The 56606-nt window shown below is 58.4% G+C and carries 52 protein-coding genes and 1 tRNA gene (1 of these 53 cut by a window edge); 30 read left to right on the top strand and 23 right to left on the bottom strand.

What is annotated here, in order from left to right:
• Positions 1 to 415: 415 nt before the first annotated feature.
• The gene (locus tag ACZ5DH_RS08275) at positions 416 to 1519 is read left to right on the top strand and encodes a glycosyltransferase (protein ID WP_464253857.1); all 1104 of its coding nucleotides are present in this window, start codon (positions 416 to 418) and stop codon (positions 1517 to 1519) included.
• A gap of 48 nt (positions 1520 to 1567) precedes the next feature.
• Here ACZ5DH_RS08275 and wbaP read toward each other — a convergent pair whose 3' ends face one another.
• Positions 1568 to 2968, bottom strand: coding sequence for an undecaprenyl-phosphate galactose phosphotransferase WbaP (gene wbaP, locus ACZ5DH_RS08280; RefSeq protein ID WP_464253858.1), 1401 nt, complete (start codon positions 2966 to 2968; stop codon positions 1568 to 1570).
• 384 nt (positions 2969 to 3352) lie between these two features.
• On the opposite strand from wbaP, the gene ACZ5DH_RS08285 reads away from it, so the two are divergent.
• The 4 genes from ACZ5DH_RS08285 to ACZ5DH_RS08300 all read left to right on the top strand — a co-directional run bounded on the left by ACZ5DH_RS08285 (position 3353) and on the right by ACZ5DH_RS08300 (position 6311).
• Positions 3353 to 4096 (top strand): ABC transporter substrate-binding protein, encoded by a 744-nt coding sequence (locus ACZ5DH_RS08285; protein ID WP_464253859.1) that lies wholly within the window; start codon positions 3353 to 3355, stop codon positions 4094 to 4096.
• A gap of 90 nt (positions 4097 to 4186) precedes the next feature.
• A complete protein-coding gene (locus tag ACZ5DH_RS08290) occupies positions 4187 to 4879 on the top strand; it encodes an amino acid ABC transporter permease (protein ID WP_291302250.1) in 693 nt (230 codons plus the stop codon).
• Positions 4880 to 4882: 3 nt separating this feature from the next.
• Positions 4883 to 5641 carry an amino acid ABC transporter ATP-binding protein gene (locus ACZ5DH_RS08295; protein ID WP_464253860.1) on the top strand — a complete coding sequence of 253 codons (759 nt, stop codon included), beginning with the start codon at positions 4883 to 4885 and terminating at the stop codon, positions 5639 to 5641.
• A gap of 1 nt (position 5642) precedes the next feature.
• The gene (locus ACZ5DH_RS08300) at positions 5643 to 6311 is read left to right on the top strand and encodes an amino acid ABC transporter permease (RefSeq protein WP_464253861.1); all 669 of its coding nucleotides are present in this window, start codon (positions 5643 to 5645) and stop codon (positions 6309 to 6311) included.
• A 396-nt stretch (positions 6312 to 6707) separates the two neighbouring features.
• Here ACZ5DH_RS08300 and ilvA read toward each other — a convergent pair whose 3' ends face one another.
• Positions 6708 to 8246 (bottom strand): threonine ammonia-lyase, biosynthetic, encoded by a 1539-nt coding sequence (gene ilvA / locus ACZ5DH_RS08305; protein WP_464253862.1) that lies wholly within the window; start codon positions 8244 to 8246, stop codon positions 6708 to 6710.
• Between the two features lie 321 nt (positions 8247 to 8567).
• Between ilvA and ACZ5DH_RS08310 the strand changes: the two genes are divergently transcribed.
• The 8 genes from ACZ5DH_RS08310 to ACZ5DH_RS08345 all read left to right on the top strand — a co-directional run bounded on the left by ACZ5DH_RS08310 (position 8568) and on the right by ACZ5DH_RS08345 (position 14322).
• Complete coding sequence (locus ACZ5DH_RS08310) at positions 8568 to 9266, top strand: class I SAM-dependent methyltransferase (RefSeq protein ID WP_464253863.1); 699 nt, start codon at positions 8568 to 8570, stop codon at positions 9264 to 9266.
• Positions 9267 to 9325: 59 nt separating this feature from the next.
• Complete coding sequence (nikR, locus tag ACZ5DH_RS08315) at positions 9326 to 9742, top strand: nickel-responsive transcriptional regulator NikR (RefSeq protein WP_291302255.1); 417 nt, start codon at positions 9326 to 9328, stop codon at positions 9740 to 9742.
• Positions 9742 to 10530, top strand: coding sequence for a GTP cyclohydrolase FolE2 (gene folE2, locus ACZ5DH_RS08320; RefSeq protein WP_464253864.1), 789 nt, complete (start codon positions 9742 to 9744; stop codon positions 10528 to 10530). The genes nikR and folE2 overlap by 1 nt, the downstream gene beginning before the upstream one ends.
• A gap of 76 nt (positions 10531 to 10606) precedes the next feature.
• Positions 10607 to 11008: a flagellar basal body rod C-terminal domain-containing protein gene (locus ACZ5DH_RS08325; RefSeq protein ID WP_464253865.1), complete on the top strand. Its 402-nt coding sequence runs from the start codon at positions 10607 to 10609 to the stop codon at positions 11006 to 11008.
• Positions 11009 to 11151: 143 nt separating this feature from the next.
• Complete coding sequence (locus ACZ5DH_RS08330; protein WP_464253866.1) at positions 11152 to 12246, top strand: C40 family peptidase; 1095 nt, start codon at positions 11152 to 11154, stop codon at positions 12244 to 12246.
• A 217-nt stretch (positions 12247 to 12463) separates the two neighbouring features.
• Positions 12464 to 13438, top strand: coding sequence for a tRNA glutamyl-Q(34) synthetase GluQRS (gluQRS, locus tag ACZ5DH_RS08335; protein ID WP_464253867.1), 975 nt, complete (start codon positions 12464 to 12466; stop codon positions 13436 to 13438).
• A gap of 226 nt (positions 13439 to 13664) precedes the next feature.
• Complete coding sequence (locus tag ACZ5DH_RS08340) at positions 13665 to 14045, top strand: hypothetical protein (protein ID WP_464253868.1); 381 nt, start codon at positions 13665 to 13667, stop codon at positions 14043 to 14045.
• Between the two features lie 201 nt (positions 14046 to 14246).
• Positions 14247 to 14322, top strand: a tRNA-Thr gene (locus tag ACZ5DH_RS08345).
• Positions 14323 to 14516: 194 nt separating this feature from the next.
• Here the strand turns inward: ACZ5DH_RS08345 and ACZ5DH_RS08350 are convergent.
• The 8 genes from ACZ5DH_RS08350 to ACZ5DH_RS08385 form a co-directional block, all read right to left on the bottom strand.
• A complete protein-coding gene (locus tag ACZ5DH_RS08350) occupies positions 14517 to 14861 on the bottom strand; it encodes a tyrosine-type recombinase/integrase (protein ID WP_464253869.1) in 345 nt (114 codons plus the stop codon).
• A 508-nt stretch (positions 14862 to 15369) separates the two neighbouring features.
• Positions 15370 to 16182 carry a DUF169 domain-containing protein gene (locus tag ACZ5DH_RS08355; RefSeq protein ID WP_464253870.1) on the bottom strand — a complete coding sequence of 271 codons (813 nt, stop codon included), beginning with the start codon at positions 16180 to 16182 and terminating at the stop codon, positions 15370 to 15372.
• Positions 16179 to 17018, bottom strand: a complete 840-nt coding sequence (locus ACZ5DH_RS08360; RefSeq protein WP_464253871.1) for a DUF169 domain-containing protein — start codon at positions 17016 to 17018, stop codon at positions 16179 to 16181. The genes ACZ5DH_RS08355 and ACZ5DH_RS08360 overlap by 4 nt, the downstream gene beginning before the upstream one ends.
• 215 nt (positions 17019 to 17233) lie before the next feature.
• Positions 17234 to 17686, bottom strand: a complete 453-nt coding sequence (locus ACZ5DH_RS08365) for a MarR family winged helix-turn-helix transcriptional regulator (RefSeq protein ID WP_464253872.1) — start codon at positions 17684 to 17686, stop codon at positions 17234 to 17236.
• A gap of 122 nt (positions 17687 to 17808) precedes the next feature.
• The gene (locus tag ACZ5DH_RS08370; RefSeq protein ID WP_464253873.1) at positions 17809 to 20952 is read right to left on the bottom strand and encodes an efflux RND transporter permease subunit; all 3144 of its coding nucleotides are present in this window, start codon (positions 20950 to 20952) and stop codon (positions 17809 to 17811) included.
• 3 nt (positions 20953 to 20955) lie between these two features.
• Complete coding sequence (locus tag ACZ5DH_RS08375; protein ID WP_464256526.1) at positions 20956 to 21762, bottom strand: efflux RND transporter periplasmic adaptor subunit; 807 nt, start codon at positions 21760 to 21762, stop codon at positions 20956 to 20958.
• Positions 21723 to 22238, bottom strand: coding sequence for a hypothetical protein (locus ACZ5DH_RS08380; protein ID WP_464253874.1), 516 nt, complete (start codon positions 22236 to 22238; stop codon positions 21723 to 21725). Before ACZ5DH_RS08380 ends, ACZ5DH_RS08375 begins: the two co-directional genes overlap by 40 nt.
• 436 nt (positions 22239 to 22674) lie before the next feature.
• Complete coding sequence (locus ACZ5DH_RS08385; protein WP_464253875.1) at positions 22675 to 23040, bottom strand: MarR family winged helix-turn-helix transcriptional regulator; 366 nt, start codon at positions 23038 to 23040, stop codon at positions 22675 to 22677.
• A 32-nt stretch (positions 23041 to 23072) separates the two neighbouring features.
• On the opposite strand from ACZ5DH_RS08385, the gene ACZ5DH_RS08390 reads away from it, so the two are divergent.
• From ACZ5DH_RS08390 to ACZ5DH_RS08435, 10 genes are all read left to right on the top strand, one after another.
• Complete coding sequence (locus tag ACZ5DH_RS08390; protein ID WP_464253876.1) at positions 23073 to 23393, top strand: hypothetical protein; 321 nt, start codon at positions 23073 to 23075, stop codon at positions 23391 to 23393.
• 492 nt (positions 23394 to 23885) lie between these two features.
• Positions 23886 to 25208: a 2-hydroxycarboxylate transporter family protein gene (locus tag ACZ5DH_RS08395; protein ID WP_464253877.1), complete on the top strand. Its 1323-nt coding sequence runs from the start codon at positions 23886 to 23888 to the stop codon at positions 25206 to 25208.
• A 117-nt stretch (positions 25209 to 25325) separates the two neighbouring features.
• On the top strand, positions 25326 to 26414 hold the full coding sequence (locus ACZ5DH_RS08400) for a hypothetical protein (protein ID WP_464253878.1): 1089 nt from the start codon (positions 25326 to 25328) through the stop codon (positions 26412 to 26414).
• 329 nt (positions 26415 to 26743) lie between these two features.
• The gene (citD, locus tag ACZ5DH_RS08405) at positions 26744 to 27016 is read left to right on the top strand and encodes a citrate lyase acyl carrier protein (protein WP_464253879.1); all 273 of its coding nucleotides are present in this window, start codon (positions 26744 to 26746) and stop codon (positions 27014 to 27016) included.
• Positions 27016 to 27870 carry an HpcH/HpaI aldolase/citrate lyase family protein gene (locus ACZ5DH_RS08410; protein ID WP_464256527.1) on the top strand — a complete coding sequence of 285 codons (855 nt, stop codon included), beginning with the start codon at positions 27016 to 27018 and terminating at the stop codon, positions 27868 to 27870. The genes citD and ACZ5DH_RS08410 overlap by 1 nt, the downstream gene beginning before the upstream one ends.
• 12 nt (positions 27871 to 27882) lie before the next feature.
• Entirely contained in the window at positions 27883 to 29289 is a 1407-nt protein-coding gene (gene citF / locus ACZ5DH_RS08415) for a citrate lyase subunit alpha (RefSeq protein ID WP_464253880.1), read from the top strand.
• A 67-nt stretch (positions 29290 to 29356) separates the two neighbouring features.
• Entirely contained in the window at positions 29357 to 29908 is a 552-nt protein-coding gene (citX, locus tag ACZ5DH_RS08420) for a citrate lyase holo-[acyl-carrier protein] synthase (RefSeq protein ID WP_464253881.1), read from the top strand.
• A 200-nt stretch (positions 29909 to 30108) separates the two neighbouring features.
• Positions 30109 to 31164, top strand: a complete 1056-nt coding sequence (locus tag ACZ5DH_RS08425; RefSeq protein ID WP_464253882.1) for a triphosphoribosyl-dephospho-CoA synthase — start codon at positions 30109 to 30111, stop codon at positions 31162 to 31164.
• A 594-nt stretch (positions 31165 to 31758) separates the two neighbouring features.
• A complete protein-coding gene (locus ACZ5DH_RS08430; RefSeq protein WP_464253883.1) occupies positions 31759 to 33033 on the top strand; it encodes a molybdopterin molybdotransferase MoeA in 1275 nt (424 codons plus the stop codon).
• Between the two features lie 39 nt (positions 33034 to 33072).
• Positions 33073 to 35136, top strand: coding sequence for a molybdopterin biosynthesis protein (locus ACZ5DH_RS08435; protein WP_464253884.1), 2064 nt, complete (start codon positions 33073 to 33075; stop codon positions 35134 to 35136).
• A gap of 33 nt (positions 35137 to 35169) precedes the next feature.
• On the opposite strand, the gene ACZ5DH_RS08440 is transcribed toward ACZ5DH_RS08435, so the two are convergent.
• The 3 genes from ACZ5DH_RS08440 to ACZ5DH_RS08450 form a co-directional block, all read right to left on the bottom strand.
• Entirely contained in the window at positions 35170 to 36144 is a 975-nt protein-coding gene (locus ACZ5DH_RS08440) for a HesA/MoeB/ThiF family protein (protein WP_464253885.1), read from the bottom strand.
• A gap of 12 nt (positions 36145 to 36156) precedes the next feature.
• On the bottom strand, positions 36157 to 36396 hold the full coding sequence (locus ACZ5DH_RS08445; protein ID WP_291302281.1) for a MoaD/ThiS family protein: 240 nt from the start codon (positions 36394 to 36396) through the stop codon (positions 36157 to 36159).
• A gap of 187 nt (positions 36397 to 36583) precedes the next feature.
• Positions 36584 to 38326: an aldehyde ferredoxin oxidoreductase C-terminal domain-containing protein gene (locus ACZ5DH_RS08450; RefSeq protein ID WP_464253886.1), complete on the bottom strand. Its 1743-nt coding sequence runs from the start codon at positions 38324 to 38326 to the stop codon at positions 36584 to 36586.
• 426 nt (positions 38327 to 38752) lie between these two features.
• Between ACZ5DH_RS08450 and ACZ5DH_RS08455 the strand changes: the two genes are divergently transcribed.
• Entirely contained in the window at positions 38753 to 38932 is a 180-nt protein-coding gene (locus tag ACZ5DH_RS08455) for a hypothetical protein (RefSeq protein WP_464253887.1), read from the top strand.
• A 202-nt stretch (positions 38933 to 39134) separates the two neighbouring features.
• On the opposite strand, the gene ACZ5DH_RS08460 is transcribed toward ACZ5DH_RS08455, so the two are convergent.
• Genes ACZ5DH_RS08460 through ACZ5DH_RS08480 form a run of 5 tightly spaced genes read right to left on the bottom strand, consistent with a single transcriptional unit; the run spans position 39135 to position 44760 of the window.
• On the bottom strand, positions 39135 to 39791 hold the full coding sequence (locus tag ACZ5DH_RS08460; protein ID WP_464253888.1) for an ABC transporter ATP-binding protein: 657 nt from the start codon (positions 39789 to 39791) through the stop codon (positions 39135 to 39137).
• Positions 39788 to 40564 carry an ABC transporter permease gene (locus ACZ5DH_RS08465; protein WP_464253889.1) on the bottom strand — a complete coding sequence of 259 codons (777 nt, stop codon included), beginning with the start codon at positions 40562 to 40564 and terminating at the stop codon, positions 39788 to 39790. The genes ACZ5DH_RS08460 and ACZ5DH_RS08465 overlap by 4 nt, the downstream gene beginning before the upstream one ends.
• Positions 40554 to 41603 carry an ABC transporter substrate-binding protein gene (locus ACZ5DH_RS08470; protein ID WP_464253890.1) on the bottom strand — a complete coding sequence of 350 codons (1050 nt, stop codon included), beginning with the start codon at positions 41601 to 41603 and terminating at the stop codon, positions 40554 to 40556. The genes ACZ5DH_RS08465 and ACZ5DH_RS08470 overlap by 11 nt, the downstream gene beginning before the upstream one ends.
• Positions 41600 to 42676 (bottom strand): class I SAM-dependent methyltransferase, encoded by a 1077-nt coding sequence (locus tag ACZ5DH_RS08475; RefSeq protein WP_464253891.1) that lies wholly within the window; start codon positions 42674 to 42676, stop codon positions 41600 to 41602. The genes ACZ5DH_RS08470 and ACZ5DH_RS08475 overlap by 4 nt, the downstream gene beginning before the upstream one ends.
• Before the next feature lie 2 nt (positions 42677 to 42678).
• The gene (locus tag ACZ5DH_RS08480) at positions 42679 to 44760 is read right to left on the bottom strand and encodes a TonB-dependent receptor (protein ID WP_464253892.1); all 2082 of its coding nucleotides are present in this window, start codon (positions 44758 to 44760) and stop codon (positions 42679 to 42681) included.
• Positions 44761 to 44883: 123 nt separating this feature from the next.
• On the opposite strand from ACZ5DH_RS08480, the gene ACZ5DH_RS08485 reads away from it, so the two are divergent.
• On the top strand, positions 44884 to 45813 hold the full coding sequence (locus ACZ5DH_RS08485; protein WP_464253893.1) for a helix-turn-helix transcriptional regulator: 930 nt from the start codon (positions 44884 to 44886) through the stop codon (positions 45811 to 45813).
• 108 nt (positions 45814 to 45921) lie between these two features.
• On the opposite strand, the gene ACZ5DH_RS08490 is transcribed toward ACZ5DH_RS08485, so the two are convergent.
• The 3 genes from ACZ5DH_RS08490 to ACZ5DH_RS08500 all read right to left on the bottom strand — a co-directional run bounded on the left by ACZ5DH_RS08490 (position 45922) and on the right by ACZ5DH_RS08500 (position 48173).
• On the bottom strand, positions 45922 to 46560 hold the full coding sequence (locus tag ACZ5DH_RS08490; protein WP_464253894.1) for an ABC transporter ATP-binding protein: 639 nt from the start codon (positions 46558 to 46560) through the stop codon (positions 45922 to 45924).
• Positions 46557 to 47252: an ABC transporter permease gene (locus ACZ5DH_RS08495; protein ID WP_464253895.1), complete on the bottom strand. Its 696-nt coding sequence runs from the start codon at positions 47250 to 47252 to the stop codon at positions 46557 to 46559. The genes ACZ5DH_RS08490 and ACZ5DH_RS08495 overlap by 4 nt, the downstream gene beginning before the upstream one ends.
• A 93-nt stretch (positions 47253 to 47345) precedes the next feature.
• Positions 47346 to 48173, bottom strand: coding sequence for an ABC transporter substrate-binding protein (locus ACZ5DH_RS08500; protein WP_464256528.1), 828 nt, complete (start codon positions 48171 to 48173; stop codon positions 47346 to 47348).
• Between the two features lie 62 nt (positions 48174 to 48235).
• Between ACZ5DH_RS08500 and ACZ5DH_RS08505 the strand changes: the two genes are divergently transcribed.
• On the top strand, positions 48236 to 48460 hold the full coding sequence (locus ACZ5DH_RS08505) for a hypothetical protein (protein WP_464253896.1): 225 nt from the start codon (positions 48236 to 48238) through the stop codon (positions 48458 to 48460).
• A gap of 169 nt (positions 48461 to 48629) precedes the next feature.
• On the opposite strand, the gene ACZ5DH_RS08510 is transcribed toward ACZ5DH_RS08505, so the two are convergent.
• A complete protein-coding gene (locus ACZ5DH_RS08510) occupies positions 48630 to 49631 on the bottom strand; it encodes a TOBE domain-containing protein (protein WP_464253897.1) in 1002 nt (333 codons plus the stop codon).
• A gap of 384 nt (positions 49632 to 50015) precedes the next feature.
• Between ACZ5DH_RS08510 and ACZ5DH_RS08515 the strand changes: the two genes are divergently transcribed.
• On the top strand, positions 50016 to 50588 hold the full coding sequence (locus ACZ5DH_RS08515) for an N-acetyltransferase family protein (protein WP_464253898.1): 573 nt from the start codon (positions 50016 to 50018) through the stop codon (positions 50586 to 50588).
• Positions 50589 to 51014: 426 nt separating this feature from the next.
• Here ACZ5DH_RS08515 and ACZ5DH_RS08520 read toward each other — a convergent pair whose 3' ends face one another.
• Positions 51015 to 51704, bottom strand: coding sequence for a translation initiation factor IF-2 (locus ACZ5DH_RS08520; RefSeq protein WP_464253899.1), 690 nt, complete (start codon positions 51702 to 51704; stop codon positions 51015 to 51017).
• A gap of 399 nt (positions 51705 to 52103) precedes the next feature.
• Between ACZ5DH_RS08520 and ACZ5DH_RS08525 the strand changes: the two genes are divergently transcribed.
• From ACZ5DH_RS08525 to ACZ5DH_RS08535, 3 genes are all read left to right on the top strand, one after another.
• Positions 52104 to 54167, top strand: a complete 2064-nt coding sequence (locus ACZ5DH_RS08525; RefSeq protein WP_464253900.1) for an elongation factor G — start codon at positions 52104 to 52106, stop codon at positions 54165 to 54167.
• Between the two features lie 468 nt (positions 54168 to 54635).
• The gene (locus tag ACZ5DH_RS08530; protein WP_464253901.1) at positions 54636 to 54884 is read left to right on the top strand and encodes a helix-turn-helix domain-containing protein; all 249 of its coding nucleotides are present in this window, start codon (positions 54636 to 54638) and stop codon (positions 54882 to 54884) included.
• 391 nt (positions 54885 to 55275) lie between these two features.
• Positions 55276 to 56606 carry the 5' portion of an ABC transporter permease gene (locus ACZ5DH_RS08535; protein ID WP_464253902.1) on the top strand. It continues 1498 nt past the right edge of the window, so 1331 of the gene's 2829 nt are visible here — the first part of the coding sequence; its start codon is at positions 55276 to 55278; the stop codon falls past the right edge of the window.

Here is a 56606-nt window from a genome sequence, read left to right on the forward strand (position 1 = left end):
CGTTGGCGAGTCTGCGAGCCTTATGAATGGCGACAGCGATTGTATGGAGTGAACTGTGTAGTTACTCATTGCTGTCTTTATCCGTAGCTTCCTGCGTCGCAACGGCTGAAGCCTGCGTCACAACGGCTAAAGCAACGGCTGCCGCAAAGACAGTATTGATTATCCGCAAGCGGCGAAGACCCGCTAACGGCTACCGCAAATCACATTTTCCGGCAGAATGACAAATTGAAATGTGAAGTATTTCAAGTTAATTTGATCCGGCTCTGTTGGACTGACAGCGAGTTTGATCTTTTTTTTATGGGGCAAGTCGATTATGGTCGGAAAAAATGATGCCGGGACTCCTTTGGCGAGGAGCGACCCTGCCGACCGACCATCAAGATCTTGCCGCGCTGCGGCCCAACACGAAGGAGCACGTGTGCGCGTTGCCATAGTGCATTATTGGCTTGTTAACATGGGCGGGGGCGAAAAGGTGCTGGAAGCTCTTTGCCGTCTGTACCCCGACGCCCATATCTATACGCATGTACTTGACCGTGCAAACGTGTCGCCTGGCATTGCCAGTCACCCGATTATCACGACCTTCATCGACAAATTGCCGTTCAGTAAAAAAAACTACCCGCGCTATCTGCCGCTCATGCCTTTTGCCCTGGAACAGCTTGATCTCACTGACTACGATCTTGTTATTTCAAGTGAGTCCGGTCCTGCAAAAGGTGTTGTCACAAGGGCGGATACGCCACATATCTGTTACTGCCATACGCCCATGCGCTATCTCTGGGACAACTGGCCGGAATATCTCGCCGCTTCCGGTCTGCTGACGCGATGCGCCATGCGTTTGCTGCTGCCCGGCCTGCGCAGATGGGATGTCGCCAGTTCATTTCGCGTAGACCGTTTTGTGGCAAATTCCCATAACGTGGCCCGCAGAATTCGCAAGCACTGGCGCAGAGAGGCCGCTGTGGTGCCGCCGCCTGTTAATATAGAGACGTTTACAGCCAAAAAGAGCCCCGGCGGCGGCCACTATGTCTGCTTTGGCCGACTGACGGCATACAAAAGGATGGATATTGCCGTACAGGCATGTACCCGTCTGAATCGCCCGCTTGTCGTTCTGGGTGAAGGCGAGGAGATTGACAGGCTTAAGGCCATGGCTGGCCCCACAGTGCGTTTTCTTGGCCGCCTGAGCGACAAAGAAGTCGCAACGGTGCTGGCAGCGAGCAGAGCCCTTCTTTTTCCCGGTGAAGAAGATTTCGGGATCGTTCCCCTGGAAGCGGCGGCCAGCGGTGTACCCGTGCTGGCCTACGCGCGCGGAGGCGCGCTGGAAACGGTTCGCCCGGAAGAAACGGGGTTGCTCTTCAACGAGCAGACCCCTGAATCTTTAGCAGCCGCGATCTTGAAATTTGAAGAAGATGAAATGCGCTTCAACCCTGCCGCCATTCGCGCCCATGCAGAAAAGTTCTCGGAACAGCAATTTCGATCCCGCTTTATGCACGAGGTAGAGCAGGCATGTCAGGCGGTGGCAGGAACATAATTTTCGTCTGCCATCAACCGGCGCTTGGTCAGCGCATAATGCACAGGATCAGTAGGCTCCGTACCCGAGAGTCACCACGGGCACAGTTTTGATCAGTATCCACAGGTCCATCCACACAGACCAGTTGTTGATATAATATTGATCAAAATTCACGCGCTCCTGATAGGTGGTGTTATTGCGCCCCGAAACCTGCCACAATCCCGTAATGCCGGGCTTGACCATGCAATATTCCTCAAAAACCTGCCCATACTTGTCCACTTCGGACCGCACGATGGGGCGCGGCCCCACAAGGCTCATGTCGCCCATGACGACATTGAGAAGCTGCGGCAGTTCATCGAGGCTGAGCTTACGCAGCATGCGCCCCACGCGGGTAATACGGGGGTCGCATTTGAGCTTGCGGTCACAGGTCCATTCCTTGTGCAGAGCCTCGTCGCAGGCCAGCATGTCCTTGAGAACCTTATCCGCGTCATTGACCATGGTTCGAAATTTAAAGATACGAATCTCTTTGCCGTGCTGGCCGATACGCTTCTGGCGGTAAAAGACCGGCCCGGGGCTGTCAGCCTTGATGACAAGAGCCAGGGCCGCCCCCAGTGGCAAAAGCACCACGGCGCCCAGAAGGCATAACACAAGATCAAGGCCGCGCTTGATGAAAAGCCGCCTTTTATCGCGCAGGTTCTGCCGCACCAGCAGGCCCACAGCGCTGCCAAGGTCACGCGGCGTCAGCCAGTGTACCCTGAAACCGCCGCCAACAGACGGCACCACCAGAGTATTGCTGAAATACCGACAGGCCTCGGTAATGACATCAATTGTCTGCGCCTGCCCTATTTTTTGCAAAAGCAAAGCCATGGCCTTGGGGTAACGCGCTGATACCGTACTAAACAGCAGGCGCATTTCTTCAGCAGTATCGGGCAGGTCAAAAATGGCTATGGGGTTCAGGCCTCTTTCCGGGTGCCGTTTAAGATACCGCCATAATTCGCGCCCTTCGCTACAGTGGTCGAAAATGACCAGGGGCTTGCCCCACCAGCGCCTGCGAGCGTAAAGACGCCGACACAGGTGCCGCGCGAGCGGCATGGTGACAAGCGTTGCCGCCCAACTGCCCACAATGACGATGCGCGAGTATGCATCACCTGTTTTTGACAGAAAAAGCACGGCAAGAATAATGGCGTACAACAGGCTCACCAGTTGAAACAGGGCCTTGAGTTCACGGTGCGGTGCGGGACTTATGCTTTGGTAAAGCCCCAGGCCCACCCCGAAAACAGGGCCGATCAAAAGCATGGGCACGACCCAGTGGTACAGCACCGGATCAAGACCGCCAAAGGCCGCGCGCACAAAAAAAACAAGCATGGCCGTCCCCAGCAGGGCCAGCATGTCAAAAAAGCAGAGCAAAAGCTTTTGGGTTGAAATGCCAATAAGAGCCGAAAGTGTTTCCCAGCACGAGGATTTCGTCATAGTCAACAAGCCCAAAAAAACGTTATGGAGCAAAAGTATGGCGTGCGCCATCAAAGCTGTTCAGGACCAAGATATGCAGAGCATTCGTCAGGTGGTGCAATACGTAATACGTACTGTCAAATAAATACATCATATTTATTTCTCCTGCAAATACCAACATGGCCGCCTGCCCCGCCCTTGCGTCACGGCCAAGCATCTGGTAGATAAATTCCTTGTTTTGCCGTAGACCGCGCGGCGGCAGGCCCACAATCTGCCAGCTGACGCGCCTGTGCGTTTCGTGGTTTTGTCCGCAATACGCATGTCCATCCTTAAGACGGTTGCCGCCATGCCCGGCATGGCTCAGCCGCCAACGGCCACCGCCATATTCCGAGGGGGAAACTGAGCATGAAAAAACTTCTTGTCTGCGCCCTGCTGGCTGCCGTCATGGCCGCCGTGCCCGCTTTTGCCAAAAAAAGCTATGTGAACGGCATTGACCCCAACTATCCGCCTTTCGCCTATGTGGACGAAAAGACCGGCCAGCCCGCCGGCTTTGACGTGGACTCCCTCAACTGGATAGCCAAAACCATGGGCTTCGAGATTACCCATAAGCCCATGGCCTGGGACGGCATCATCCCCGCCCTTGTGGCCAAGCAGATCGACATGGTGGATTCGGGAATGAGCATCACCCCCGAACGCGCCAAGGTCGTGGAATTTTCCGATCCGTACTGGACGGTTTCGCGCGTGTTTCTTGTGCCCGCAAACTCCACGCTGACCCCGCAGGACGTGCTGACCAAGAAGGTCAAGCTCGGCGTGCAGCGCGGCACTTCCGAAGCCAATGCCATCAAGCAGGAACAGCAGGAAAAGGGCTATCCCTTTGAACTGCGCTTCTATGAATCCGCTCCGCTGGCGGTGGAAGACCTGCTCAACGGCCGCATCGATGTGGCTCTTATGGACGAACTGCCCGCTGACGACGCCATCTCCAAGGGCCGGGCCGTCAAGAAGGCCGGCACGCACGGTGAACCCGACAAGTTCGGCGTTGCCATGCGCAAGGGCGACAAGGACCTGCACAAGCTCATCAATGACGGTTACAAGAAGCTCATGGCCGATCCTTACTGGCAGGAGCTTCAGAAAAAGTATCTAAGCAAGTAAGCAGCGCAAAAGCGCTGACCGGCAGACGCGGATCGTCGGATATCCCCGACGGTCCGCGCTGTTCTGCCCAACCTACGGCAAACTCCGCATATGGATTCACTTCTTGTAGTTTATAACGCTCTCCCCTCCATACTGGGCGGCGGTCTGGTCACGGTTGGCAATGTGACCATTTCTCTGGCCATGGGGCTCGTGCTCGGCGTGCCTCTGGCTGTCGCGCAGGTATACGGCGGCCCCTGGCTGCGCCGCATGGTGGCGCTGTATGTATGGTTTTTCCGTGGCGTACCCATACTTGTGCTGCTCTTTCTGTGCTACGGATTTTTCATCAGCCTGGGCCTTCCGGCAGATCCTTTTCTGATCTGCTGTCTTGTGCTCGGCTGTACCAGCACGGCCTACCAGTCCCAGATTTTTCGCGGCGCCATTGAAAGCCTGCCCCAGGGGCAGCTTAACGCGGCCCGCGCTCTTGGCATGGGCGAAGGCACGGGCATTTGCAGCATCATCCTGCCCCAGGCCATGCGCCTTTCCATACCCGGATGGGCCAACGAATTTTCCATCCTGCTCAAGGATTCAGCCATCTGCTACGTGCTCGGCACGCAGGATATCATGGCCAGAACGTCCTTCGTGGCCGCGCGCACGCACGAACATCTGGCCCTTTACGCGGCGGCGGGCTGCATTTATTTTCTGCTGACTCTGGTGGTGCTCAAGCTTTTGCGCCGCCTGGAAGACAAAGTCCATGTGCCGGGCTATTCCTCAGGAATGAGCATGGAAGGCATGGGTGTGGGATAAGCCATGAATGTGGACGAACAAGCTATTCTGCGCGTTGAGGGCATCTCGAAGATGCTGGGCGGCAAACCCATTCTGAACAATTGCAGCCTCTCGGTGCGCCGCGGCGAACTCAAGGTGCTCATCGGGCCTTCAGGCGCGGGCAAAAGCACCCTGCTTCAGAGCATCAACTGCCTCATCCCGCCCGATGCGGGCGACATCTACCTTGAGGGCCGGCGGCTCGACCGCACCAACAAACCCTCCCTGTGCGCCTTTCGCGCCCAAGTAGGCATGATCTTTCAGGATTTCAACCTGTTTGACCACCTCACGGCTGAAGAAAACGTGGCCATAGCCCTGCGCAAGGTGCGCGGCATGAGCCACAAGGACGCCAAGGCCCGCGCGCACGAAGAACTCGCCCGCGTCGGCCTTGCGCGCCGGGCCCTGCTCTACCCCGCGCAGCTTTCGGGCGGCCAGAAACAGCGTGTGGCCATGGCCCGTGCCCTGGCCATGGACCCCAAGGTCATCTTGCTGGACGAACCCACCTCGGCTCTGGACCCCGAACTGGTGGGCGAGGTGCTGGCCGTCATACGTGACCTTGCCGGCGGCGGAATGACCATGATCATGGCCACCCACCAGATGGATTTTGCCCGCGCTCTGGCCACGGAGATCATTTTTATGGAGCAAGGCAGGCTTATCGAACAGGGCGCGCCCGATGTGCTTCTGGCCGAAGGCTCCGCCACGCGTACGCGCGACTTCTGCCAGCGCCTGCTGGAGATGGGGGGCTAGAGTGCTGGACACGGCCTTTTTCGGCAATGAGCTTATCCCTGCCCTTAACAGGGGCCTGCTCGTTTCGCTGGCTCTCATCATTCCCGCTGGCAGCCTGGGTTTTGTGGGCGGGGTGCTTCTCGGTTGCGCCCGATCTTTCGGCCCGCGCTGGCTGCGACGCATGGGGGACTGGTTCACGGCCATAGTGCGCGGCGTGCCCCTGGTTGTGCAGTTGATGATGATCTACTATGCCCTGCCCAAGCTCGGCATATTCTTTCCGCCCTATGGGGCCGCGCTCACAAGCTTTACCCTGTGTACGGCCGCCTATCAGAGCGAATATGTGCGCGGGGCGCTGCTTTCCATCCGCCAGGGGCAGATCCGCGCCGCCGAGGCGCTGGGGTTCAGCACATGGCAGACCGTGGCCTGGATCATCATTCCCCAGGCCGCCCGCCGCGCCCTGCCCGGCTGCGGCAACGAAATCATCTACCTCATCAAGTACAGTTCCCTGGCCTACCTCGTCACCTGTATGGAACTTATGGGCGAAGGCAAGGTCGTGGCCTCGGACACCTTCCGCTTTACCGAGGTTTTCATCACAGTGGGGGCGTACTATCTGGGCATGGTCACCCTGGCCACCTTCTTTCTGCGCTGGCTTGAACACCGCTTCCACGTGCCGGGCTTCGGCGCGCGCTAACGCGAATTCATTTTGAACTCCTTTGTGGGGGAGGGACCCTTTTGCAAAAGGGTCTCCTCCCCCACACCTCCACCCCCTAAAACTCTTATTGCTTCTTGGCGCCAAGGCTTTTCACTTTTGCGCTTTGGCCGCACTGTCGGGACAAAAAATATGAAAGGGCGCACGTAGTACGTGCGCCCTTTCAGTTTTTAGATTTTTTCCGGTGAGGGTCAGTATCGCCAAGGCGAGTTTAAAATAAAATCGCCCTTAGGGGTTGTTTCTAAATAAATGATTTTGCTCCAAGGGCAAGGAAAAAGGCTTTTTTACGAAAGGAATGTACTCTTACGGTACATGACCGGAGTAAAAAAGGCCTTTTGACGCAACCAGTTGGACAAAAGAATTATTTAGAGACAGCCCCTAACCTTCGTGCCACCCCAGAAACATTTTATACGCGGCATTGTCCGTCTCTTCCACATGGGGATAGCCCATGCGCTCGACCCGGTACAGGAAGTCCTCGAAGGCCTCGCGCTTTTCTTCCGGAGCCTCAAAGCCCACCAGCACCCGGCCGAAATCCGCGCCGTGGTAGCGGTACTGGAACAGGGTGATGCTGAAATCCACGCGCATGGCGTCCATAAAGTCCAGCAACGCGCCGGGCCGCTCAGGAAAGGTAAAGCGCAGCAGCCGTTCGTGCAGAATCTGGGGCGCATTGCCGCCCACCAGATGCCGCAGATGCATCTTGACCAGTTCATTGTCCGTGAGGTCAATGGCCTCGAATCCCTTGCCGCGCAGTTCAGTCAGGACTTCGGCCACATCCTCGCGCCCGCTGATCTTGATGCCCACCAGCACGCGCGCTATTTCAGGGTCAGAAAAACGGGTGCACAGTTCGGTGATGTTGCGGTTGCCAAAAGAGGCGCACAGCGCGCGAAAGCTGCCCACGGTCTCGGGAATGGTCACTGCCAGAAGGGCCTCGCGGTGCGCGCCGATTTCTGAACGATCGACCACGTGGCTCAGCCGGTCAAAGTTCATGTTGGCGCCGCTGACCACGGCCACCAGGGTGGCGTCACGCAGGCCGCTCTCCGCCGCGTAGGCGCGCAGGCCAGCCAGGGCCAGGGCTCCTGCCGGTTCGGCCACCAGGCGCGTGTCCTCAAAAATATCCTTTATGGCGCCGCAGATGGCATCGGTGCTCACGACAATGATATCGTCCAGAAGGTCGCGGCACAGGGCAAAGGTATGCTCGCCCACAAGCTTTACGGCCACACCATCGGCAAAAAGACCCACATCATGCATTTCAACCCTGTGTCCGGCCATGACGGAGCGGCGCATGGCGTCGGAGTCAACAGGCTCCACACCGATAACCCGGATTTCCGGGCGCAGGTTCTTGATGTAGGCGGCCACGCCGGCCGCCAGGCCGCCGCCGCCGATGGGAACAAAAACGGCATGGATGTCGCCGGGATGCTGGCGCAGAATTTCCATGCCGATGGTGCCCTGCCCCGCAATGACGTCAGGATCGTCAAACGGCGGAATATAAATGCAGCCGCTCTCCTTGATAAGATCAAGCGTGTGCTGCCAGGCATCGCTGAAAGACTCGCCCGAAAGCACCACCTGCCCGCCCAGACGGCGCACCGCGTCCACCTTGATGGCAGGCGTTGTCACGGGCATGACAATGGTGGCCTCACAACCGAGGCGACGCGCGGCAAGCGCCACGCCCTGAGCATGGTTTCCGGCTGAGGCGGCAATAACGCCGCGCCGCAGATCCTCAGGCGACAGGCGGGCCATCTTGTTATATGCGCCGCGCAGCTTGAAGGAGAAAACAGGCTGGTGGTCCTCACGCTTGAGCAAAATTCGGTTGCCAAGACGCCGGGAAAGGGTTTTGGCTTCATCAAGGGGAGTTTCCACCGCCACGTCATAGACGCGGCTCAACAGTATGCGATTCAGGTACTCGCTGTGCTTGTGCATGCATATATCCTTGCGGCAACAAAAAAATGATACGGCCGCCATGCAGCCGTTCGGGAAGGGCGTATTTCACCCGTTTCACTTTCTATATACCTGCCGCCGCCACACCTCAAGCCCCGGCAGCTCGGTGACGCTGAATTTTGTCGCCAAAGGGACACTGCATCAGACGCATCCAGCGCAACAACCACGGCACAGGCGCACAGTGCGCTGTGCGGGCAGATTCCCCGGAACCTGCCGTAATCATATGCTGAAGCAGCCGGATACCCCTTGCGGTGCGCTCTGTACACGCCCACCCCATTAGGCTATGCTCCACAAGAGAAACTTATGTTATCAGAACATCCGCACAATGAAGACAAGGGGCTCCAGGCCTATCAGCCGCACATAACAGTGCGCGCCGCCGGGCGGCTGTGGCAGCTCAGCCGCGCCGCCGACCTTGAACAGCTTTGGGAGGCCATGACCGCCGACCCCCGTGATTTCGAGGATGAGCGGCTGCCCTACTGGACGGAGCTCTGGCCCTCCAGCGTGGCTTTGGCTTCCTGGCTTCAGGACCGCAAAGAAGAAATCGCAGGGCAGAATTGCCTTGACCTTGGTTGCGGCCTGGGGCTCACGGCCATGGTCGGCCAATGGCTTGGCGCGCGCGTGACCGCAATGGATTATGAAGAAGAAGCCCTGCGCTTTGCCGCGCGCAACGCCAAAATCAATGACGTTCCCCAACCCCTGTGGACCGTTATGGACTGGCGGAGCCCGGCCCTGAAGGCCGGAAGCATGCACCGCGTATGGGGCGGCGACATCATGTATGAAAAGCGCTTTGTGGCCCCGGTGCTGCGATTTTTACACCACGCGCTCGCGCCGGACGGCGCGGCCTGGGTGGCCGAGCCCGGCCGCTCTGTATACGAAACCTTTCTGCACGCCCTGCAAAGCGGCGGCTGGCAGGGCAGGCGCGTATACGGCCAGAAAGTGGAAGCCCTTTACGCCCAGCCTGTGCCCGTCACCGTGCAGGTATGGGAAATCCGCCGCGCCTGACGCGACGACAACACAAACAGCGCACCCGTTTCCGCAAGGAAGCGGCGCAGGATACTGCTATGGGAAATCTGGCACGCTTTGGGGTTTCGCTGGATGAAGACCTGCTGGAACCTTTTGATGAACTTTGCCGGCGCAAAAGCTATCCCAACCGTTCAGAGGCCATACGCGACCTCATCCGCAAGGCTCTGGTGGAAGAAAAGTGGAACAGCGACGCATATGGCGCGGGCACTCTTACCCTTGTTTACGATCATCATAAAAACGACCTTTCGCGTCGACTCATGCAGATACAGCACGATGATCACGACCTGATAGTCACCACGCTGCATGTGCATCTTGACCACTACAACTGCCTTGAGGTCCTGGTGCTCAAAGGGGAGCCCAACCGCATGCGCGCCCTGGCCGACAAACTCATCGCCTGCCGCGGCGTCAAGCACGGCACCTTTACCGGCACTACCACAGGAGAGGACCTGGCATAATGGAAGATGTGCAAAGCCATGCCCCGCAGGTGGCCCTGAACATAAACCGCGTGGGGGTGCGCGAACTCCGCCTGCCCCTGCTGGTGCGCGACCGTACCAAGGGCACGCAGCAGACAGTGGCCAGCGTGGACCTTGGCGTGGACCTGCCCTCCGCATTCAAGGGCACCCACATGAGCCGCTTTGTTGAGGCCCTGGAACAGTGGAACGCCGAAATAAGCTATCAGTCGGTACGCCGCCTGCTGCTGGACATCAAACAGCGCCTTGAGGCCAGACGGGCCTATGCGCGGTTCTGCTTTCCCTATTTCATAAAAAAATCAGCTCCTGCTTCGGGCATCCCGGCCCTTGTCAGCTATCAGTGCCGCCTCATCGGCGAACTGGACGATGAGGGCCAGCACTTCTGCCTTGAGGTCGACGTGCCGGTCATGACCGTCTGCCCCTGTTCCAAGGCCATCAGCGACGAGGGCGCGCACAGCCAGCGGGCAATGGTGCGCATGAATCTGCGTATGAAGGTTTTTTCATGGCTTGAAGATTTTATCGACATAGCCGAAGCCTCTGGTTCGTCAGCCGTGTACACCCTGCTCAAACGCGAGGATGAAAAATTCGTTACCGAGCATGCCTTTGCCCACCCCACTTTTGTAGAGGATGTGGTGCGCAATGTGGCGCAGCGTCTTTCGGAGCATGGGCAGGTCGAATGGTTCAGTGTTGAGGTGGAAAGTATGGAATCAATCCATAACCACAATGCTTTCGCAAGGATAGAGCGCCATATGAGTGACAGAAACCCGGTCTGATCCCCGGCGCTGCACACAAAAAAAGTTTTTTGCAATCATCTGATGGTTGTGCTAATTCTGCCGTAAGGTACAAGTGATGAGCAGTATCAGCACCAGCATGCAATTGGGCGCATCAGCCATGAACACCCATTCCTGGGGAATGGCTGTGGCGTCTCATAACGTGGCCAATGTCAGCACCGCTGGCTTTGAGCCGCAGCGTGCCGTCTATGCTACAGGCCCTGCGGGACAGGGAGTACGCCTTGATGCAGTGCTTCAGGGCGGCGTTCCTTCCGGCCCCGGCGGCACGTCATTCAGCGCGGCCCAGGCCGTTTATGACGTGACTTCAGGCCTGCCCCTCGAGGCTGCAAGCCCCAGCGGCACGGACCTCGGCCGTGAAATGGTTTCAATGATCACCACCCAGCACGCGTATAAGGCCAATGCAGCGGTCGTTCACGCCGGTGACGCCATGCTTGGCACCTTGCTGGATATCAAGGCCTAGCGCCACAAGCACAAATGCTCCGGTCTCACGGGACCGGGCCAGACACCAAAGGGCTGAGCCCTGACCGTTGACGCCGGGCATGCCCGCATTCTGACTGACTAGCCGCCGCTTTCAGCGGGCGGCACAACATTTGTGGAGCGCTGATGGGAAAATGTCTTAAACTATGCGTGTTGATGCTGGCCTGCATGCTGGCTTTCGGCTGCGCCTCCAAAAGTGGCTCGCGAGATAATGGCATCAACACCCCGCATGCGGAGCGGTTCCGCCGCTCTTATGAAGCTGCATTTGACTCCAACCAGCAGGAATCCAGCCAGCAGTTACTGCGCAAGGCCAGATCCGCCATCGGCACCCCGTATGTGCGCGGTGGAACGACCCCGGACGGTTTCGACTGTTCGGGTTTTGTATGCTGGACGTATAAAAGCGTTGGCGTGCAATTGCCCCGCACTGCCCGTGAACAGTCCGTCATTGGGCAGCGCATCAGCAATGTGGAAGAAATGCGCGCAGGGGACATCGTGGCCTTCCGTCATCCCCGCCGTGGCTATCACACCGGCATCTACGTTGGTGACGGCAAATTCATCCACAGCCCCCACAAGCGTACGCGCGTGCGCATCAACTCGCTTGATGATCCCTACTTCAAGAGCACCTTTCTTGGAGCGCGCCGCGTAAAGGTTGAGGGCGGCGAAACCATGATAGCCCAGGCTGAAAGCCGCCTTAACGACTTTACGGAAGAACGGGTGGTGCGCGAACTGTCCCGCGACAAGAAAAAGGCCGGCAAAACCAGCGCGCGCAGCGGCAAACGCGATGACAGCCGTGATGAGAGCCGGGGCAAGAAAAAGGACAAGGTCGTACAGGTCGCCAGCAACGATAAAAAAAGCAGCACTACGACCCGGCAACAGACTTCCACCTCGGAAAAATCCGGCAAGGCTTCAGCTTCGGAAAAATCCAGCAAGGCTTCAGCCTCGGAAAAATCCGGCAAAGCTGCCGCTTCTGAGAAATCCAGCAAGGCTTCCGCCCAGTCCGGCTCAGGCAAGTCTTCCGCCCAGGCCAGTTCGGGAAAATCCAGCGCCCAGGCAAGCTCAAGCAAGGCTTCGGCAGATAAAGACAAGGCCGCCAAGTCTCCCAGCCAGAAAGCCGAGACCAAAAAAAGCGAAAGTAAAAAATCCGCTCCTGCCAAGGTGGCTACCAAGGCCGAACCCAAGAGCAAAAAAGAGCAGCCCAAGGGCAAGGGCGACAATTCTTAACAGGCAGTGATTGATGGCGTGGCGGGCCTGGCCCGCCACCGCATACAGAACTGGAATCGGCGAAACTGCGCTGCCCGGCATGCAATGCGCCGTTGGTATCGTTCTGAATTCCTGTCTGCGTTTGCGGCATAAAACCAGATGTGCCTGCGATATTTTATAGTGATATACTTTTGCTGACAGCGGCAGCCCTGCTGCCCACCAAGCCACCCCAGCAGCCATGCATCAACCATCGCGCCCATGCGGCAGGCTTGCGCCAAGCCCTACCGGCCATATCCATATGGGCAATGCCTGGGCTTTTTTGCTGGCCTGGCTGGCTGCGCGGGCTCAAGGCGGGCGGCTGGTCATGCGCCTTGAAGACATAGACCCGCAAAGGTCACGGCCCGAATATGCGGCCACCCTCCTGGATGATCTGCATTGGCTTGGGCTGGATTGGGATTACGGCCCCGATGTGGGGGGCCCTTGCGGCCCATACGTGCAAAGCGAACGCGGATCGATATATGCCGGGGTTCTGGCGCAGCTGGAAAAGGCGGGGGCAACCTACCCCTGCTTTTGCACCCGCAAGGAGTTGCGCCAGCTTGCCGCGGCCCCGCACGTTGATGACGCGGGCGCGCCTTACCCGGGAACATGCCGCGATCTTGACGATGAGCATATTCAGGCAATGATCCGCAGCGGGCGCCGGGCCAGCATACGCCTGCGTTGCCCGGAAGCACCCATATCTTTCACCGACCTGCTGCTTGGAGCGCAAACTTTTTTTCTTACCGACTGCGGGGGCGATTTCGCGCTGCGTCGCTCTGACGGCGTTGTGGCCTATCAACTCGCCGTTGCTGTTGATGACGCCCTCATGGGCGTCACACAGGTCGTACGGGGAAGAGACATCCTGACTTCAACGCCGCGCCAGATTGCGCTTCTTCAGCTCTTGGGCTATGGTGCGCCTTCCTACGCCCATGTGCCTCTGCTTCTTGACGAAGAAGGAGAGCGTCTGGCCAAGCGCCACAACAGCCTGTCTCTGCGGTATCTGCGGGAACAGGGGGTTGATCCGCGCCGCATTGTGGGTTTGCTTGGCATGTTGGCCGGTCTTGGGGCTTCCGCACGCGCTGTCAGCCCGGCGGAACTTTTGCCAGCCTTTGACTGGAGCCGTCTGCCAAGGCAGGACGTACGCCTGCGAAACAGTCATTTGCGTGGTCTGCTGTAACAGGCCGTCACGGGCGCTGACCAGTATGGGGCAAGAGCCCCCCTGCGTTGCAAGAGTGAACGGCCCAAGAGCAGATTGCCCCTGAGAATATGATTCTCAGGGTTACGACACGCCGGTTGCAATGCTTAACCACGCACATTAATTACGCTAGCGCCTTTACGGCGGGCGGCTGATCCGCGGTCTTTTTTTCAACGACAGCGTATCTCGTAACCTGATGGGGGAGTGCATGACTTCGCAAAATCTGAATCAAACTTTTCTGGATGAAATATTCCCTGCTTCGCGGGCGGATGATTTTTTCGACGCGCTGTTTGGCGGCGCTGAAGAGGGCGCTTACGACATTGGCCTTGTCTGCCGCGAGATAAGCCCCGATAAAGCCCATCTGGCTTTTGAACTGCGCCAGCGCCCCGGCAAATGCCTCGTCTGCAACCTGACGTATGGTCTGCCGCAGGTATTCCAGCGCCATCCCATCCTTAACGTGGCGGGGGTAGCGCGGGCTGTGGCCCAGGAACTGGGGTGGCCGGCTGAAAACGTCAACTGGAAGCTGGGGCATACTGAAGAAGTCAGCCGTGAACTGCACGCCATTCCCCTGATTCTTGAAAAGGCCTGATCTTGCACGCCAGCTTGCCTTGACAAGCGGAAGTTTTTTTGGCAATAGTTCCCGGTCGCCGGTTTCGGTTTACGGACTGAGCCGCTGTAGCGCCACATGGGGCGAAGCAGCAGTTTTGACGCCTTAGACCTGATGGGAGGGATTGCAGCCACGAACATGATTCACTGGCCCTTTCACCCGGCACAAAAGCACATTTCTCATGCCGCCTTGGCTCAGTTGGTAGAGCGACTGATTCGTAATCAGTAGATCATCAGTTCAAATCTGATAGGCGGCTCCATTAATCAAAAGGGCTTACGCACTCCGTAAGCCCTTTTTTTGTGGTAAATTCCGCACCAAGTTGCACCAAATCATTTTTCCTCTTTTAGACCAGATTAACTTTGAGAATAGACATTCTCAAAGTTTAAGACACGCATACTTCGGCGCTTAACAGAGCAAATAAATTGCGCTTACGCCTTCGCTGCGGGCGCCTGCTCACGCAGTCGCCAGAGCAATTTCAAAGTGAAAATGCTCTAAAATATCCAAGGTGGGCATTGATTCTGCTGCGCGAGCCTGACCCAAGGGCGTAACGTGAGCATACGTTGACCCTGTGGTAGCAACGCTTGAATGTCCAAGCTGCGCGCCAGCCACGGCAGCCAAATCAGCGCCGTTTGCAAGCATTGTCGTGGCAGCAACGTGGCGCACTGCGTAAGGCTTCATCTGTCCCCCCGCACGACGACAGGCTAAAAGCCATGCGGTCCGGTAGGCCAACACCCTCATGCCGTTTCGATGGCAGACCAATGGAATGCCATTCCGCATGTCTTGGGCAAAGCGCGCCATTGCTTCATCATAATAAGCGTGATTGCGACTTCTGGCCGCGCGCGCTGTGCGTTATCGGCTTGCTGCATCATTCCTCCCTACTCCCCCGTGCGGCGGAGGCCCCAATCATTCAAAAATTCAGGTGTCATAACTCCTCCTTCACAAATAAAAAAACATTGCCGTTTTACCGACAATGTGGTTTTTCTCGTTCAGCCTCTATTTCCCTGTGGGGCTAAGGTAGCCCGCCCCTATTGTTGGGGGTGGGCTTTTTATTTCTCAGTGGCGGCGTGATGGGGCCAGCCCGTTGACCGCCAAGCAACGCAGCGTCCGTAAAATGATCTTTGGCAAGCTTGGCCTTGCCGGAGCCTATACAGCCCCGACAGACGCGCATAACAGAGCTTGCGTGTCTGGCCGCTTGGGGTCTTTCTGGGTTTCGGGCCTTTCTCGGCCTTGCTGTGCGCAGCAGCCTGGGCGAATGTTGCAACCTAATTTTATTATTCGCTGCAACTCATTATATGTACGTAAATTTCTATTTCTTTTTCATCATGGTTTTCCAGGCATAACGGTTCAAGAAGCTTTCAGGCGCGTTGCCAGCCATTTCTTCATACATTTCCAGCGGCACAGCGAAAGAAAGTATATCACTCCCCAAGATTTTGTTTAAATAAAAGCGGGCTGATATATCCGTGAGACCGATGATGGCCTGCGGGTTTCCCTGTTCCGCCTCGGCAAAGGGATACAGACCAAAGCAATTGCACCCTGCCCCGAAAGGAATACGAACATTATCCATGCCTTTTCGCGCATAATTCGCAAGCACAACAAGAGCGGACAGCTGGTCGGGATTGACCAGAAAAGCGACAACCTTTGGAACTTCGCCTTTCCGAACATCCCGGAGAGGCTTCATAACAATATATGGGCCATCCGGCCTGGCCTGCGGTAACTGGTCAACCCAATCCTGCACCAACTCGGTGGTCTTACAGAACCCTTCGCCTTCCGAGTATTCTTCAATTAAAATTTGGGGAGCGCCTGCTTCTTTTAAGCGTGCAATCATCGTTTGACCGAGTTCGCAATGCTCGTTTCCTATGGAAAGAAAACGTAGGAAACATTCATGGCCGCCAGGAAAATCGTCCGTGCGCATCACATCGAGGCCGAAGCCACTGGCCGCGCCATGACATCGGCAACTGTCTTTTGACAAGGCGACGGTTTTCCCTTTGGCAGCTTGAGCTATCAGCAGCATGGAGCACATGGGAGAGGTCAGCTTTACTCCTTCCGGTAACTCTTGCGCATAGTAGATTGCTAAAGGTGGAAAGCGGAGCTGGAGCGCGTTTTCAAGATAGGTATTCACTTCTTTTCGACCTCCTTCCAGGCATGTTTGCTTTTTATCACTTTTTTTCTGCAACCTTCCCAAGTATGTCGGGTAAGTGCTGATGTTTCCATGCGGTCAAGCATTTTACGGTATAGCGACAAGGGAGCGGCAAAGCTCAACTCGTCCGTTTTCATAAATTTGCGGGCCGAGAGGTCAAAGCCGCCAATAACTCCACATTCAATGCCGCGTTGCCCGTATACAAGCGGCCAGGAAATGATATTGGTGCAGCCCGCTCCAAAAGGCGCAATAACCGCATTGTGGCTGCCTACTGTATAAATGGTCAGAGAATGGAGCCCGGTCAGCGCCTCCGGCCTGACAAAGAACGCAACCACCAGAGGCCGTTCATCATCATTAAATTGATCCAGGGGCTTGAGGATGCAGTATTTTTTGTTATCCAAAGGCAGAGCGCAATCTTCCATAAACGCCCGCATACTCTCCGGTGAAGGCATGTAATGTTCGCCTTCCATAAAGGTTCCGGGAATGCCCGTAGAAACATATTTAACATTTGTATCAAGGTACGGCCCATAGACACCGGAGAAATAGCCTCCCCCCATGCAACCGCACTCTTCATGGCTTATCCAGGCCGCTTTTCCTTTTTTTCGGGCCAACCAAAGGTTGCCGAAAATACAGGAAAAATTTCCGAAGGCTTTCTGCCAGTCTATTTCCCCCGCTTCTTCACGCTCGCGGCTAAAAATCTCGCCAGGCTTGGGGCCGTAACCGTCAGGCTTTTCGTCGGAGTAAAAAATACCAAAGGGCATTTCATCATGTCCAAGTAGTTCCAGTAGCCTTTCTGTTTTTTCAATCAGTGTTTTCATGCCTGTCTCCTCGCTCGGTTAAGGTTGGCGATTGTTGCTGTTTAAATCGGTTAAACGTCTTGGAAGTATCGCCGCGAAAACTTAGTATATAAAATCAACTGTTGATAAAAACAACAAAACTGTAAAAAAACGGCACAAAGAACGACCATAACCAGCCCTAAAAATACAATTAACCCTTGCCTTATGCTTTAAAATATACCCTTATTATTCAACAGTTACCCATATGTTTCCTTGAGATTGCGTTTGATGGCGACAAGTACCTTCATGCAGGTCGCGGCGTCTTCCTGGGAAACACCGTTAAGAGCATGGCGTAACGATTCAGAGGCGACAGCAAAGACACGTTCACGCAACTCAAGTGATGCGTTCGTCGCACGAATATTTTTTTTCCGTTCATTCTCGGAATCGATTTCCTTGCTAATCAGTCCCTTATCTCTCATGGCGGAAAGAATACGGCTCATAGCGGACTTATCGACACAGTGCACGGCAGCAAGCTCCTCCTGCGTGGCGCTGCCCCTTTCCCAAAGCAAAACCAAAACACCCCACTGATCCGGCGTCAGGTCGATATCCAACTCCTTCAGCTTACGACGAAGCGTGGAGTTAAGCATCCGATAGGCTGTTATCGTCAAGAATCCGATGGATTCCTCAGAACGGTAAAATGATTTATTCATGTTTATAGCATATGTTCAACTGTTGATGTTGTCAAATCAGTTTCATATGAAGTTTTTGTGCAACGAAGCACCATCAGCTGCCTGTTTCATCGTCAGCTGATGGTGCCGCTGCCTTATGTCTGTTATCCCTGAAAGACAGAGCTTTCCTTCTCCTTTAAAGCCTTTTGATGCCTTGCCCGAGGCGAAATCCGCATCACCAAAACATAGAAAAGTGGCGTCAGGAATATGCCGAAAAGGGTGGCGGTAATGACGCCGCTGACCACGGTGACGCCCACGGCGTTTTGCGCACCGGAACCGGCATCCGAACTCAAGGCCAGCGGAATAACGCCAAGAGAAAAGGCCAACGAAGTCATGATGATGGGGCGCAGCCGGATACGCGCCGCCTGCAACGTGGCGGACAGAATATCCTGCCCTTGCGCATGAAGCTCTTTTGCGAACTCCACAATCAGGATGGAGTTTTTGGCGGACAGCCCCATAATCGTCAGGATGCCTATTTTAAAATACACGTCATTATTCATCCCCATGACGGTAACGCCCAAAAGTGCGCCAAATAGCCCCGCAGGCATGACCAAAAGCACGGAAAGAGGAATGCTCCAGCTTTCATACAAGGCCGCCAGACAGAGAAAAACAACCGCTACGGATATGCCGTATAGCAAAAGCACCTGCGCTCCGGCCCTTTTTTCCTGGAAGGAAATGCCCGTCCACGAATGGCCGAACCCCGAAGGCAGTTTGGCTACGATCTCTTCCATCGCGGCCATAGCCTGCCCGGTGCTCATTCCCGGCGCGGCTTCTCCGTGGATTTCCCTGGATGGAATGCCGTTATAGCGTTCCAACCTTGGCGAACCGCGCATTGAGCCAACGGTAAGAAAGGAGGAAAAAGGCACCATATCGCCCTTTTTGTTGCGTACATAATATTTTTTCAGATCACTGGCCTGCATGCGAAAATCCGTATCCGCCTGCAAATAGACTTTTTTGGTGCGGCCCCGATCCATAAAGTCGTTCACATAGACGCCGCCCCAATACGCGGAAATGGCCTGATCTATTTCACCCTTGGTCAAGCCGAGAGCGCCTGCCTTGGCTAAATCTACCTGTAGAGAATACTGCTCCACATCTTCAAGCCCTGCTGGCCTGACATAACGCAGTGCCGGATGTTGCGACGCCATCCCCAAAAGCATGTTGCGGGTGTTCATCAGTGCTTCGTGTCCTCTGTTTCCTCTGTCCTGCAGTTCAAAGACAAAGCCGGAAGAACTGCCGAGTTCGACAACCGGAGGCGGCGCGAAAATGAATATCCTGCCCTCTGCTATAGTTGCAAAATGCGCTCTGGCCCGATTCATGATGGCGGGGACTCGAGAGGCTTCGTCCTTGCGCGTACCCCAACTATTCAGAGTAATGTATATTTGTCCGGTGTTTTCTCCCCGGCCCATGAAGCTGTTCCCGGCCACGGTAAACAGCGTATGAACCAATCCGCCTTCAACGGTGCGGAAATACCGATCCACTTCTTCCATAACAGCTTGAGTGCGTTCAAAAGTCGCGCCCGAAGGCATCTGCACGGTGACGAAGATGACCCCCTGGTCTTCATCCGGCAAAAAGGACGTGGGCAGACGGAAAAACAAAACCCCTACCAGCAGAAGTCCTATACTAAAAGCGGCCAGATATCTGGCTGGCCGGGCCAGAATTTTTTTCACTCCATTTTCATATTTGACGGCAAGTAGGTCGAACAAATAATTGAAGCGTCCTGAAAAGCTTTTAGGGGATAACGATTGCGTTTTAGGTTTCAGCATTGTCGCACACAAGGCGGGCGTAAGGATGAGGGCGACCAAGGCGGATAGAGTCATTGACGTTACAATCGTGATGGAAAACTGCCGGTAAATGACGCCCGTAGAGCCTTCCATAAAGGCCATAGGCACAAAAACCGCCGCAATGACCAGGGCGACACCGACGAGCGCGCCTGAAATCTGATCCATAGACTTTCGGGCGGCGTCTTTTGGATTCAGATTTTCTTGGTGCATCAGCCGCTCCACGTTTTCCACCACCACTATGGCGTCATCCACCAGCAGTCCGATAGCTAAGACGATGCCGAACATGGTCAGGATGTTGATGGAGCATCCAGTGACGGCAAGCACTCCGAAGGTGCCGAGCAGAACTACGGGAATGGCGATGGTTGGAATGATTGTGGCGCGAAAATTCTGCAAAAATAACAACATAACCAGAAAAACCACTAGGATGGCTTCTCCCAAGGTTTTGAATACGGCCTTGATCGATACGTCGATGAACGCTGTGGTGTCATAGGTTGGAAATGTTTTGAGGCCCGGCGGGAAAAATTCCGACAGCGTCTCAAGTTCCGCCTTGATTGCCGCTGCCGTTCGCAGAGCGTTGGCCCCGGAGGCCAACCTGAAAAGAAGCGCCGCTCCCGGCATACCGTTACCGCGCGATATGTCCAGAAATTGTTCCCGGTTCAACTCAATGCGGGCGATGTCTTTGAGCCGCAGAAAGGAGCCGTCAGGGTTGATACGGATCAGGATGTTTTCGAACTCTTCAACCGTTTGCAGACGTGAGGCGGCATTCAGGGTGATATTGATTTCCTGCCCCGGCCTTGCAGGCGATGCACCCACCTGTCCCCCGGCCACCTGGTTGTTCTGTTCCCTTATGACAGCGATGACGTCCGAAGGGTTGAGGCGATATTTTTCCAGCTTCAAAGGGTCGCACCAGACGCGCATGGCATACTGCGCCCCTGACAATGTGGTCTGCCCCACACCGGGTATGCGGTTGAGGGCGTCTTTCACATTGCTGGCGACGTAATCACCGATTTCCGCACTCGTCAGTTTGCCGTCTTCTGAGACAAAGCCAATGATCAGAAAAAGGCTGGCCGCAGATTTAGCCACAGATGTACCCTGGCGTTGTACTTCCTCCGGCAGAAGGGGCAGAGCGAGTTGCAGCTTGTTCTGCACCTGAACCTGGGCGATATCTGTGTCCGTTCCAGTTTCGAAAGCCAAGTTGATGGAGGTGGAGCCGGAAGAATCGCTGGTAGAATACATATAAAGCAGATTGTCGATGCCTCCCATCTGCTGCTCGATGACCTGGGTCACCGTGTCTTCCACGGTCTTGGCCGAGGCTCCGGGATAATTGGCAGCAATAGTGATCAGGGGCGAAGCAATGTCCGGGTACTGCGCCACCGGGAGCCGGGCCATAGCGAAGGCTCCGGCCATCATGATAAAGAGGGCGATAACCCAAGCGAAAATGGGGTGGTCAATGAAAAAGCGGGACATGACCTACCTCTGCTCCAAACTGTATCTTTGGGAGGAAACCAGAGTCGCCGGTGGGGTCTGTTCTTCGCCTACAACCACCATGCCCGGACGTACATGAAGATGGCCGTCCGTGACCAGTAACTCGCCGGACGACAGCCCATCGGCAACAAGCCACCTGTTCGCGTGGTCACGTCCGATGGTGATGGTACGGGCCTCGACGTAAAACTCTTTCTCTTCCAATGGCCGGGGAGCCGCCTCGCCATGAAAGGGAGGCTGCTTAGTCAGCACAAAGACCTGCGGCCGGTTCGCCATATCCCTGCCCACACTTTTTTGAGGCACAAGCAAAGCATTCTCAACAACACCTTCCTCAATGACCGCCCGCACATACATGCCGGGCAGCAGCGTTCCATCGGGATTGTCAAACCTGATCCTGACAGTGACGACATTGGTGCTCGGAACAACAGTGATGTCGGAAAAAAGCAATTCTCCCTCCAGCCAATCCACCTCGCCTTTGGCATCGGCGGAAAGGCGTGTATATGGTTCTCCGTCTTCAAGATAAAGCCTGACTTTTGCGGCGCTTCCGTGGTCGTTCTTAAGCGCTCCACGGGCAAGCCCACGGCGTATTTGCAAAAGCTCGGTCGTAGGTTGCGACACATTCACATACACCGGGCTGATTTGCTGCACTGCGGCAAGGGGTTCCGACTGATTTTGTGTCACCAGTGTTCCCGGAGTGACGAAAGAAAGGCCGATTCTGCCGCTCACCGGCGAAGTCACCTTGGTGTAGCCGAGGTTTATCCGGGCTGATTCAAGGGCTTCCCTGGCGGCTTCAATCCGCGCCTTGACACGCCATAAGCGGCGATTGCATCATCATAATCCTGCTTACTGATCGCGTTGGACTTCACCAGAATGGTATACCGTTCGGCCCGTAAACGAGCCGCGTTTTCATCGGCAAGAGCCATACCCAGTTCCGCTTTGGCGTTTTTGTAGGCCGCTTCATAAAGTACCGGGTCAATCTGGTACAAAACCTGCCCCGCAACGACATCCGCCCCTTCTTCGAACAGCCTCTCCAGGATGACTCCGTTCACCTGGGGACGAACTTCGGAAAGAGTGAAGGGCGAGACTCTTCCCGGCAGTTCTCTGGTCACAATCACCTGTTCGGCTGCCAATAATCGGGTATAGGGTATCGCCGGGGACGCCTGATGGTGCATCGCGGGTTCGCTGCAAGCGGTCAGAAATATGCCTAGCATCAAAAGCAAGGATACCTTGCCGGGCAACCTGCATACAGTAAAAACCGGTAGCATGCTCATACTGGCCTCGTTGCGGGGGTATATAAAAATTTCAATGTGCCATTTATTTTTCGAACAATATTTACAAACACAACAGTTGATAATATCAATTTAATTGGTAAAAAAACGTATATAGCAGATCTCCTGTGCGAAAAATAAAGGGTACGATCAGAACTGTCGCGCCTTAAGGTTATCTTTTATGGTGCCAAGAACCTGTATACATATATTTATATCTGCATTGCATATATTGTTCAGCGACCGGTTCAACGCAATAGTATCCACCGTGAGAACTCCTTTACGCAAGACAAGGGATGCTTCCGATGCGCGAATAGTCTTCTTCCTGTTATTGATAGAATTTACCGCCCTGCTTATTAGAGCATTTTCACTTTGAAATTGCTCTGGCGACTGCGTGAGCAGGCACCCGCAGCGAAGGCGTAAGCGTAATTTATTTGTGCTGTTAAGCGCCGAAGCATGCCTGTCTTAAACTTTGAGAATGTCCATTCTCAAAGTTAATCTGGTCTAGACCCTTTCCTTCCATGACTGAAAGAGTACGGCTCATACTGGACTTATCGAGACACAGGACCGATGCAAGCTCTTCTTGGGTAACACTCTGCTTTTCCCAAAGTAGCATGAGGGTTCCCCATTGCTCCGGCGTCAGTTCAATGCAAGCCTCTTTTAACTTGCGCCGGAATAGTGCGGTCATAAGGCGATAAGCTGTAATCGTCATAAGACCTATGGATTCTTCTAAATGATACTCGTGACTATTCATAACCGGTATGTATTCACAATTGTTTAATCTATCAACTGTTGCGACTGTAAACATACTGGGCGCAAGAAAATCCCTTGCGGGGCTTCTTGGAAGTCTTCTGGAATTATCGTTCCTGGCTATTTTCCATCACACTCCGGCCATCCGGCGCAGCCCCAAAAATCATACCTGCCCTTACCGTCCCTGCCGGGCTTTTTCACCCGATGCAGCATAGGTTTGCCGCACTTGGGGCAGATTTTGCCCGTGGACTTGGCAAATTCCCGCACCTCTCTGGAAAGCTGTTCATGGTAGGTCAGCGCTGGTGTGAACGAGCTATTGCTATTTTCAAAGAAGCGGGTTTTATGAGCGTGACCCAACCCAGGACGCAAAATGAGGAAGGGAAGATTTTGGCTGCAGAGCTATTCGTGTAATGACGGAAGCCCTCATTGAGTAGCTTGGCCTTGGCCCTATGTTACACCGTGAGCGCGCCAGGGCATCAGAAAGGTTACGGCGCAAGGCACAGAAGGCAAACCGCAAGCTGTCCGAGTTTATGGGCCGTATGCGGGACTTGCCCGTGGCTTCGCCTCACACCGGTCAGGGCACGCATGTTTTCCGCCGGCAGCGCGCCCGGAGCATCCACAGATATTTGGGCAAAGGCCAAAGCCGTCTTGCGCCTTCACGACGAGGCCCGCTCCACAGCCGCACGAACGTTTCAAGGCAAACATGCCCTGACAGGAGCCCCGCAGCGACAGGAACCCACAGTGGCTAAAGGGCAGCAACCTCTATTTTTATCGAGAAAAGGCCGGGCTTACATAAGTTACATAACTTTCAAAACTTCAGAAACATATTATAAAGTTACATAAAAAGATTTTGGAGGGTTGCAGGAGTAAACAAAAGACAAATTCTGTCAGGAGGGTTTACTCATGCAACACGCAGAAACAACGTCCGGCGGCCTGTTGGACAGGTTTTGCAGCTTCAAGATCGGGCCGGTTCCCCTGCCCCTGTACATATGTTTTGCCATCATCATCTTTGCGGCCTCCTATTTTGGCAAGCTGCCCAAGGACATGATCGGCGGCTTCGCCGTCATGCTGGTCATGGGCATACTCCTTGGCGACATGGGGCTGCGCATTCCCGTTCTCAAGGACATCGGCGGGCCGGCCATCCTTTCCATCTTCATTCCTTCGGTTCTTGTGTATTACAGCCTGCTTGACGGCCCCGCCAAGGAGGCCATCATGCATTTTACCGCCAACAAGAACGGGGGAGCGAACTTTCTTTACTTCTATATAGCCTGTCTTGTGACGGGCAGCATACTCGGCATGCTACGGCAGGTGCTCATCCAGGGCTTTTTGCGCATGTTTGTGCCGCTGATTCTGGGCACCATAGCCAGTTGCATGGTTGGCACCGCCGTGGGTACCCTGCTGGGCCACGGTCTGTTTGAGACATTCTTTTATATTGTAGTGCCCATCATTTCCGGCGGCGTTGGTGAAGGAATCCTGCCCCTGTCTGCCGGTTATGCCGAAATTCAGGGCACCGACCCCGGCAGGTTCATCGCCATGGTGGCTCCGGCCGCCATGCTTGGCAACGTCACCGCCATTATCTGCGCAGGCATCCTCAAACGCTACGCGGTGAAAAATCCCCACCAGACCGGCAACGGCAAGCTTGTGCGTGTGGGCGACGACAACCTGAACCTCACGAAAGAAGAAGAACCCATTGACGTGACCATTCTGGGCATGGGCCTGCTGACCGCTTGCTGCTTCTATCTGTTCGGCATGCTGGTCAACCTTGTCATCCCCATTCCCGCCCCCATCATCATGATTCTCTCGGCCGCCATTGCCAAGGCCACCAACATCATGCCCAAGGTGGCGGAAAAGGCCGCGTACCAGTTTTACCTGTTCGTTTCCAAAAACCTCACCTGGGCGCTCCTTGTGGGCGTGGGCGTCTGCTACACGCCGTGGAAGGACGTTGTGGCGGTCATTCAGCCAAGCTACGTCATCACCGTGGTCTGCACGGTGCTGGCCATGGTGGGCACTGGATTTTTCAGCGCCAAATTCCTTAACATGTACCCCGTGGAAGCGGCTCTGGTTACCGGCTGCCACAGCGGTCTCGGCGGCACGGGCGACGTGGCCATTCTCTCCGCCGCCGGACGTATGGAACTCATGCCCTTTGCCCAGATATCCACGCGCATTGGCGGCGCGGCCGTGGTCGTCCTGGCCGTCATCCTCATGCGTATGTTCTACGCGGGCTAAAGGTGATATTCTCCAACTGAAGCTGCCGCGCTTGCATGGCGCTCACCCTTTTCCGCCGCCCCGGCCATACTGCCATATGGCCGGGGTCGGGGCGACGGGAAGAACACAGGAAGGCATATGCAGGGCTATTTTGAAATCATTACAGACCATGACCTCGCCCAGGCTCAAGCGCTGCTCGCATTGTCGGGGTTGAGTCTGCCCGCAGGACGCACCTACGGCCTCGGCTTTTACGAGGACGGCCAGCTGGCGGCCTGCGGCTTTCTTGCGGGCACGGTTCTCTGCGGCATCTGCGTGGCTCCGCATGCCCGTGAGGGGGGCCTTGCCACCTCCATTCTGAGCCGCCTTGTGCTGCATGGCAGGCAGGAAGGCGCAAGCCATTTCTTCATCTTCACCAAGGCCTCGGAGGCGCAGAAATTCGGGGCTTCCGGTTTTGACCTTGTGGCGGCGACACAAGACGCGGCCCTGCTGGAACAGGGGAGGCCCAACTATGCCGACTGGCTCGCTGCCACACGGGACGCCATACGCGGTCACGGCTGGAAACAGGATGTTGCTGATGCTCCCGCCGCCACGGGCCTTTCTTCGCATGCGAGGCTGGGGGCCATTGTCATGAACGCCAACCCCTTCACACGGGGGCATGAATATCTGGCCCGCGCCGCTGCCGCAGCCTGTGAAAAGCTGCTGGTCTTTGTGGTGGAAGAGGACGTTTCCGTTTTTCCCTTTGCCGTGCGGCTTAATCTTGTACGCAAGGGCCTCGTCGATGTGGACAATATCCTTGTGCTGCCCGCCGGGCCGTACATGGTGTCGCGCGCCAGTTTTCCGGCCTATTTCACGGCGGATGCCAAGGTGGGCTCGGTTCACGCCGCGCTTGACTGCACCATATTCGCCACGCGCATTGCCAAAGATCTGGGCATAGGCCTGCGCTTTGTGGGCACAGAACCGCTTGATCCCGTCACCGCCGCCTACAATGCCGCCATGGCGGCCGTGTTTGAAGGGCACGCCATTGAACTGCATGAAATTCCGCGTCTGCAAACCGACGGCCAGGCCATAAGCGCTTCAAAAGTGCGGGCGCTCTTCAGGGGCGACGTCTCAGGGGCGGCATGGCAGGAGATGGCGCACTTGCTGCCTCCAGTGACCCTGGACTTTTTGCGCTCCGCCGACAGCGCGCGGATACGGCAAAAGCTCAGGGAGCATGTCGGACGACATTGATATTTTCAGGGCATTTTACCTTTAAAAGGGGGAAACGCTCTGACGCTGTACGAGAGTGCGGCGCGCTACAGCGTGGCGTGATTCCGCCGAGCCTCAGCCGTTGCGACGCAGGCTTAAAGCGTTGTGACGCAGGAAACTACGGATAAAGCAACGGCTGCCGCGAAGACAGCAATTGGTTAATGGCTGTCGCCATCCGTAAGCGGCAAAGACCCGCGAACGGCTACCGCAAATCGCATTTTTCGGCTGAATGACAAATTGAGATGTGAAGCATTTCAAGGTTAATCTTGTCCAGTTCCCAAATGGCGCCCCTGGCCGCCGCAGGAGACATAATGAACAACCAATGCAGTGCCATGGCAGGCACACTGGAATCCAACGACATTTTCATCACCATTACCGCTGTGGGCGGAACAGATACGTCCATCAGCCTTTCCAGCATCGTCATGAACCAGTTTGGCGAGGCCATCCGTTCGGTTGTGGCACAGTGCATGGCGCAGTCCGGCCTCAAGGGCGTTGAAGTCACGGTTCAGGACAAGGGCGCGCTGGAATGCACCATCAAGGCCCGTATGGAAACGGCCATTGCCCGCTTTAAGGAGAAAATGTGATGCGCAACAGAACCTTTCTTTTCATGCCGGGCAACAACCCCGGCATGCTTGCCAGCGCGCAGTGTCTGGGAGCGGATGTGGTCATCTTTGACCTTGAGGATGCCGTGGCCCAGTTGGAAAAAGACGCCGCTCGCACACTGGTGAGCCATGCCCTGACAGAACTGCGCCCGCAAGGCGTGGGGGTGACGGTACGCATCAACGGTCTGGACACGCCCTACTGGCAGGCTGACATGCAAGCCGTGGTCGCCGCCGGAACGGATTTTGTCATGGTGCCCAAGATTGAAAGCGCGGAGCAAGTGCTGCAAGTGGCCGAAGCCATAGAAAGCGCGCGGCAAAAATGCGGCAGCACCGCAACCGTCAAGGCCCTTGCCATCATTGAAAGCCCCCTGGGGCTGGAGAACGCCTACGCCATAGCTTCGGCCAGCAAGGCCCTGCACGGCATCCTTCTTGGCGCTGAGGATTTCACCGCGTCGATGGGTGCGCAGCGCACAGCCGAAGGGGCCGAGATCGCCTATGCCCGCTCGCGTCTGCTTACGGCCTGCAAGGCTGCGGGCGTTCTGGCCATTGATACGCCCTTTCCTTTTGTGTCTGACCTTGAAGGACTTGAAAAAGACGCCGCCTTTGCCGTGCAGTTGGGTTTTGACGGCAAGGCCGTCATTTCGCCCCACCACGTGCACAGGGTCAACCAGGCATTCATGCCCGCGCCGGATAAGGTCAACTGGGCCAGACGCGTCATGGCGGCGGCCCGCAAAGCCAGCGATGAAGGCAAGGGAGCCGTTTCACTGGACGGAATGATGATTGACCTGCCCATTATCAAACGGGCGGAACGCATCCTGCTTCTGGCTGATGCATAAGGGGGCGCTGTAATGAAACGCAAATATATATCCACCATTGCCGCCGCGCTGCGTGAATGCGGGCTCAAGGACGGCATGACCCTGTCTTTTCACCACCACCTGCGCAATGGCGACCATGTGGTCAACATGACCATGGACGCTGTGGCCACCCTTGGGGTCAAGGGCATCACCGTGGCCTGCTCTTCGCTTTTTCCCGTGCACGAGCACCTGATCGAGCATATCAAGACCGGCGTCATCACAGGGCTTGATACGGACTACATGAGCGGCCCCCTGGCCAAAGCCGTCACAGGCGGCATTTTGCCCACGCCCGTCATGTTCCGCTCGCACGGCGGGCGGCCCCGCGCCATAGGCGAAGGCTCGCTCAAGATAGACATCGCCGTGGTCGCCGCGCCCGCCGTGGGCGCCATGGGCAACATCACCGGCACAGAAGGCCCGTCCGCCTGCGGCTCGCTGGGCTATATCATCCCCGACACGCAACATGCCGCAAAGGTCATCGCCGTGACCGACCATGTGGTTGAGGGCGGCCTTGGCCGCGTGAGCATACCGCACGACGTGGTGGACCATGTGGTTGTTGTGGACAAAATCGGCGATCCTGCGGGCATTGTCTCCGGCTCCATCAGCCTCACGCGCGATCCTGTGGCCCTGGCCATTGCCCGCAACGCCCAGGCCGTCATCAAGGCCTCCGGCCTGCTGCACGACGGCTTCTGCTATCAGACGGGCGCTGGCGGCGCTTCGTTGGCGGCATCGCTCTTTCTGCGCGAAGACATGCGCGCCATGAAGGTGCACGGCGGTTTTCTGCTCGGCGGCATCACCAAATACATGGTCGAAATGCTTGAAGAAGGCCTGTTCGATAACGTGTTTGACGTGCAGTGCTTTGACCTGAGCAGCGTCAAATCCATTGCCCAGAACCCGCGCCACGTTGAAATATCCGCCGACACCTACGCGAACCCCAACAGAAAAAGCAATTGCGTGGACTTTCTCGACGCCGTCCTGCTGGGCGGCACTGAAATCGACCTTGATTTCAACGTCAACGTCACCACGGATTCCAACGGCAATATCATCGGCGGGTCCGGCGGCCACAACGACGCCGCAGCCGGGGCCAAGCTGACCATCATCGTGGCCCCCCTGGTGCGCGCCCGCCTGCCCATTGTGGTGGAAAAATGCACCACCCTGACAACCATAGGCTCCACAGTGGACGTGCTGGTGACGGAACGCGGCATTGCCGTGAATCCGGCCCGCAAGGAACTGGCGGACAGACTGCGTGACGCGCGCCTGCCCGTATGCGGCATTGAAGACCTGCACGACCAGGCCGTGCGCATGACCGGCAAGCCTCTTGCCTACGAGCGCGGCGACAAGGTCGTGGGCACGATGGAATACCGTGACGGAACCATTGTGGACCACATCTACGCCACAAAATAACGGACACACGCCCCCTGCTCCGGCGCGGCGAAAGCCCTGACACCGCCGCGCCGGAATCGGAGTTTTCATGAGCCTGAACGACATCCTTGCCGCCATCCTTGCCGCCATCCTTGCTGAAAGAGAAGCGCGCTGGAGCACGCGCCGCGAGCTTGCCGCAACCTGCGGGCAGGCCGTGATTTCGCTCACGCTCAACATCCCCGGATCGGATAAAAATCCGGCTGGTTCGGCGCAGACCTTCGACAGCCTGCGGCAGGCCCTTCGCCGCGCCATTGCGCGTGACTGCGGGCACGCAGCCTGTTTCGCGGCCGAAACAGAACGCGCCGGAGTGGACGGCCCCTGCTGGATAGCCGCCGTGAACCTTGACCCGGCACAGCTTAAGGCGCTTTGCGTGGCCGTGGAAGAAGAGCACCCCTTGGGCAGGCTGGCTGATGCGGACGTGCTCAACGCGCAAGGGCAGCCTGTGAACCGGTCGGACCTGGGCCTTCCCCCGCGGCGCTGCTTTTTGTGCCAAGCCCCGGCAAGCCTCTGCCGCAGACAGGGCAAGCACGATCCGGAAGAAATCATGGCCCATGTACGTGGTCTGCTGACCCTTGCCCGCAGCGCGGACGCCCAATCCTGATGCTCTGCCTTTTTGCTGCTCGGGTTCAGGGACGGCGCACCTGAATCAAGGCCGGAATCGGGTTCAGAATCGGGGCCGGAGTCCCCGTCGGAGCCGAACCGCAATCGGAACCGGAATCAGGCAAACAACAGAAAAATATCCTTCGTGCGCCGCACAACGGCCCTTACATCCAACACTGGCAAGCCCACACGGAACCCCGCATGCCTGAAGTCCCCCGCCTGCTCTCTTCATCCGCCATGCCGGGTACGGCAATGCCAGCCCCTGTCCCGCTGCCGAGCCTGAAAAGCCTGTGCGCATGTGCCCGCACGCGGCATGAAAAATCACCCGTTTCCTCGGCCCGCGTTGGCGAACTGGCCACACGGGCCGCCATTCTTGAAGCCGCCGCCGGGCCAAAGCCGGGGCTGGTCTGTCGTGACAGCCAGGGCGCGCATACGGACATGAACTACATCACCTTTGTGCGCAGCGCTCTTGCCCTGCAAGGCTATTTCACCCAGGCCCACGCTCTGGGATCGGCCACCACAGCGCTGGAGACGCGGGATGTCTTTCCACGCCTGCGGGCGCTGGGCCTCAAGGCCGAACACGACATGTTCGCGGCCACCAGTGGCGTCAATACCCACAAGGGATTGATTTTCTCCCTGGGCCTCTTCTGCGCCGCCGTAGGAAGAATGGGCAGCGCCGCAAACGTGCAGGCCCTCTGCCGCACGGCGGCCTCCTTTGTGCGAGGCATCACCGGAGCGGACATGGCCGCCCTGCCCTGCGGCCCCAAGGCGGCACAACTGGCCATTCCGGGTTTCTGCCCTCACAAGGCGCGGCATGCCCTGCCCAAGGCCATGCGCCCCCTGCTGGAAAAACCCCTGGGCCGCAGCCTGACCCCCGGCGAGGTCATCTATGTCATGTACGGCATGCGCGGCGTGCGCGGCGAGGCGGAGCAGGGCTTTCCCGGCGTGGCCCTTGCCTGCCACAGCCTGCGGCGGCATGACGCGGCCGTGAACATGAACAGGGCCATGGTCCACACCCTGCTGGAACTGCTGGCCCGCGTCGAGGATACGAGCCTGCTCTGGCGCGGGGGCGGCAGAGGCTTTGCCCTGGCACGAGCTTACGCGGCCACGGCCCTTGACGCTGGGGGGCTGGACACCGCCGACGGCCGCCGCACCCTTGACCGCATGGGCGCGGCCTTTGTGCGACGCAGGCTCAGCCCCGGCGGCTGCGCCGACATGCTCGCCACAGGCGTTTTTCTGCACCTGCTCGGCCGCTAGTAGCAATGTCATATTGGAATGCTTTGTGGGGAGGGAATGCTTTGTGGGGGAGGGACCCTTTTGTAAAAGGGTCTCCTCCCCCACGCCCCCACCCCCCAAAACTTTTACCGCAGTTCACTGCCCGACCGCACAGGGCCAGAGCATTTTCACAATGAAACTGGCTGGCGACGGCGCACACCTGTTCTCTCACGTCTCCTTTGCCATCCTACAGTGCTCACTATCCTAAAAAGATTGCCTCGGGCCTGCCTCTGAACGCATGCAACAACTCGGCTAGCACACCACGCAAGGCACATGCGGCGCACCTCCGGTTTAGTGCCATACCGCGATCCCCATGCCGCGCTCCCCTTGGCGCGGCTTTTGTCGAGCGGCATTCATGTATTGCCCTTTAGCAAGGTTTACTGCTAAATTTAAAGGGTTATCCATTTTGTCGGAGCAGGTTGGCCTTGGGCTATGCGTTCCCAATGGCAAAACCCGCCGGTTACGGCGCGTCCCCGCGCAAACGGGGTGCGTTTGCGGTTTTTTGGCGGGCGCTGCCCACGCGTCCACCCGCATTTCACGGTGAAAATGCTCTAAAATGCCACCCGGAGGCCCGGCGTGAAATCCTTTTTGACCTTGCAGCCCGTGGAAACGGTTATTGGCCATATCCGTACCTTTCCCGTGCTGCGCGCCGAACGCGTCCCGCTGGACGCGGCCTCTGGCCGCCGCCTTGCGGATGATTTTACGGCCCCCGCAGACCTGCCCGGATTCGACCGCGCCACTGTGGACGGCTACGCCGTGCGGGCCCGCGATATTTTTGGCGCGCAGGAGGGCAACCCGGCCCTTGTGGAATGCGTGGGCGACTGCCCCATGGGGGCGGCTCCCTCCGTCATTCTTCACGAGGGGCAGACGGCGCGCATACTTACGGGCGGCATGCTGCCGCAGGGCGCGGACTGCGCGGTTATGGTGGAGTATTCCCGCACTGCCGGTGGCAACCTTGTGGAACTGACCCGCAGTCAGGCCCCAGGCGACAATGTCGTTCTGCGTGACGACGACGCTGCCGCCGGAGCGCGGCTCCTCTCCGCCGGACGCCGCCTGCGCCCGCAGGACATCGGACTTCTGGCGGCCTTTGGCCAGACGAAGGTGGCGGTGCGGCGCAGCCCGCGCGTGGCCATTGTGTCCACCGGGGATGAAGTCGTGCCCATTGAAGAAACGCCGCCGCCCGGAAAAGTCCGCGACGTCAACGCCCACAGCATCGCCGCCCTGTGCCGCGAGGCAGGGGCGCAGGCGGTGCGGGCCGGGCTTGTGCGCGACGATGCCGGTGAACTTGAGGCGTGCCTTACACGGCTTGCCGACGAATACGATGTGGTGGTGGTGTCGGGCGGTTCGTCGGCGGGCATGCGCGACCACACGGTTGAAGTGTTCACCGCCGTGCCCGGTGGAGAAATTCTCACTCACGGCGTGGCCCTCAGCCCCGGCAAGCCCTTCATTCTGGGCCGCGCCGCCGCTGCCGGGCGCACGGTCTGCCTCATGGGGCTGCCGGGGCATACCGCCAGCGCCCTCATCTGCGCGCGGGTCTTTCTGCTGCCCCTGCTCCACCATCTTCAGGGCCAGACAGAGCCGGAAATTGCCCCCCGCGTTCCGGCGCGCCTGACGCGCTCCATAGCCTCGGCACAGGGCCGCCGCGACTACCTGCGCGTTCGTCTGACGCCGCTTGCGCAAACAGCGCCCAACAGCGGCGACGCACTGTGCCCGCTGTATGAGGCCGACCCCCTCACGGGAACCTCCGGCATTATTACCGGCATGACGGCGGCTGACGGCCTGCTGGTCTGCCCGGAGAACCGCGAAGGACTCAATGCGGGAGATATGGTCATGGTGGAACTGTTTCAGTAAAGCCGCCACATTTACCCCGCACCAGCACGGAGAACACCCTTGAAACGCAATACCTATCTGACCCTGCTGCCGCCCGATGAAGCCAGAAATCTCTGGTTTTCAAAGCTGAACGCCCACGCGCACAACCTGACGGAAGAAACCGTTCCCCTGACTCGGGCGCTTCACCGTGTGCTCAGCCGCCCTGTGGCGGCCCTGCGGTCTTCCCCGGCATTTCACGGAGCGGCCATGGACGGTATTGCCGTCAATGCCGAGGACACCTTTGCCGCTTCCGCGCGCAATCCCCTGCGCCTTGCGATCGGCAAGGCCGCCCACTGGATCAACACCGGCCATCCCCTGCCCGACGGCTGCAACGCTGTCATCATGGTGGAAAACGTCAATACCGAAACTGTCGGAGATGTTCAGTGGGCCGTCATAGAAAAAGCCACCTTTCCCTGGCAGCATGTGCGCAAGATGGGCGAGGACATGGTGGCCACGGAAATCATCCTGCCGCCCGGCGTGTGCATTGGCCCGTACGATCTGGGCGCGCTGGCTGCGGGCGGCGTGCTTGAAGTGCCGGTGTTCGCGCGCCCGCGCGTCGCCATTGTTCCCAGCGGTTCGGAAATTGTGCCCCTGAACCAGGCCAGAGAGGAAGACCTGCGCGCCGGACGGGTGCTGCCGGAATTCAATTCGCTGATCTTTTCGGCAATGATTACGGAGGCCGGGGGCGATCCCGTCACCCTGCCCGTGGTTCCCGACGAGCCGGAGGCCATTGCCGCCGCCGTCACGGCCGCCCTTGGCGCGCTGAATACGGTGGAAGCGGGAACGGGGCCAGGAATAGAGTCTGGAGCAAGGTCTGGAGTGGACGCAGGTGCGGGCGCGGGGGCAGGTACGGGAGCGGACGCAATAACGGGTGCGGGGGCCGACCTTGTCATCCTTAATGCCGGGTCTTCGGCCGGCAGTCACGACTACACGGCCCATGTGCTGGAATCATTGGGCGAGGTGCTGGTGCACGGCGTTTCGGTCATGCCCGGCAAGCCCGCGGTTCTGGCCGTGGTGCGCGGCAAGCCCGTTATCGGCGTGCCCGGATATCCGGTTTCGGCCGGTATAGCCATGGAAGAATTTGTGCTGCCCCTGCTGGCCCTGTGGCAGAAGCGTGTCGCCACGGAACGCGAAAAGGCCACGGCCATCCCCTGCAACCCGCTGCCCTCGCGCCCCGGTATGGAGGAACGGCTGCGCGTGAAGCTGGGCCGGGTGGATGGAACCATAGTCGCCGTGCCCCTGCCGCGCGGCGCGGGAACCATCACCAGCCTGAGCCGCGCCGACGGCATCATCCGCATCCCCCGCGACAGCGAGGGCTGCGACGCCGGGGAACCCGTGACAGTGGACTTGCTGCGTCCGCAGGCCGCGCTCGACAACGCCCTGCTGGCCATCGGCAGTCACGACAACACGCTGGACCTGCTGGACAGCCTGCTGCGCAAAACTCACCCCCGCTTTCGCCTCACCTCGGCCCATGTGGGCTCTCTTGGCGGGCTCATGGCCCTCGGGCGCGGCCAGTGCCATCTGGCGGGCAGCCATCTGCTGGATGCCGCCAGTGGCGTATACAACCGCAAGGCCATTGAAGAAAATCTTGAGGAGCCCGTTGTTCTGCTGCGCCTTGTGGACAGGGAACAGGGCATTTTGACAGCCCCGGGCAATCCCCTTGGCATCAGCGGCATCGAGGATCTGGCGCGGGAAGGGCTGCGCTTCGTGAACCGGCAGCGCGGCAGCGGAACCCGCGTGCTGCTGGACTACAGGCTCGCCTGTCTTGCCATTGCGCCCACGCGCATCACCGGCTACCGGGATGAGGAGTACACCCACATGAATGTGGCCGCGGCCGTGCTTTCAGGCCGCGCGGACGCGGGCCTTGCCGTGCGCTCCGCCGCCAACGCGCTGGGCCTGCCCTTTGTGCCCGTGGGCGTGGAAGAATACGACCTCGTCATCCCCCGGCGCTTTTATAAAACGCCGGCCATGCAGGCCCTGCTGGACGTCATACGTAGCGCTGACTTCAAGCAGGCGGTAACGGCCCTCGGGGGCTACGGCACGGAAAAGACGGGGCAAATCATCTGGGAATATGCGGGCAGATAGGCCCGGCAGGATAGCGCCTGCCCCACTGGCGGTTTACTCCCAGAAAAAGCGTTCCAGTTCCGGAACGGACATGTCCAGATGATAGAGCGGCGACAGCACCCCTGGGCCATGCCCGGCTGACAGGGGCGCGCCTGGCGGATGCCCGGTTGCCGGCTTTCCGTCGGCCTCAACCCCTGCCTCAGAAGACGGGGCAAGCACAACGCGCAGGCACAGCCTGACCATAAGACAGGCCACGGCCGCCGGAGCCAGCGTTCCCACGCCTTCGCGGCGGGTTTGCGCCAGTTCTTCAGAACTTTGCCCCTGCGGATACAGCTCCGTCAGACGGGGCATGGGCCCCCCGTTCACATAGGCAAAACCCTCGTCCCTCAGGACGGAGCCGTGCACAAAGGGCACCCCCGCCGCAAGACTGGCCTTTTCCAGCGCTGACTTGTCCGCAATATTGTCGAGGCAGTCCAGGGCCACGTCCACACCCCGCACAAGATCAGGCAGATTGTTCTCGTCCGCTTCAAGCTGCGCTACCTCGACGTCAAGGTGCGAAGCCACGTCGGCAAGGGCCTGCCGCAGCACAAGGGCCTTGGGATGGCCCAGGGCGCTTTCGGTGCAGAAGCGCTGGCGGTTGAGATTGCTCTCGTCAAAAACATCATTGTCCACAAGGCGCAAAAAACCCGCGCCCATCCGCGCCAGCAATTCCGCCGCGTGCCCCCCAAGCCCGCCGCAGCCAAGAACAAGAATACGGCTGCGCAACAGACGGGCCATGTCCTGTGCGGAGAACAGGCCGAAGTTACGGCGAAACCGTTCGGGCCATATGTTGAAGGGCAGCAGGCGCGCCATGGCCTCACGCTCGGGCAGGCCATGCATTTTCGCCCAGGCCCGCAGGCCCGCGAGGCTCACAAAAAGCGTGCTTTCAGAAGCGCCCTGACCGCAGGAGGCCGTGGCGCTGTCAGAAGGTGCGGGATATTCGGCGCGCAGGTAGGGGGTAAAAAAGGCGCGCGCTTCTGGTTTTGTCATGGCCAACGGACGCTAGCCTCCACCGACAGCCGGGAAGAAGGCAATGCGATCTCCGTCGCGCAGGAGATCGTCCACCTTACGCTGGCGTCCGTTGACCATAACAATTTTGATGTCTTGCAGCGGCAGATTCAGGTGTCGGGCCAACTGTTCCGCGCTGCTGCCCTCCGGCATGGCAAGGTGCAGGCCCGCTTCCGGATTATAGCCGGGCACGTGGTCGCGCAGCGTGGTGCTCAGCTTCACGGTCAGGTGCATGACAAACTCCTTGGTCGCTAAGGCGGCCAGATCATATATGCCCATGCCGTCGGGCCGCCGTCAAGCTATACGCAAAGCCCATGTCAGCCCTTGCGCAGGTACAGACCTGTCTGCCGCAAACAGCAAGACAAAAATTTTCGCCGCCCCGGTCTTGCCCGACCGGGGCGGCCATGTTTCGTAATGCGGTCTAGTCCTTTTCCTCTATCCAGTTGAACACGGTCTTGAGTTCGTCGTGGGTGATGTCAAAGGTGGTGTTGTGCGGGGGAAGTTTTTCATCCATGAAGAAATCGGGCAGCACGTCCGCGGCCTGGGTGATGCCCGCGCGGCGGTTGAAGTCGATTTCCGTGGACAGGATGCGCTGGCCCAGAGTCACCACGTCATCGCCCGTAAGCTGCCAGCCGAATTTGGCGTTGAGCATGTCCACAATGGCGGGCAAAGCGTCCGGCACGTCAAGAATGGCAAAAGCCGTAAACAGGCACAGCCCCACGGAATCCACCGAGGCGGTAGCCACCTGAAGATTGCGCGAAAGCTCGATCTGGCCTTCCTTTTTCAAGGGATCAACAGTGCCGCCGCTGCTCAGGATGTTGGCGGTAACGGCATATCCGGCCGTATGGTCCGCGCCCATGGGCGACGTGGCGTAGGTAACGCCCTGGCCCTTGACGGCGCGCGGGTCATAGGCGGGCAGGCTCTGCCCCTTGACCGTGGGCACCCGGCGCACGCCGAAAACCCGGCCAGTGGTGGCCGTGCCGCAACCTATGATGCGCCCAAGGGGCGTGCCCTCGCTGATGGCGTGCATGGCGTCCAGCACAGCCTTGGCGTCGCCGTAAGGAATGGCCCCACCGGCCATGGCAACGCCCATGGCGACACCCACGTCAATGGTATCCACGCCGATGTCGTCGCACAGATAGTCATACTGCGAGATGGCGTCCAGATCGCCGATGCCCGAATGGGGACCAAAAGCCCACAGGGTTTCATATTCGGGCCACTTGCTCTGGAACTTGCCTTTCTTGTCGGGCAGAATGCCGCTGCAACGGATCATGCAGCCGCTCATGCAGCCGTGCGCCACCGTGCCGCCGCGCTCCTTGGTAACCTGGTTCAGCAGTTCGCCGGACACGGCCTCGTGCTTGTCAAACCGGCCCACGGTAAAGTTGGCCGTGGGCAGGCCGCCCGCTTCATGCAGAATGTTCACAAGCACGGCGGTGCCGTACTCCGCAAGGCCCTTGCTCGTGATGGGATGCTCGGCCAGGGCCTTGGCAAAGCGCTTGGACGCGTCGCGGAAGGCCGCTTCGTTCACAAGGGGCTGATTCTTGCCACCCTCGGGATTCACGATAATGGCCTTGAGTCCTTTAGAGCCCATAACGGCGCCCACGCCGCCGCGCCCGGCATGGCGCATGGGGCGCAACTCGCGGTCGGTAAAGGCAATGGATGCGGCGGTAAGCTTGAACTCGCCCGCACGGCCGATGGTGACATAGCTGCAGTCACTGCCGTACTTTTCAACAAGCTTGGCCACGGTATCAAAATTGTTCAGCCCGGCCGTTTCAGAAGGCGCAAGTTTTGCGTGGTCCTTGCCCACTTCAAGCTGCCACCACTGGCCTTCTTCGGCCATGTCTTCAACAATCACGGCCAGGATGCCCAAACGGGCCAGATGCCCGCCGGGCTGGCCGCCCGCGTTGGATTCCTTGATGCCTTCGGTAAGCGGGCTTTTACAGCCCACGGAAATGCGGTTGGCGTTGGGGCTGTTGGTGGCGCCCAGCAGGCCAGGCGCGAAAACCAGCTTGTTGTGGGGGCCGATGGGCGTGCAGGTGGGCGGAACTTCGCGCGCCACAATGGCCGAAGTCAGGGCGCGACCGCCAAGGCCAGCGTATTCCTGAGGGATTTCTTCAAACACACAGGTTTTTGTCGCCATATTAACGCGCAGAAAACGAAACATGGGGCCTCCTTACAGCGCTGCCGCGCAGTATATGTTTACGCAGTATATTTTTACGCAATATATCTATACCGCTTTCTACGGCAGGATCAGAAAAAACGGCAACTCCCCCAAAAAAACGACACGCTTTCATGACCAAAGCGGCACGAAAGCGGACAAAAGAAGGACAATACGGCAAATGCGCGCCGTGGGCGGGGTATTGGAGTATTTTACTTTGAAACGCTTTGTGGGGGAGGGACCCTTTTGCAAAAGGGTCTCCTCCCCCACGCCCCCACCCCCTAAAACGCTTATGGTATTTTAGAGCATTTACACTTTGAAAAAGTGTAAATGCTCTAACGCTGCACGAAAGTGCAGCGCGCCACAACGTGGCGTGGATTCAGCCGAGCTTTAGCCGTTGCGACGAAGGAAGCTACGGATGCTTCAAGCGTTGTGACGCAGGAAACTACGCTTGAAGACAGCATGCGTAACGACACGGCTTGTCCCTTACAATCGCTGTCGCCATCCGTAGCGATGCTGTCCTGCCCCGTAAGACGGTTCCGTCAACGGTTCAGGCAAGCCCTGCGGGCAACGGCTGCCGCAAAGACAGCATTGATTATCCGTAAGCGGTAAAGACCCGCTAACGGCTACCGAAAATCGCATTTTTCGGCTGAATGAAAAATTTGAAATGCGAAGCATTTCAAGGTTAATCTGCTCTAGCAGGATACAAAGTGCGTTGTGATCTGAAGCGAAGGTTCCGCAAAGAGGTCATCAGCGACAGCGCGCCCGGTTTGCCGCCCGTCCCCTGCGCGTAGAGCGACCAGCCACGGACGGATTATAGCAGCATGGATGGCATTGCTGTCAGCATGCCGCGCTCAAGCCGGAATTGCGCACCGGCATGGCTCAGGATGTCCTGATGATGGTGCGCAACCTGAACCACAGCCATGCCGGCCCCGGTCTGGCCTGCGCCCACCAGGCTTTCAATCAGCGCCTTCATTTCTTCGCGCAAGGGGCCGTCCAATCCCGTAAACGGCTCGTCCAGAATGAGAAGGTCCGGGCGCACCGCCAGGGCCCGAGCCAGAGAAACCCGCTGCCGCATGCCGCCGGACAACTCGCCCGGCAGCAGGGACGCCGCCCCGGAGAGGCCCACGGCTTCCAGCATTTCAAGAGCGTAGCGCCTTGCCTCCGGCTGTTGCTCGTCACAGGGCAGAAGAACGTTTTGCAGGGCCGTGCGCCAGGGCAGAAGACGCGGCTCCTGAAAAACAAAGCCCACACGCCGGACATTGATGTGCGCAAGCCCTTCCTGCGGGCGCAACAGGCCAGTCATAATGCGCGTCAGCGTGGATTTTCCCGCGCCGCTGGGCCCGGTAAGCACCACGCACCCGCCCGCCTCAAGCGTAAAATTGACGTTGCGCAGCACCACACGCTCGCCGAAACGATGCCCAACGTCACAAAGCCTTACCAGAGGGGCCAGTGGGGTCAGTGGGGTCATGGTCTCACTCCCCCGCACAGTTTCTTGCGCAGGCAGCGCAGAAACGTAGCTTCAATGACGCTGACCAGCAGCATGCTGACCAGTGCCACGGCATACAGTCCTGGCGTGTTAAGGTCAGCCCGCGCCAGAGCCAGCGTATAGCCGAGGCCCTGCGAGGCCCCGAGAGTTTCCCCCAGAATTGCCACGCGCATGCCGCCGCCCAGAGCCACCACGCAGGCTGACACCAGCGGCGCGGCCACTGCCGGCAGATAGAGTTCCGTAAACCTTTTGCGTAAAGGAACCCTGTAGGCCCGCACCATTTCGCACAGCGCCGGATCAACCGCGCCCAGCCCCTCCTGAAGCGCCATATAGATGGTGGGGGCGCTCGTGAGTGTCACAAGCAGAATGATCATACCTGACCCCACCCCGCACCAGAGCATGGCCAGGATAACCAGCACAACGCCCGGCACGCTTGAAAGCACCCAGCGAAAAGGTAACAGCAGCAGGGCCGCCTCCGGATAGATTCCGGCAATCCACCCCAGCAGTCCCCCGGCCAAAAGCCCCATCCCGAATCCGGCCAGCACCCGCCCAAGGGTGGGCAGCATGCCTTGCGTCCAGAACCAGGGCTGTGCAGCCAGATCAACCAGCGCAAACCAGGTTTCCAGAGGCGAAGCCAGCGCCAGCCCGCCGCCGCAAGCAGCGACCCATTGCCATGCGCCCAGAAAAAGCACACATCCAAGCAGACGCCACAGCAGACTGCGCCGCAGTTTCATTATCCTCGGATTATTCTTCACGACCCATATCCCAAAAATCGTTTGCCGGCAGGCTGCCGCCCACAGAAGCCGGACTCAGTTCCAGCAGGCGTTGCAGCATGAAAAGCGCAGCCTTTTTGCCGCGTTCACCCACAAGAACTGAAGAGGACATAAAAGGTTGTTCTACGGTTGCGGCGCATTCCAGCACAACGCCCAATTCCGGGCTATGCCGCTTCGCTGTCATGAGGCTGGCCTGCGGATTGTTCTCCATTTCGCGCATGCCCGCCACAAAGCCCTGACGCAGCAGCACGCGCAGGGCCGGATCACGCGCCGTCGCCCCCACGGCCATAAGGCAGGCCGTGGGCATGTCCGCATAATCGGGAAAGGCTGCCGACCACGCCTCGCGCAGATCCAGCAGCCGGACAATACCTCCTCCGGCAGTGGCCAGAGAGGCGGAAGGCTCCGGCAAAAGAGCCGTGCCCGCCTGGCCGAGGCGCAGCAGATTGACCGCTTCAAGCGCGCTGCCGCAGTGGCGCAGGGGGCAGTCAAGACTACCCTGTGCAACCAGTACCCGCAGGGCCAGTTCCGGCATGTTGCCGGGGCCGAACGACAACAGAATTTCTTTGTCCATCAGCCGCCGGAGCGTATCAAGAGGCTGCTCGCCCTCTCGTACAAGGTCAGGCAGCCCCACCAGCCACAGAGGAGCGGCGTAGACGGCCAGCACCACGATGGGTACGCCGCGCCGCGCCAGAACCGCCGCGGTTGGCAAAGCCGCCACCACGGCATCGACCTGACCGTTGGCCACAAGGGCGCGCAATTGCTCAGGCGAACGCCAAAGACTGAAAGACGCCCCAACCCCGGCCTTCTGGAATAACTCACTCTCCCCGGCGATCAGCAGGGGAACCGCCTGCGGCACCAGCGGCGCAGCCAGCCGCAAATTCGCGCTTGAGCGAGCAACTGCGGGTTCCGCCCCATTCACCTGTCCTGCTCGTACTGCCGGATTTGCCATGTCTGGAAGCGCCGAAGCGGTCCACCCTGTCACAACAAGTGCGCACGCCGCCAGCATGGCCCACGCCTTCATGACTCACTCCCCGTAACGGCCCTGAGCGGTTTTCTGAACACTTCCAGTTCCGCATCGCCAAATAGCATGGGAACGCTCCGCCCCATAACGCGCTCCAGCCCGGCCCCGGTGGCGGCGGCGGCCATCTGCCCGTGCCTCAGGGACACATCCTGACCCTCCATGGCCAGTGAAAGACGCGAAAGAACGAGAACCTCCGGGGCCACGCCTTCGCGCACGCCCTCATGCACGCTGACAAACAGCCCGCCAGGGCGCAGCGCGGCCTGCACCCTTTTCAGGAACGCAGGCAGATCCTTGGCATAGTACAGGCTCTGGCAGGCCCAGATGAGATCGTGGTCATGGCCCAGCGCCACAATGTTGAAATCGCCGGGATGCAACTCAACACGGTCGGACATGCCGCAGGCTGCGGCTTCTGCCCTGGCCATGTCCAGCACCGGCGAAAAATCGCAGAGCGTGACGTGCAGTTCCGGCAAGAGTGTGGCCGCGCGCAAGGCCGTGATTCCCGGCCCGCACCCCAGATCCAGCATGGACGAAAAACCCTCCGCACCGGGAAGCCCCGCAATCAGCCGGGCCAGCAAGTCCGCAGCGCCCGCTTTCTGATAGGACGCAAGGCCTGCCAGTGAGCGCCTCCAGTGCTGCTCGTCGCTCAGTCTGATTTCGGGGTTCACCGCAGGGTGGGGCTCTTCGTCAAAAAGCCTTTCGCGCAGGCAAGGCAGATTACGATACTGCATGCCCGACAGCGACGTCACAAGTCCCCCCAGATAGACGGGCGACTCCTTGCGCAGATACTCCCCTGCCAAGGCGCTGTTGCTGTACGCGTCGTCTTGCTTGCAGGCCAGGCCGGCTGCGACCATGCCGTCCATAAGGCTTGCCAGGCGGGATGCATCTGCCACACGGCCGCAGTTTTTTTTCAGGCACGTCGCAATGTCGGACAAACTGTGCGCTTCCGCCAGAATGTCCGGCAGTTCCAGTTCCAGGGCCAGGCTGAGCAACGCCGTGCGCACCGGGGCCACCAGCCAGTCGGTCAAAGAGGCGAAAGGCAGTTCTTCCGCAGGATTGTTATGATGTGCGGTCATGCCTAGAATCTCCATCCCACAGTAACGCCAAAGGTCATGGGCGCGCCGTCTTCCACAATGGTCTGGCCGCTGCTGATCAGCTTTTTGGTGGCGTAGCGGGCATCCAGGATGTTCTTGCCCCACAGCGAAACGTCCCAATTATCGCCGTAATAGCCCACCTGCGCGTTGACGGTCCGATAGCCGGGATCGCTGAGGTTGTTCTCGGCGTCGAAATACTGCTTGCCCGCTCCAAACACGTCCACCTGCGCGAACAGGCCGGTTTCATGCGTGTAGCCAACGCCGATATTGTAGGTCAGGTCCGGGGCCCAGGGCAGGCGTTTGCCGCTGAAGTCCTTTTTTACGCCGTTGACGGTGGTGGTCCAGTCGTCAATGACCGAGCGGGCGTACCCGACGCCGCCGCGCAATTCCAGCCCGGCAAGCGGATAGGCCTTTACCTCGGCCTCAAAACCCGACGAATGTGCCTGTGCGGAGTTGGTGAACTTCCAGGTGCCCACGCCGCCCGTGGGGTCTTCTTCACGCACCTGTTTGTCGCGAATGGTGGAATAAAAGGCGGACACGTTGGCCAGCAGCTTGTCATTGAGCCAGTGCGTCTTGAACCCCGCCTCATAGTTGGTGCTGTATTCCGGCTCATAATAGAAATTGCCCCGGTTGCTGGCGGAAAAAATGTTGAATCCACCGGGCAGATAGCCCTGCGACCAGGAAATGTACGGCGTTATGTTGGCTGTGGCGTCCCAAGAAAGTGACGCCATGGGCAGCAGTTCCGTAAAGGTCACGTCCTTTGCGTAGCTGCGCCGCACGGCCGAGTTGCGGTACGTCTGCTCACCGTTGAGGCGGGTATTTTCCGCGCGCAGGCCCACGGTCAGCCGCAAGGCGTCCATGATGGACCACGTGCCCTGGCCGAAGAGCGCCTGGGTGTCGCTGGTATAATCCGTATGCAGGTACGAGGTTGCCACGGCCCGCTGCATCAGGCGATCCATATCGGTTTTTGTGCGCGAAGCCCCCACGAACACCCCCGTCACCCAGGACAGTCGCGACGTGCGAACCGAAGCCAGCCGCAGTTCCTGCGTAAAGTTGCGCTGGTCGATCTGCATGTCTGAAATACCTGTGGGCAGCGGGGTCCGGTCGATGTCGCTCTTCATGTCGTAATTGTAGGCCATATAGCTTGTTATGGACGTAAGCTTGGCCGCGTCGCCCGTATAGCTGGCCACCAGCGCGGGCAAGGTAAAGGTTGCGGAAGACGAGTCGGCGGCGTTGGAGCGCACTTCCCATCTGTCGGACCGGTAGGGGCCCGTATCCATGCGCATGGCACCCACGCCCACATCCTGGCGCGAGGCGTCCAGCGAAAGGCGCAGGTCCACCCTCTCCGTTGGCGTAAAGCGCAACATGCCGCGCCCGGAAGTGGCATCATTGCGCGCGGCGCGGGTGCTGTCCTTGTACAGGTTTTCCACATAGCCATCGCTCTGATGGCGCAAAAAACTGCCGGAAAAATAGACCTTGTCCTCAAGAACAGGCGCGGATGCTGACGCCCCCAGACGGTAAGTGTTGTATGTGCCCCCTTCGGTAAAAATATGCGCCCTTTTGGTGTCGTCGGGCACGCGGCGCACCAGATTGACCACGCCGGATTCGCTGTTCTGCCCGAACAGGGTTCCCTGGGGGCCGCGCAGCACCTCGGCGCGCTCCATATCCATAAGATACAGGTTCTGCATGTAGGAAAGCGGATAGGGTATCTCGTCCACGTACAACCCGGCCGGAGATTGCAGAGCCGTATCCCAGGTGGAAAACCCACGGATGACGATTTCATTGCCCGAAGTGGTGCTCTTCATATGCACATTGGGGAAAAGCCTAGTCGCATCTTTCAGCGTCTGGGAAGTGGTGTTTTCAAGGTCAATGTCTGTGGCGGTGGAAATGCTTGTGGCAATGTCCTTGACCTTCTGCTCCCGTTTCGTGGCGGTAACAGTGATGGCGTCCAGCGTGTAATCAGGGCTTTTTGGCGTGGTTTCTGCCGGGAGCGCTGACGCCGCCGATACCGCCGATACGCCCAGGCACAACACAACGGCCGAAAAATACAGGGTAAAGTAGCGCATGATTTATCGTCCTGCCCGATGTTGAAATTGAATGTACTTTTCAATACACTACACACATCAGTCGGGCTAACCCTTCAAGGGTCAAAAACTGCCCCCCGAGGGGAAGGGGTTTAACCATGCGCCATGAACCATAAGCAGGATGCGGCGGCTTTTGCCGCTTCAAACGTGTACCGGATGGCAGGCGCCGCTGCCCTGCCGCTCAAGCCGGGGCTGGCGTTGCAATTCGCCCAGGTGCCCGCGTCGGCCTGTTGCCGCACGGAGTTTGCCATCGCCCACTCTCCAGTGATTTTCGGCTTCATGCTTGCGGGATTGAACTGCTGCAAATACGTGGACGGTGCGCTCAGGCATACCCGTTGCGTGCATACTGGCGGCAGCAACCGCATCACCTACCTGCCGGAAACCAGCGGCATTCTGGACTGCAGGGGCGGCATGCAGCGGCTGAGCATCCTTGTGACACCGGAATTTCTTGAGGGATATCTTGAACTGGAACGGGCAAAACTGCCCACGGGGCTGGCGGACGCCATATCCGGAAAAAATGCTGCCTTTCAGTGGACAGGCAGGCAATGCCCGCAAAAAATGCGCATCGTGGCTGACATACTGGGAGCCGCCTATGCCGGGCCGCTGCGCAAAATGCATCTGGAGGCGCGCGCCCTTGAACTCATGGGCATGCAGCTTTCAGAGTATCTTGACCTTGATGCCTCCCGGCCTGTGCCCAGACTCGCGGCATCGGACGTAAGCCGCGTCAGGGACGCCAGGGAGATTCTGCTACAGGATATGGAAAATCCCCCCTCCATGGCGCAGCTGGCCAGAATGGCCGGAATAAACGAAAAAAAGCTCAAGTACGGTTTCAAGCAGGTGTTCGGCATGCCGGTGTTTGAATACTTCAGGAACTACCGGCTGGAAATGGCGCGGGATCTGCTGGCTTCGGGCATAATGAGCGTTACGGAGGCGGGCGTGCATATCGGCTATCAGAGCCTGAGCCACTTCAGTGAGGAATTCAGAAAAAAATTCGGCGTGACGCCCAAAAAATTTCAGGGCGGGAAGCAGCCGTAGATTGCCGCCCTCATGCTCAAGCCGCGCTGCCGCCCACAGGCGGGCCTCAGGCCACGAGCCGTCAGACTTTTCAAGATGCGAATGATCAGAACACTCCTGGCGCAAAAATCAGGCCACTTCGTTCCAGTGTCTGCCCAACGGTATCTCGCGTGCTCCCAGCGTGCGGATCAGGGCCGGATCGTGCGTGGCGCAAACCACGGTCGCGCCTTGGCTGCGGCAGTTCTCAATGGCGCGGACCATGGCTCGGGCGCTGGATGCGTCCACATTGGCAGTGGGTTCGTCAAGCAAAAGCACTTTGGGCCGCAACGCCAGCCGCGAAGCCAGGGCGATCCGCTGACGCTCCCCGCCCGAAAGTTCACCGGGGCCGCGATCCGCGAAATCCCAGGGATTGTCAAAACCTGCCGCGCGCATGCACTGCTCATACACAAACTTCTGTGATGCCGCGTCATGCCGCAGCCGCAGGCCCAGCACCACATTGCTGAAAACGCTCATGCGCAGCAAATAGGGGTCCTGCAGCAGCAGGGTTGCCTCACGCCTGCCATTGCCCGCCCCGGCATAGCGCAGTTCGCCCGAGACCGGGCGCTCAAGAAAAGCCAGCAGCCGCAGCAGGGTGGATTTTCCGCAGCCGTTGGGCCCGGTCAGGGCCACGGCTTCACCCTCGCGCACCTCAAGCAGGGGCATGTCCAGAACCTTGCGGCCTCCGTAAACCTGCACAAGGTCGCGTCCTTCATACAGCAGTTCGCTCATGCCCGTTCCCTGTGGCGGAAAAAGGCCAGCACAAGATTGATGACAAAGGCCATGAGCAGCAAAATGAGGCCGAGCGCTATGCCCTGGGCAAAATCGCCCTTGCTGGTCTCAAGCGCTATGGCTGTGGTCATTGTGCGGGTGGCATAGCGGATGTTGCCCCCAAGCATCATGGCGACGCCCACCTCGGTGATGACCCGCCCGAAAGCGGTTATGCAGACCATGCCGATGGAATACCGGCACTCCCACAGCGAAAGCGCCGTGACCTGACGGGCATTGGCCCCCAGCGTCAGCAGGGTTTCGCGGCAGCGCGGGTCAAGGCTTTCCACCGCCTGCGCCGTCCAGGACACCACAATGGGCAAGGCGAGCACCGCCTGCCCCACGGCCATGCCCGGCAGCGTGAACAAGAGCCCGTACTGCCCCAGTGGGCCGCGCGCCGTTATGAAGGCATAGACCAGCAGGCCGATGAGCACGGTGGGAAAAGCCAGGAGCGTGTCTGAAACAAGACGCAGGGCGCGCTTGCCGGGAAAGGAGCAGTAGCCGAGGACAAACCCCGTGGGCAGACCCAGAAGCAAGGCCGCCGCCATGGCATAGCATGTGGACAGCAGCGTCGCGTAGATGGCGGACAGGGTGGCCGCATCCATATGCGCAAGAAGAGAAAGCGCGCTGGAAAAACCATTGACCAGATAGTCCATACGAATGCCCGAAAATTCCTGAAATGAGGGGGGCAGACTCGCGGCGCAAGCGCGGTGGAAGCTCCCCCGCGCCCGCGCCGCGAACGACGTCAGCTATTTGCCGGCGTTGGGGAAGAAGAGCTGTTTGCCCTTGAGCTTGTAGTCCGCAATCTTTTGCTGTGTGGCAGGGGCCACCCACCAGTCTTCAAACTTCTGCGCCAGGTCCTTTTTGACCTTGGGGCACTGGGCGGGATTGACCGAAATGACGCTGTACTGGTTGAAAAGCGCCTTGTCCCCCTCAACAATGATGACCAGAGGGTTCTTGTCGCCCATCTTGTCGGCAAAGGTGATCCAGGTTCCACGGTCGGTCAGCGCATAGGCCTGCTTTTCGGCGGCCATGTTCAGCGTGGCGATCATGCCCTGACCAGCGGAAAAATATTTGGAATCCTTGTCGGGCATGATCTGGGCCTGCTTCCAGAGCTTTTCTTCGGCCTTGTGGGTGCCGGACTGGTCGCCACGGCTCACAAAGCCCGCCTTGGCGGCAAAAATGCCGCCAAGCGCCTCAACAGTGCTTTTTCCCTTTACCTTGGCCGGGTCAGAGGCGGGTCCCACAATGACAAAGTCATTGTACATGACCTGACGACGGTCAATGCCGTGCCCGGCTTTGACAAATTCCAGCTCGCTCGCCGGGGCATGCACCAGCAGCACGTCAGCGTCGCAGTTTTTGGCGATCTCAAGCGCCTTGCCCGTGCCAACGGCCACCCATTTGAGTTCGATGCCCGTTTCTTTTTTGAAAATGGGCTCAAGATATTCCAGCAGGCCGGAGTCCTGGGTGCTGGTGGTGGTGGCCATCATGAGCGTATCCGCAGCCTGAGCGGCGGGGGCCAGGGCCAGCGAGCCCAGCAGGCAGGCGGCCAGAGCGAAACGTGACGCACGGAACATTTCAGAAATACGGAACATGAAAAACTCCTGTTAAAGATATTTTGTTGCCCGAAGGCAGCGTCATGCCATTACATTATAATCATCACGGTATCATCAAAAAACGTGATATGAAAGATGCGGCCGGACGTAAGGCCCCGGCTTTACAGCCACAGGCATGTCGGCAGCGGTCAGCATGGCCGGATGTTTTCAGAAATTTGCGAGAAAAGGCTGCGGGGATGTTTCGAGAGGATCGGGCAAAACCTTATGATAATGAGCCGCTGGAACAGATACCCGTTGATCTGACGTGATGACTGGAAGACTCTGTCTTTGGCCCCCCAAAAAATCACAACACACTCTATAGTCTACTAAAGTACAATAAGAGTTTTAGGGGGTGGGGGCGTGGGGGAGGGACCCTTTTGCAAAAGGGTCCCTCCCCCACAGAATATTCCACCATAAAATTACATCCAGAAATTACATCTAGTCCGCCAGCAGGGTCACGGCGCTTGTGGGAAAATACGCGAAGATTTTTCTGCCTTCGGCAAGATGCAGTTTTGTGACCGCCGGTGTTTCCACCGTGGCGCGCAGAGTCGTGCCATCCGGCAGGCTCAGGCACACGAAGGTTTCCACAGCGTCGGCGTGCAGGCTTTCCACTACGCAGCGCGCGCAGTTGCCCAGGCTTGTCTGGATGCGCTCGGCGGAAAGCGCCACGCGCTCAGGATCAACACGGGCGCTGAGCACCTGGTTTTCGTGCACTTCCAGCAGACCTGCCTGCTCATGGGTGCAGGAGGCCGTCAGGCGCACATCAGAAAACGTCGTTACTTCCACATGGATTTTTCGCATGCCCGTTTGAATGCCGCTGACAATGCCCCAGAACAGGTTTGTGGCATCATCGTCGGCGGCCTGTACCTGTCGTGAGGCCCTGCGATCCTGGGCCTGCGCGCTGAGCATTTTCCGCGCCTGACCATCGGAAAAATTCAAAAAGGCCGCCAGTTGGGCCGTATCCTGCTGCCCGAGAAATTTTTGCACCAGCGACATGGGCACGTGCAGATCAAGAAGCTCCAGCCCTCTGGAATACCGTATGGCGCGTGGCCCAAGCACGGCCGAAGGCAGGCCCATTGTCTTGCCAACGGCATAGAATTTTTTGCGCACAAAGGCCTGGTCAAAACGCAGAAAATCTGGTTCGCCAGCTTGCGGCAGACTGAGAATCCGACGGATATGCCGCATGGCGCTCAAAGGCAGCAACAGCTCGCGGGCATTGGGGCCGGGCACGCGCATCATGCCCGTGATGGTGTCTATGGCGGCGCGGGGCTCAAATGTCAGGGCCTCGCCAAGCCGCAGCCCGCCATACCGGAACAGTAGAAACAGCAGGTGCAGCCGCGCCCGCGCAATTTTTTGCGCTGTCGTGGCCGCTTCTGCCTCCCAGTGCTCCCAGCGCAGGGTAAGGGCTTCCAGTTGCTGACGGGTCAAGTGACTGTGCATGGCTGTACTTTGAAGGCAGGTTAACAAATCGGCAAAAAACTGTCATCAGGGAGCAGCGCGCGGCCTTCGCCCCGGCGTGAGGAGTGGCGTGAGGTGTTATGTTGAAATATGTTGAAAGGCTTTGTGGGGGAGGGATCCTTTTGCAAAAGGGTCCCTCCCCCACACCCCCTCCCCCTAAAACTCTTAGTATAACTCGCTGATGACACAATGGATTTTTTGATCCAGGCGGGGGTTGCAGAAGCGGCGTCTTCAAGGCATCACAGCAGCGCAACATGATTCGGTCACAGCACAGGCAGATGCCAGAGAGATTTTAACGTGAGATTCCCGGCCCTGGCCTGCCGGACAGCACGGCCAACCGCGTCATTTTCAGTCAGGGAGAACAGTATGACGGCCATAAGATTTGCCGCGCCAGCAGACAGCCGAGCGCTTTTAGCCATTTATGCCCAGTACATAGCAACGCCCATCACCTTTGAATGCGTCCTGCCTTCAGAGCGGGAGTTCGCGGGCCGGATCGCCAGTATTTCCAGCTGCTACCCCTACATTGTCTGTGAAGAGGGCGACAGCATTGTCGGCTACGCCTACGCCCACAGGCATATGGAACGCCAGGCCTATCAGTGGAATGCCGAACTTTCCGTCTATCTTGACACGGCGTCGACGTCCAAAGGGCTGGGCAAACGCCTGTACGGCATCCTCATCCGAATGCTTGCGTTGCAGGAGGTCAGAAACGTGTACGGCTGCGTTACCCTGCCCAATGCAAGGAGCGAGGCCCTGCACAGGTCACTGGGCTTCCGCACTGTGGGAACGTATACCAATGCCGGGTACAAGAACGGCAAATGGCACGATGTGGGCTGGTTTGAAAAATCCATTGCCGCCTATGACTCTCCCCCCAATCCTCTTGTGCCCATCGGCAGTCTGCCGCAAGACGCTCTGCAAGAAATCATGACGAGCGCTTTATAGCATTCTTGAGGGGGCTTCGGCCTTTTGGGTCGCACGCAGCGGGCGACAGCCCTTGCCGCAGCTACAGCCCCCACAGCCGCGGCATTCACACAGCCTTAACATTCAAGACTGCCGCGATATTCGGCGGCGGGGCATATTTGCGGCGCGGTTGCGTCCAGGCAGTCGTCACAGGACCAGACGGACTGCTAGCGCATTTAGCACTTGTAATGCTCGTGTACGGCAGGCAAAAGCCTGCCTGTTCGCATTTCGAGACAAGGATTTTCCTGAAATCCTTGCGGAGCTCTAGCTCATTTCATTCGAAAACTGCTATAAAAAGAGTTTTAGGGGGTGGGGGCGTGGGGGAGGAGACCCTTTTACAAAAGGGTCCCTCCCCCACAAAACCTCTCCCTAAAAAGTATTTACTCTCCCACAAAGTATTGCTCTCTGTCAGCGGCTGCCGAGCTTGAGCGGAGGGGGCGGAGGGCTTTTTTTGCGGGTTACGGCTTTTTGGGCTGAACGCCCGGAAAACCTGCGGAAAAGATGCGGTTTTTCGGGCGGCACGGCCTGCTGTCCATTGGCGGCGTCTGTATGACCGGCGGGGGCGGCCACTGGCAGATCCAGAACCCCAGGCGTTTGCAGGCCCGTGCTGGCGGAACTTGCGCCCTTTCGCAAATGGTTGTGCAAGGCGCACATGAGCCGGGGCAAATCCTCATATTCTTCATGCACGCCTGCTCCACGCAGGTGCCAGCGGCTCTGCCCGTGGGCTACCTTGTGCACGGCCCGCAGCTGGCGTTCGCGCATGCTCAGGCATACGCGCCAGTCCCCGTCAGGCGTGTGCAGCACCAGGGCCTTTTCGCTGGCCGCGCCGCGGGCACGCTCCTGCACCTCAAGCCAGAATCCCGAAGGATAGCCGGCCAGACGCAGCATGTCGCGCAATCCCGCCAGGGCAATATGGAGATGTTCGCTGGAGGGCATATTTTTCTGGTCCTGGCGTATCTGCTCTTCCATGGTGCGGATACGTTCTTCGCACAGGGCGCGCTCGTCCTCCAGCGTGGTGAGCCCGCGCTTCATGAGGCGCACGCAAAATACCACGACTATCAACAGCACTACGCCAGCTGCGCCCCATTCCCAGGCCATATATCCTCCACGCGGGCAAGGCCCGGTTTATCCTGCAAATTTTCACAGCAGCAACGGCATCTGTCAAGCAGGGCTTTCACACCTTTTAGAAGCGGCCAGATCTCTAAGCCCGTCTGGCTCTTTCCTTTTTTTTGGCAAGTATGTATCGTGGACAATAATAGCATATGGAACGCACGTTTTTCCCATGGACCGTCAAGAGTCTCGCAAGCGGAAAATGCCCGCAGGCCGCCGCAGCCCGGTGGCCCGTTCCGGAAAATTCCGCCCGATGCTGCCGGGCGAACCATGCCCTCAAGGCATGCGACCCTGCCCCTTCCGTGGGATCTCACGTTCCTTCCCTGGTTTCGTTCACCCGGCTAGCGCCGCGCGCGCCCGCCACATCGCTTACTAAGGGAGAAAACCATGCCTACCCCACTGGAAATGCAACGCACCTTTGCACTCGTCGGCACCGGCGGTTGCGGCAAAACATCTCTGGCCGAGATGCTGCTGTTCAACGCCGGAGCCGTCACACGTCTGGGCGCCGTCGAGGACGGCACCACGAATCTTGATTACGAGCCCGAAGAGATACGCCGCCGCGGGTCGGTGCAGCCCGCGTGCGCCACCTATGTGTGGAACAAAAACCGTCACTTTTTGCTGGATATTCCCGGTGACGGCAACTTTACCGGTGATATGGAATGCCTGCTCAAGGGTGTGGACAGTGTGGTTTTCGTGCTGGACGCCGTGGACGGCGTGCGCCCTCTCGCCAAAAAATTTTGGAACATAGTGCGGCAGGCCGGTCTGCCAGCCATGATCGTGGTCAACAAGCTTGACCGCGATCGCGCCGATTTTCAGATGACCTTCGACGGACTTTCCTCCCTTGGCATCAAGCCGGTGGCCCTGCAACTGCCCATCCGGCAGGGCGAAAGTTTTCTGGGCGTGGCGGACGTGCTTTCGGGCAAGGCCCGCATGTTTAAAGCTGACGGCAATTTTGCCGAAGCGGAAATTCCCGCTGGTCTGGCCGATGATGTCAGTCTTTTGCGCGACATTACCGTGGAAAACATCGCTGAGAGCGATGAAGTCCTTATGGAAAAATACCTTGAAGAAGGCAGCCTGTCGCTGGAAGACCTGCACTCGGGTTTGCGCTCCGGCGTGGTAAAGGGTGAACTGACCCCCGTACTGACCTGCTCCGCCCTCGAAAACAAGGGTGGTCAGGCTCTGCTGGCGGCCATTGAGGCCCTGCTGCCCTCACCCCTGGACCGCCCCCCCTTTGAGGGCCAAAACGGCGAAACACGTTCTCCCGACCCGGATGCCCCGGTGGCCTGCTTTGCGTTTAAAACCCTGGCCGACCCCTTTGCAGGTCAGCTGACGCTGCTTCGTGTCCTTTCGGGCACCATCAATGGCGACGTGAACCTTAAAAACATGCGCACCGAGGATAATGAACGCCTGGGCAGCATGCTGTACCTGACTGGGAAAAACCAGACTCCCTGCAAGGAGCCCGTGGGCCCCGGCGCCATTGTGGCCGTGGCCAAGCTCAAAAACACCCGCACCGGCGACACCCTGTGCGACGAAAAATCTCCCTTTGTACTGCCCATGCCGCAGCTGCCGCCCCAACTCATCACCTACGCCCTGGCCCCCAAGGAAAAAGGCGAGGAAGACAAGGTGTATGCGGCCATGCAGCGTCTGCTGGACGAAGATGTGACCCTGAAGCTCGGCCGTGATGGAGAAAACGGCGACATTCTGCTTTCGGGCATGGGGCAGCTGCACATCGAGCTTTCGGTTGAAAAAGCCAAACGCCGCTTCAAGGTGGATATTATCCTCAAGACCCCCAAGGTTCCGTACCGTGAAACCGTGCGCGGCAAATGCCAGGTGCAGGGCCGCCATAAAAAGCAGTCTGGCGGTCGTGGACAGTTTGGCGACTGCTGGATTGAGATGGAAGGGCTGCCGCGTGGTTCCGGCTATCAGTTTGAAGACGCCATTGTGGGCGGCGTTGTGCCCCGCCAGTATATTCCCGCCATTGACAAGGGCATACAGGAAGCAGCGGCACGCGGCTTTCTGGCTGGTTGCCAGGTGGTGGACTTCCGCGCCAAGGTTTATGACGGCAGTTACCACACTGTGGACTCCTCTGAAATGGCGTTCAAGGTGGCAGGCTCTCTGGCATTTAAAAAAGCCATGGAAACCCTCAAGGCTGTGCTGCTGGAACCCATTGTGCTGCTGACAGTGTCCGTGCCGGACGAAAGCATGGGCGACGTCATTGGCGACCTGTCTTCACGCAGGGGCAAGGTGCTCGGCTCTGATTCACAGGGTGGCAGCACAGAAATAAAGGCCCATGTGCCCATGAGCGAAGTGCTGCGCTACGCGCCCGATTTGCGCTCAATGACGGGCGGCCAGGGCTTTTTCACCATGGAGTTTGCCCATTATGAAGAAGCGCCGCAACCTGTGGTGGAAAAAGTAGTCGCCGAATATCAGGCAGCCAGAGCCGGCGAATAGCAAAACAGGCGCAAACATCTGCATGCCGTGCAATCCAGCCGGAACCTGAAAGGGTTCCGGCTGTTTTCATGATAATTCTCCACAAGAACAACGCATCTTTGAGCATATCTTTTCGCAACGGAAGCAGACGCCCGCTCCGCCGCTGTGCAATGCATATGAACCGCTCTTGCGCCTCCACGGCGGCCGCCCGCGCCCGCAGCCGCCAGTGCAATTTCACTTTGAAACAGCACTATAATTCATATTGCGATCTAACTTATTTTTTCTTATAATATTAAATATTTAATTATATTCTTACCCATTTCTTTTTTGCTTGTCTCTATATATTCTGCCCAGCTGACCCGGAGTTCCAGCCTCTGCCAGGGCCATTTTATTTCATATTAGACAGCTATGTCATAGACAATAATTGACAGCTTAAATTTGTATGCAATCGCATACTTGGTTCAAGCGTAAAAGCTTTACACATACTCTATGCAAATTTTACCGGGGCTGAACACAGCCATTGCCAAAACTGTGCGCAATATCCGCGTCCGCAGTGGCCTGTCGCAAGAACAGTTTGCCGACTTTGCCGGGCTGTCGCGAGTATATATTGCGCAACTTGAAACCGGGGAGCGTGGCGCATCGCTCAACGCTCTCATTCTCATTGCGCGTTCCGTGCGCATGACAGGCTCAGAAGTTGTTGCGCTGATTGAAGAAGAAATACAAAAACTGCCCCATTAGGCTTACTCAACGTTGAAGATGACCATTCTCTAAGTTTACAGCGTATCCACTGCAGTGCCTGTCAGCACGAAACCTCCCCTCTTGCGCCTTTGCTACGGCCGTCTGCCTGCACAACCGCCCGGCATTTCAAGGCACAAATGCCTTGATCCGCCTACGGTGGCCCGATCCGGCCATCCCCGCCCTGCTCCGGACTTTATTACGGTAATACTTTTTCATGCGTATCCAAAACGTAAAACGCTCGACCTCACTACGCTTTTTTGATAACTATTATGAGTAACGACTGTAGCTCTCGCCCTTTCGACAGGACGCTTTGTGCAGCCAAAGTCACCCCTGATACTTTTATTCCATATACTACAGAATGATACATTCTGTTTAAAATACGGATACTGCCATGCCAACAGACCCTGCCTGCCCTCCCACCGATACAGATCAACAAAGCCCCTCGGGCCATTGCGGCCCTGTCTTCACGTTTCGCCGTATGGCCGGGCTTGATCAGGCCCTGCTGTCCACCGATGCCGAGTGGCAGGACCTGCGGCAGCTTGATCCCAAACTCTGGATGGCCATGAGCTGCCCCACCTATGGGCTTGAGTTCGACGCGCAGACCCTGGCCCTTCTGGACGCCGACAAAGACGGGCGTATCCGCGCCAGGGAAATTCTGGATGCCGTGGACTGGCTGTGTCAGCGCATCAGCCATCCATCACGCCTCAGGGAGCGACGCGCAGAACTTCCCCTGGACATATTGCGGCAGGATACCCCCGAAGGCGTCAATGTGCTGGCTGCCGCCCGCCTGGTGCTGGACAAGACCGGGGCCGAGGACAAAACCAGGGTTGACCGCAGCCAGGCGGCCTCCGCGCTGAGCGCCGCCGCTGGCTACGCCTTCAACGGGGACGGTGTTGTTCCCTCCACCTCGGTGGAAGCGCAGGATACGGCGGGAGACGCCGTCAGCCACTTCATCACCACCGGCCTCACGGTTGTGGGCGGCATGCGCGACGATTCCGGCATGCCCGGCCTTGACGCCGCCCTTGCCGGACACTTTCGCGAAGCCTTGCACGCCGTACGTGAGTGGCGGCAAAAAACGCATGATGCGGACCTCCCCCTGGGCCGCGACACCGCCGAAGCCTGGAGCCTCATGCAAAGGCTCGGCCCAAAGCTGGACGATTACTTCGCCCGCTGCCGCATGGCCGCCTTCGCGCCGCAGACCTTGCCCGCGCTTAATGAAGAAAACGAGCTGGCCTCGCTGGAAAACGCGACCACAGAACTTTTTTCAATGGACCATCTGAGCCGCCGCCCCCTTGCCAGAATAGCCGCCGGGCAGCCGCTTGACCTGCAAACGGGCGTCAATCCCGCATGGGAAAATGACATGCGCGCCTTCCGCCGCCTGTTCGGGGCACTGCTGCCCCCGCCAGAAAACGGGCACACCGGTGCGGACGCCGCCCATACTCTTGATGAAGAAACCTGGCACGCCATCCAGAACCGTTTTGCGCCCTATGCCGCGCTGCTGGCGCAAAAGCCTAAGTTTTCCCGCGCTCCGGAAGACGCCGCCCCCTTCAGCGCGCAAGGCCAGCCCCCTCTGGCGCTCGCTCCCGACGGCGACCCCCTTGGCAGAAAATTTCTGCCGCCGCATCCTGAAGAAGCTGTGGACAGACTTTCGGACGAGGAACTGGACGCCCTGCTTTCTCCCGCCACGGAAGAGGCCTTTGCCGCGTATGTGAAGCGCGACCT

It is taken from the genome of Desulfovibrio simplex, assembly GCF_055387835.1.

What these genes read in the sequence shown, in the direction of transcription:
- ACZ5DH_RS08530 (WP_464253901.1), top strand. Translation starts at nt 54,636, where the DNA reads ATGCAAATTTTACCGGGGCTGAACACAGCCATTGCCAAAACTGTGCGC.
- ACZ5DH_RS08330 (WP_464253866.1), top strand. Translation starts at nt 11,152, where the DNA reads ATGGGAAAATGTCTTAAACTATGCGTGTTGATGCTGGCCTGCATGCTG.
- ACZ5DH_RS08295 (WP_464253860.1), top strand. Translation starts at nt 4,883, where the DNA reads ATGAATGTGGACGAACAAGCTATTCTGCGCGTTGAGGGCATCTCGAAG.
- ACZ5DH_RS08380 (WP_464253874.1), bottom strand. Translation starts at nt 22,238, where the DNA reads ATGAGCATGCTACCGGTTTTTACTGTATGCAGGTTGCCCGGCAAGGTA.
- ACZ5DH_RS08400 (WP_464253878.1), top strand. Translation starts at nt 25,326, where the DNA reads ATGCAGGGCTATTTTGAAATCATTACAGACCATGACCTCGCCCAGGCT.
- ACZ5DH_RS08370 (WP_464253873.1), bottom strand. Translation starts at nt 20,952, where the DNA reads ATGTCCCGCTTTTTCATTGACCACCCCATTTTCGCTTGGGTTATCGCC.
- ACZ5DH_RS08470 (WP_464253890.1), bottom strand. Translation starts at nt 41,603, where the DNA reads ATGAAGGCGTGGGCCATGCTGGCGGCGTGCGCACTTGTTGTGACAGGG.
- ACZ5DH_RS08485 (WP_464253893.1), top strand. Translation starts at nt 44,884, where the DNA reads ATGAACCATAAGCAGGATGCGGCGGCTTTTGCCGCTTCAAACGTGTAC.
- ACZ5DH_RS08350 (WP_464253869.1), bottom strand. Translation starts at nt 14,861, where the DNA reads ATGGCGCGCTTTGCCCAAGACATGCGGAATGGCATTCCATTGGTCTGC.
- ACZ5DH_RS08385 (WP_464253875.1), bottom strand. Translation starts at nt 23,040, where the DNA reads ATGTTTACAGTCGCAACAGTTGATAGATTAAACAATTGTGAATACATA.
- ACZ5DH_RS08410 (WP_464256527.1), top strand. Translation starts at nt 27,016, where the DNA reads ATGCGCAACAGAACCTTTCTTTTCATGCCGGGCAACAACCCCGGCATG.
- ACZ5DH_RS08460 (WP_464253888.1), bottom strand. Translation starts at nt 39,791, where the DNA reads ATGACCCCACTGACCCCACTGGCCCCTCTGGTAAGGCTTTGTGACGTT.
- wbaP (WP_464253858.1), bottom strand. Translation starts at nt 2,968, where the DNA reads ATGACGAAATCCTCGTGCTGGGAAACACTTTCGGCTCTTATTGGCATT.
- ACZ5DH_RS08340 (WP_464253868.1), top strand. Translation starts at nt 13,665, where the DNA reads ATGACTTCGCAAAATCTGAATCAAACTTTTCTGGATGAAATATTCCCT.
- ACZ5DH_RS08475 (WP_464253891.1), bottom strand. Translation starts at nt 42,676, where the DNA reads ATGACCGCACATCATAACAATCCTGCGGAAGAACTGCCTTTCGCCTCT.
- ACZ5DH_RS08325 (WP_464253865.1), top strand. Translation starts at nt 10,607, where the DNA reads ATGAGCAGTATCAGCACCAGCATGCAATTGGGCGCATCAGCCATGAAC.
- ACZ5DH_RS08490 (WP_464253894.1), bottom strand. Translation starts at nt 46,560, where the DNA reads ATGAGCGAACTGCTGTATGAAGGACGCGACCTTGTGCAGGTTTACGGA.
- ACZ5DH_RS08440 (WP_464253885.1), bottom strand. Translation starts at nt 36,144, where the DNA reads ATGACAAAACCAGAAGCGCGCGCCTTTTTTACCCCCTACCTGCGCGCC.
- ilvA (WP_464253862.1), bottom strand. Translation starts at nt 8,246, where the DNA reads ATGCACAAGCACAGCGAGTACCTGAATCGCATACTGTTGAGCCGCGTC.
- ACZ5DH_RS08480 (WP_464253892.1), bottom strand. Translation starts at nt 44,760, where the DNA reads ATGCGCTACTTTACCCTGTATTTTTCGGCCGTTGTGTTGTGCCTGGGC.
- citX (WP_464253881.1), top strand. Translation starts at nt 29,357, where the DNA reads ATGAGCCTGAACGACATCCTTGCCGCCATCCTTGCCGCCATCCTTGCT.
- ACZ5DH_RS08425 (WP_464253882.1), top strand. Translation starts at nt 30,109, where the DNA reads ATGCCTGAAGTCCCCCGCCTGCTCTCTTCATCCGCCATGCCGGGTACG.
- ACZ5DH_RS08445 (WP_291302281.1), bottom strand. Translation starts at nt 36,396, where the DNA reads ATGCACCTGACCGTGAAGCTGAGCACCACGCTGCGCGACCACGTGCCC.
- citD (WP_464253879.1), top strand. Translation starts at nt 26,744, where the DNA reads ATGAACAACCAATGCAGTGCCATGGCAGGCACACTGGAATCCAACGAC.
- ACZ5DH_RS08505 (WP_464253896.1), top strand. Translation starts at nt 48,236, where the DNA reads ATGCCATTACATTATAATCATCACGGTATCATCAAAAAACGTGATATG.
- ACZ5DH_RS08290 (WP_291302250.1), top strand. Translation starts at nt 4,187, where the DNA reads ATGGATTCACTTCTTGTAGTTTATAACGCTCTCCCCTCCATACTGGGC.
- ACZ5DH_RS08365 (WP_464253872.1), bottom strand. Translation starts at nt 17,686, where the DNA reads ATGAATAAATCATTTTACCGTTCTGAGGAATCCATCGGATTCTTGACG.
- ACZ5DH_RS08510 (WP_464253897.1), bottom strand. Translation starts at nt 49,631, where the DNA reads ATGCACAGTCACTTGACCCGTCAGCAACTGGAAGCCCTTACCCTGCGC.
- ACZ5DH_RS08395 (WP_464253877.1), top strand. Translation starts at nt 23,886, where the DNA reads ATGCAACACGCAGAAACAACGTCCGGCGGCCTGTTGGACAGGTTTTGC.
- folE2 (WP_464253864.1), top strand. Translation starts at nt 9,742, where the DNA reads ATGGAAGATGTGCAAAGCCATGCCCCGCAGGTGGCCCTGAACATAAAC.
- gluQRS (WP_464253867.1), top strand. Translation starts at nt 12,464, where the DNA reads ATGCATCAACCATCGCGCCCATGCGGCAGGCTTGCGCCAAGCCCTACC.
- citF (WP_464253880.1), top strand. Translation starts at nt 27,883, where the DNA reads ATGAAACGCAAATATATATCCACCATTGCCGCCGCGCTGCGTGAATGC.
- ACZ5DH_RS08495 (WP_464253895.1), bottom strand. Translation starts at nt 47,252, where the DNA reads ATGGACTATCTGGTCAATGGTTTTTCCAGCGCGCTTTCTCTTCTTGCG.
- ACZ5DH_RS08310 (WP_464253863.1), top strand. Translation starts at nt 8,568, where the DNA reads ATGTTATCAGAACATCCGCACAATGAAGACAAGGGGCTCCAGGCCTAT.
- ACZ5DH_RS08450 (WP_464253886.1), bottom strand. Translation starts at nt 38,326, where the DNA reads ATGTTTCGTTTTCTGCGCGTTAATATGGCGACAAAAACCTGTGTGTTT.
- ACZ5DH_RS08285 (WP_464253859.1), top strand. Translation starts at nt 3,353, where the DNA reads ATGAAAAAACTTCTTGTCTGCGCCCTGCTGGCTGCCGTCATGGCCGCC.
- ACZ5DH_RS08520 (WP_464253899.1), bottom strand. Translation starts at nt 51,704, where the DNA reads ATGGCCTGGGAATGGGGCGCAGCTGGCGTAGTGCTGTTGATAGTCGTG.
- ACZ5DH_RS08515 (WP_464253898.1), top strand. Translation starts at nt 50,016, where the DNA reads ATGACGGCCATAAGATTTGCCGCGCCAGCAGACAGCCGAGCGCTTTTA.
- ACZ5DH_RS08360 (WP_464253871.1), bottom strand. Translation starts at nt 17,018, where the DNA reads ATGAAAACACTGATTGAAAAAACAGAAAGGCTACTGGAACTACTTGGA.
- ACZ5DH_RS08500 (WP_464256528.1), bottom strand. Translation starts at nt 48,173, where the DNA reads ATGTTCCGTGCGTCACGTTTCGCTCTGGCCGCCTGCCTGCTGGGCTCG.
- ACZ5DH_RS08525 (WP_464253900.1), top strand. Translation starts at nt 52,104, where the DNA reads ATGCCTACCCCACTGGAAATGCAACGCACCTTTGCACTCGTCGGCACC.
- nikR (WP_291302255.1), top strand. Translation starts at nt 9,326, where the DNA reads ATGGGAAATCTGGCACGCTTTGGGGTTTCGCTGGATGAAGACCTGCTG.